The sequence below is a fragment of the Streptomyces glaucosporus genome (assembly GCF_039533345.1).
GTDB classification, from domain to species: Bacteria; Actinomycetota; Actinomycetes; order Streptomycetales; family Streptomycetaceae; genus Streptomyces; species Streptomyces glaucosporus.
Genome location: NZ_BAAATJ010000022.1, coordinates 57,672 through 101,409 on the forward strand (window position 1 = coordinate 57,672; position 43,738 = coordinate 101,409).

37 protein-coding genes and 1 pseudogene (1 of these 38 running past the window's edge) are annotated in these 43,738 nt (G+C 72.3%); 12 read left to right on the forward strand and 26 right to left on the reverse strand.

Annotation, left to right across the window (positions count from 1 at the left end; genetic code table 11):
• Nucleotides 1-499, forward strand: the end of a protein-coding gene (locus tag ABD358_RS21250; RefSeq protein WP_344632692.1) for a condensation domain-containing protein. 839 nt of this gene lie to the left of the window's left edge; 499 of the gene's 1,338 nt are visible here — the last part of the coding sequence; its start codon lies beyond the left edge, outside the window; the stop codon is at nucleotides 497-499.
• An 87-nt stretch (nucleotides 500-586) separates the two neighbouring features.
• On the opposite strand, the gene ABD358_RS21255 is transcribed toward ABD358_RS21250, so the two are convergent.
• Entirely contained in the window at nucleotides 587-2,182 is a 1,596-nt protein-coding gene (locus ABD358_RS21255; protein ID WP_344632693.1) for a 4-hydroxyphenylacetate 3-hydroxylase family protein, read from the reverse strand.
• A gap of 249 nt (nucleotides 2,183-2,431) precedes the next feature.
• Here ABD358_RS21255 and ABD358_RS21260 point away from each other — a divergent pair, with 249 nt between their 5' ends.
• Entirely contained in the window at nucleotides 2,432-3,616 is a 1,185-nt protein-coding gene (locus ABD358_RS21260) for an acyl-CoA dehydrogenase family protein (protein ID WP_425576382.1), read from the forward strand.
• Between the two features lie 53 nt (nucleotides 3,617-3,669).
• Nucleotides 3,670-4,104 (forward strand): SgcJ/EcaC family oxidoreductase, encoded by a 435-nt coding sequence (locus tag ABD358_RS21265; RefSeq protein WP_344632695.1) that lies wholly within the window; start codon nucleotides 3,670-3,672, stop codon nucleotides 4,102-4,104.
• A 73-nt stretch (nucleotides 4,105-4,177) separates the two neighbouring features.
• Here the strand turns inward: ABD358_RS21265 and ABD358_RS21270 are convergent, their stop codons facing one another.
• The 7 genes from ABD358_RS21270 to ABD358_RS21300 form a co-directional block, all read right to left on the reverse strand.
• The gene (locus ABD358_RS21270) at nucleotides 4,178-5,428 is read right to left on the reverse strand and encodes a cytochrome P450 family protein (protein WP_344632696.1); all 1,251 of its coding nucleotides are present in this window, start codon (nucleotides 5,426-5,428) and stop codon (nucleotides 4,178-4,180) included.
• Nucleotides 5,429-5,545: 117 nt separating this feature from the next.
• Nucleotides 5,546-6,418, reverse strand: a complete 873-nt coding sequence (locus ABD358_RS21275) for a phytanoyl-CoA dioxygenase family protein (RefSeq protein ID WP_344632697.1) — start codon at nucleotides 6,416-6,418, stop codon at nucleotides 5,546-5,548.
• A gap of 54 nt (nucleotides 6,419-6,472) precedes the next feature.
• Nucleotides 6,473-6,733 carry an acyl carrier protein gene (locus ABD358_RS21280; protein WP_344632698.1) on the reverse strand — a complete coding sequence of 87 codons (261 nt, stop codon included), beginning with the start codon at nucleotides 6,731-6,733 and terminating at the stop codon, nucleotides 6,473-6,475.
• A gap of 50 nt (nucleotides 6,734-6,783) precedes the next feature.
• Nucleotides 6,784-7,383 carry a prephenate dehydrogenase/arogenate dehydrogenase family protein gene (locus ABD358_RS21285; protein WP_344632699.1) on the reverse strand — a complete coding sequence of 200 codons (600 nt, stop codon included), beginning with the start codon at nucleotides 7,381-7,383 and terminating at the stop codon, nucleotides 6,784-6,786.
• A gap of 133 nt (nucleotides 7,384-7,516) precedes the next feature.
• Nucleotides 7,517-8,323 carry a TIGR03084 family metal-binding protein gene (locus ABD358_RS21290; protein ID WP_344632700.1) on the reverse strand — a complete coding sequence of 269 codons (807 nt, stop codon included), beginning with the start codon at nucleotides 8,321-8,323 and terminating at the stop codon, nucleotides 7,517-7,519.
• A 105-nt stretch (nucleotides 8,324-8,428) separates the two neighbouring features.
• A complete protein-coding gene (locus ABD358_RS21295; protein ID WP_344632701.1) occupies nucleotides 8,429-10,090 on the reverse strand; it encodes an FAD-dependent oxidoreductase in 1,662 nt (553 codons plus the stop codon).
• On the reverse strand, nucleotides 10,087-10,650 hold the full coding sequence (locus tag ABD358_RS21300) for a DUF5987 family protein (RefSeq protein ID WP_344632702.1): 564 nt from the start codon (nucleotides 10,648-10,650) through the stop codon (nucleotides 10,087-10,089). The genes ABD358_RS21295 and ABD358_RS21300 overlap by 4 nt, the downstream gene beginning before the upstream one ends.
• Before the next feature lie 299 nt (nucleotides 10,651-10,949).
• Here ABD358_RS21300 and ABD358_RS21305 point away from each other — a divergent pair, with 299 nt between their 5' ends.
• Both ABD358_RS21305 and ABD358_RS21310 read left to right on the forward strand, forming a co-directional pair.
• Complete coding sequence (locus ABD358_RS21305) at nucleotides 10,950-12,014, forward strand: ParB/RepB/Spo0J family partition protein (protein WP_344632703.1); 1,065 nt, start codon at nucleotides 10,950-10,952, stop codon at nucleotides 12,012-12,014.
• A 55-nt stretch (nucleotides 12,015-12,069) separates the two neighbouring features.
• Nucleotides 12,070-12,846, forward strand: a complete 777-nt coding sequence (locus ABD358_RS21310; protein WP_344632704.1) for a helix-turn-helix domain-containing protein — start codon at nucleotides 12,070-12,072, stop codon at nucleotides 12,844-12,846.
• A gap of 72 nt (nucleotides 12,847-12,918) precedes the next feature.
• Here ABD358_RS21310 and ABD358_RS21315 read toward each other — a convergent pair whose 3' ends face one another.
• From ABD358_RS21315 to ABD358_RS21360, 10 genes are all read right to left on the reverse strand, one after another.
• On the reverse strand, nucleotides 12,919-14,265 hold the full coding sequence (locus ABD358_RS21315) for a cytochrome P450 (protein ID WP_344632705.1): 1,347 nt from the start codon (nucleotides 14,263-14,265) through the stop codon (nucleotides 12,919-12,921).
• Nucleotides 14,262-14,807 carry a flavin reductase family protein gene (locus ABD358_RS21320; RefSeq protein ID WP_344632706.1) on the reverse strand — a complete coding sequence of 182 codons (546 nt, stop codon included), beginning with the start codon at nucleotides 14,805-14,807 and terminating at the stop codon, nucleotides 14,262-14,264. The genes ABD358_RS21315 and ABD358_RS21320 overlap by 4 nt, the downstream gene beginning before the upstream one ends.
• Nucleotides 14,804-15,265 carry an acyl-CoA thioesterase gene (locus ABD358_RS21325; protein WP_344632707.1) on the reverse strand — a complete coding sequence of 154 codons (462 nt, stop codon included), beginning with the start codon at nucleotides 15,263-15,265 and terminating at the stop codon, nucleotides 14,804-14,806. The genes ABD358_RS21320 and ABD358_RS21325 overlap by 4 nt, the downstream gene beginning before the upstream one ends.
• Before the next feature lie 3 nt (nucleotides 15,266-15,268).
• Nucleotides 15,269-21,130, reverse strand: a complete 5,862-nt coding sequence (locus ABD358_RS21330) for a type I polyketide synthase (RefSeq protein WP_344632708.1) — start codon at nucleotides 21,128-21,130, stop codon at nucleotides 15,269-15,271.
• A complete protein-coding gene (locus tag ABD358_RS21335; protein WP_344632709.1) occupies nucleotides 21,127-22,242 on the reverse strand; it encodes an enediyne biosynthesis protein in 1,116 nt (371 codons plus the stop codon). The genes ABD358_RS21330 and ABD358_RS21335 overlap by 4 nt, the downstream gene beginning before the upstream one ends.
• A 2-nt stretch (nucleotides 22,243-22,244) precedes the next feature.
• On the reverse strand, nucleotides 22,245-24,095 hold the full coding sequence (locus ABD358_RS21340) for a CRTAC1 family protein (RefSeq protein ID WP_344632731.1): 1,851 nt from the start codon (nucleotides 24,093-24,095) through the stop codon (nucleotides 22,245-22,247).
• A 56-nt stretch (nucleotides 24,096-24,151) separates the two neighbouring features.
• The gene (locus tag ABD358_RS21345; protein ID WP_344632710.1) at nucleotides 24,152-25,186 is read right to left on the reverse strand and encodes a DUF1702 family protein; all 1,035 of its coding nucleotides are present in this window, start codon (nucleotides 25,184-25,186) and stop codon (nucleotides 24,152-24,154) included.
• Nucleotides 25,187-25,279: 93 nt separating this feature from the next.
• Complete coding sequence (locus tag ABD358_RS21350; protein ID WP_344632711.1) at nucleotides 25,280-26,260, reverse strand: DUF1702 family protein; 981 nt, start codon at nucleotides 26,258-26,260, stop codon at nucleotides 25,280-25,282.
• A 146-nt stretch (nucleotides 26,261-26,406) separates the two neighbouring features.
• Nucleotides 26,407-26,850: a winged helix-turn-helix transcriptional regulator gene (locus ABD358_RS21355; RefSeq protein WP_344632712.1), complete on the reverse strand. Its 444-nt coding sequence runs from the start codon at nucleotides 26,848-26,850 to the stop codon at nucleotides 26,407-26,409.
• A gap of 134 nt (nucleotides 26,851-26,984) precedes the next feature.
• Nucleotides 26,985-28,169: an IS701 family transposase gene (locus tag ABD358_RS21360; protein WP_344632713.1), complete on the reverse strand. Its 1,185-nt coding sequence runs from the start codon at nucleotides 28,167-28,169 to the stop codon at nucleotides 26,985-26,987.
• 345 nt (nucleotides 28,170-28,514) lie between these two features.
• On the opposite strand from ABD358_RS21360, the gene ABD358_RS21365 reads away from it, so the two are divergent.
• The gene (locus tag ABD358_RS21365) at nucleotides 28,515-29,168 is read left to right on the forward strand and encodes a TetR family transcriptional regulator (RefSeq protein ID WP_344632714.1); all 654 of its coding nucleotides are present in this window, start codon (nucleotides 28,515-28,517) and stop codon (nucleotides 29,166-29,168) included.
• A 30-nt stretch (nucleotides 29,169-29,198) separates the two neighbouring features.
• Here the strand turns inward: ABD358_RS21365 and ABD358_RS21370 are convergent, their stop codons facing one another.
• Nucleotides 29,199-30,164, reverse strand: coding sequence for an NAD-dependent epimerase/dehydratase family protein (locus ABD358_RS21370; protein WP_344632715.1), 966 nt, complete (start codon nucleotides 30,162-30,164; stop codon nucleotides 29,199-29,201).
• Nucleotides 30,161-30,787, reverse strand: coding sequence for a ScbR family autoregulator-binding transcription factor (locus ABD358_RS21375; protein WP_344632716.1), 627 nt, complete (start codon nucleotides 30,785-30,787; stop codon nucleotides 30,161-30,163). Before ABD358_RS21375 ends, ABD358_RS21370 begins: the two co-directional genes overlap by 4 nt.
• Nucleotides 30,788-30,897: 110 nt before the next feature.
• Between ABD358_RS21375 and ABD358_RS21380 the strand changes: the two genes are divergently transcribed.
• The 3 genes from ABD358_RS21380 (at nucleotide 30,898) to ABD358_RS21390 (ending at nucleotide 34,548) form a co-directional block, all read left to right on the forward strand.
• Nucleotides 30,898-31,845 (forward strand): ScbA/BarX family gamma-butyrolactone biosynthesis protein, encoded by a 948-nt coding sequence (locus ABD358_RS21380; RefSeq protein WP_344632717.1) that lies wholly within the window; start codon nucleotides 30,898-30,900, stop codon nucleotides 31,843-31,845.
• 466 nt (nucleotides 31,846-32,311) lie between these two features.
• Nucleotides 32,312-33,919 (forward strand): hypothetical protein, encoded by a 1,608-nt coding sequence (locus tag ABD358_RS21385; RefSeq protein WP_344632718.1) that lies wholly within the window; start codon nucleotides 32,312-32,314, stop codon nucleotides 33,917-33,919.
• Nucleotides 33,901-34,548 carry a MerR family transcriptional regulator gene (locus ABD358_RS21390; RefSeq protein ID WP_344632719.1) on the forward strand — a complete coding sequence of 216 codons (648 nt, stop codon included), beginning with the start codon at nucleotides 33,901-33,903 and terminating at the stop codon, nucleotides 34,546-34,548. Before ABD358_RS21385 ends, ABD358_RS21390 begins: the two co-directional genes overlap by 19 nt.
• 67 nt (nucleotides 34,549-34,615) lie before the next feature.
• On the opposite strand, the gene ABD358_RS21395 is transcribed toward ABD358_RS21390, so the two are convergent.
• The 3 genes from ABD358_RS21395 to ABD358_RS21405 all read right to left on the reverse strand — a co-directional run bounded on the left by ABD358_RS21395 (nucleotide 34,616) and on the right by ABD358_RS21405 (nucleotide 38,086).
• Nucleotides 34,616-35,422 (reverse strand): DUF6008 family protein, encoded by an 807-nt coding sequence (locus ABD358_RS21395; RefSeq protein ID WP_344632720.1) that lies wholly within the window; start codon nucleotides 35,420-35,422, stop codon nucleotides 34,616-34,618.
• Between the two features lie 391 nt (nucleotides 35,423-35,813).
• On the reverse strand, nucleotides 35,814-36,941 hold the full coding sequence (locus tag ABD358_RS21400) for a ParB/RepB/Spo0J family partition protein (protein ID WP_344632721.1): 1,128 nt from the start codon (nucleotides 36,939-36,941) through the stop codon (nucleotides 35,814-35,816).
• Nucleotides 36,938-38,086 (reverse strand): ParA family protein, encoded by a 1,149-nt coding sequence (locus ABD358_RS21405; RefSeq protein ID WP_344632722.1) that lies wholly within the window; start codon nucleotides 38,084-38,086, stop codon nucleotides 36,938-36,940. Before ABD358_RS21405 ends, ABD358_RS21400 begins: the two co-directional genes overlap by 4 nt.
• A gap of 141 nt (nucleotides 38,087-38,227) precedes the next feature.
• On the opposite strand from ABD358_RS21405, the gene ABD358_RS21410 reads away from it, so the two are divergent.
• Complete coding sequence (locus tag ABD358_RS21410; RefSeq protein WP_344632723.1) at nucleotides 38,228-38,911, forward strand: Tn3 family transposase; 684 nt, start codon at nucleotides 38,228-38,230, stop codon at nucleotides 38,909-38,911.
• 80 nt (nucleotides 38,912-38,991) lie between these two features.
• Here ABD358_RS21410 and ABD358_RS21415 read toward each other — a convergent pair whose 3' ends face one another.
• The 3 genes and pseudogenes from ABD358_RS21415 to ABD358_RS21425 all read right to left on the reverse strand — a co-directional run bounded on the left by ABD358_RS21415 (nucleotide 38,992) and on the right by ABD358_RS21425 (nucleotide 40,823).
• Complete coding sequence (locus tag ABD358_RS21415) at nucleotides 38,992-39,222, reverse strand: tautomerase family protein (protein WP_344632724.1); 231 nt, start codon at nucleotides 39,220-39,222, stop codon at nucleotides 38,992-38,994.
• Between the two features lie 29 nt (nucleotides 39,223-39,251).
• A pseudogene (locus ABD358_RS21420) lies at nucleotides 39,252-39,997 on the reverse strand (SDR family NAD(P)-dependent oxidoreductase).
• Nucleotides 39,998-40,040: 43 nt separating this feature from the next.
• Entirely contained in the window at nucleotides 40,041-40,823 is a 783-nt protein-coding gene (locus ABD358_RS21425; RefSeq protein ID WP_344632725.1) for an SDR family oxidoreductase, read from the reverse strand.
• 158 nt (nucleotides 40,824-40,981) lie between these two features.
• Between ABD358_RS21425 and ABD358_RS21430 the strand changes: the two genes are divergently transcribed.
• Both ABD358_RS21430 and ABD358_RS21435 read left to right on the forward strand, forming a co-directional pair.
• A complete protein-coding gene (locus ABD358_RS21430; RefSeq protein ID WP_344632726.1) occupies nucleotides 40,982-41,887 on the forward strand; it encodes a helix-turn-helix transcriptional regulator in 906 nt (301 codons plus the stop codon).
• 188 nt (nucleotides 41,888-42,075) lie between these two features.
• On the forward strand, nucleotides 42,076-42,750 hold the full coding sequence (locus ABD358_RS21435; protein WP_344632727.1) for a recombinase family protein: 675 nt from the start codon (nucleotides 42,076-42,078) through the stop codon (nucleotides 42,748-42,750).
• Nucleotides 42,751-43,738 lie beyond the last annotated feature (988 nt).

Here is a 43,738-nt window from a genome sequence, read left to right on the forward strand (position 1 = left end):
CGGCCCCGCCAGGTTCCAGAACACCGTCGGCGCGTTCTTCAACTTCGTCCCGCTGCGCACGGACATCGCCGGCGCGGCCACCTTCCGCGAGGTGGTGGAGCGCACCCGCGCGACCTGCCTGAAGGCGTACGGCAACCCCCTGCCGTTCAGCCAGATCGCCGCCGAGGCGCCGGAGCTGGCGGCCTCCTTCGGCGCGGACGACCTGGGCGTCGTCGCGTTCCAGGTGTTCCAGTTCCCCGCCCTGGACGGCATGGAGGCGGGCGACGTGAGGATCTCCGAGATCCGCCGCCGCCTGCTGTCCCAGCCCGTGAGCACGGACGTCCCGGACGGCGTGCTGTTCCAGCTGGACATCGACCCCGCCTCCGGCGAGATGCTCGGCCACGTGGGGTACAACACCAACCTGTTCCGCGAGGCGACCATGCGGGAGTTCGCCGCCGGGTTCGCCGGCGTGCTGGACCGGACCGTGATGACCCCCGACGCACCCCTGTCCCTGTCCTGACCCGCCCCTCCCCGGGACAGGACGCGCGGGTCCGCCCCCCTTCCCTCCCGGAAGGGGGGCGGACCCGCGCGTCCTGCGCGCCGGCGGTCAGCCGTCCGACAGCGCGGCCCGGGCCGCGGAGCGCAGGCCGTCGAACGAGGAGAGGTCGGGCACGGTCCAGCCGTCCAGGTCGTACTCGGACAGGCACCGTTCGGCGAACTCCTTGTAGGCGTCGACCTGCCCCGAGAGGGTCTGGGAGAGCAGCAGCTCCGCCCGCGTGTTCTCGTGGTTGCCGGCGTAGTTGCGCTCGTACAGCTCGTGCCGGCCGCCGAACTCGGTGCCGACCGCGTCCCAGAGCAGCTTCATCACCTTGACGCGGTCGACCGCCTCCGTCCCGCCCGATCCGCGCAGGAACTTGTCGAGGTACGGGCGCACGTCCGGATTCCTGAAGTCCTCCGCGCTGGAGTTGACGTACACCAGGCCGCTGGCGACGTCCTGCTGCACGATCTCCTTGACGCGGGGGTAGCCGATCTGCATGAACCACCGGTAGGCCATGCTGTACTGCGGATTGGGCAGCAGCGCCCCGTTCTTCCATTCGACGGGATTGCGCGCGGCGGCGTCCGAGAGCCCCCAGAAGAGATTCCGCCAGGCCAGCACCTCGCCGATCCTGGTCTGCACGCCCCGGAAGTCCTTGGTGCCGGTGATCTCCAGCGCCTTGATCAGGAGCCCGGCGATGAATTCGAGCTTCACCGCCAGGCGGGTGCAGCCGTGGAAGGTGAAACGCTCCACGAATCCGGAGCGGCCGGGGAACATCTGCACCTTGCCCAGGTGGCCGTAGACGAAGACGTTCTCCCAGGGAATGAGGACTTTGTCCAGGACGAGAATGGTGTCGTTCTCGTCCAGCCGGGACGACAGCGGATAGTCGAAGGGGCTGCCCATGGTGGCCGCCGTGGCGGTGTAGGAAGGGCGGCAGATCAGCTTCATTCCCGGCGCGTCCATGGGAATGGTGGCGATCAGGGCGAATTCGCGCTTCTTGACCGGCAGGCCGAAGTGGGCGATGAAGTTGTAGTGGGACAGGGCGGAGCCGGTGGCCACCACCTTGGCGCCGCTGACCACCAGCCCCGCGTCGGTCTCCTTCTCCGCGTGGACGAAGACGTCCTCCACCTCGTCCGGGGACCGGTCCCGGTCGACGGGCGGGTGGACGATGGCGTGGTTCCAGAAGAGCACCTTCTCCTGCGACTCCCGGTACCAGCGGAGGGCGTTCTCGCCGTAGGGGGCGTAGTAGTCGGCGTTGGCGCCCAGGGTCCCCAGGAACGACGCCTTGTAGTCGGGGCTGCGCCCCATCCACCCGTAGCTCATGCGCGCCCATTCCGCGATGGCCCGCTGGTCGGCCACCAGGTCCTCGACGCTGCGCGGGGTGGTGAAGAAGCTGTGCGTGTACCCGTCGCCGCCCGTGTCCGTCGGCCTGGTGAGGACACCGCGCCGCTCTGGGTCGTGCAGTGCGTCGTACAGCCGTGCCGTCATGCGGACGGGGTTGCGGAAGGCGGGGTGCGAGGTGACGTCCTTGACCCGTTCGCCGTACAGGTACACCTCCCGGCCGTCCCGCAGGCTCTCCACGTACTCGTCGCCCGTCAGGGGGCGGGTCCTGCGCCGCTCACCGGCGGGGCCGGCGGTTCCGGCAGGGGCGTCCTGACGCTCCGTCATCGGTTTTCTTCCCTCTTCCTCTTCCACCGGGCGCGTTCAGCGGCATACCGCGCTCTCATGGTCGCAGGAGCGTCCGGAAAAGGGCTTCTCCCAGGATGCGGCGTCGAAATCGGAAAGCCGGCCCCGCGGCGCGTTCCGCAATCCAGGAGATGCGCCCCCCGTCACGGAATGTCAGCGTTCTGCGTGAACATCACGGACGGCCATTTTCCGGCCTCCGGGACGGGACGTCTTATCCAGGAGGACATGGTGCTGACGACGGCCGGCGTTCCCACTCGGGAACAGATTGTCCGTCGGGCCTCCGAGCTGGTGCCGATTCTGCGGAAGCACGCGGCATGGTCGGAGGAGAACCGGCGTATTCACAGCGACGCGATCGAGGCCCTGGCCGACGCCGGGGTCTTCCGTATGCGGGCGCCGGCCCGCTTCGGCGGGTACGAGAGCGACACCCGCACACTGGTCGACGTCGCCGCCGAGCTGGGCCGCGCCGACGGCTCCACGGGCTGGACCGCCTCGGTGTACTGGATCCCCACCTGGATGGCCGGCCTGTTCCCCGACCACGTCCAGGACGAGGTCTTCTCCACCCCCGACGTCCGCGTCTGCGGCACCCTGAGCCCGAGCGCGACGGCCACCCCCGTCGACGGCGGCGTCGTGGTCAACGGCAAGTGGGGCTTCATCAGCGGCGCCCTGCACGCCCACTGGCAGGTCGTCGTCGCCGTCCGGACCTCGCCGGACGGCGAGCCCGTGCCGGTCATGGCCCTGGTCCCGCTCTCGGACCTCAGGATCGTGGACGACTGGCACACCTCGGGGCTCAAGGGCACCGGCAGCGTCAGCACCGTCGCCGAGAACGTCTTCGTCCCCGCCGACCGGGTCCTGCCGCTCGGCGTCGTCGTGCAGGGGCAGGGCGGTGTGTCGGGCGCGAACGCCGGGTCGGCGATGTACCGCGCCCCGCTGCTGCCGGTCGCCGCCGCGTCCTCGGTCGGCGCGGTGCTCGGCATGGCGCGCGCCGCCTTCGAGGCGTTCATGGAGCGGCTGCCCCAGCGCAGGATCACGTACACGGACTACGGGAGCCAGGCCGAGGCCCCGCTGACCCACCACCAGGTGGCCGAGGCCGCCCTGAAGATCGATCAGGCCGAGTTCCACGCCCACCGCCTGGCCGGTCTCGTCGACGCCAGGAACGAGCAGGCCTCGGAGTGGAGCATCGAGGAGCGGGTGCGCGCGCGTGCCGACATGGGCGCGGTCTGCCGCCTGGCGAAGGAGGCCGTGGAGGTCCTCGCCTCGGCCAGCGGCGGCTCCTCGATCTACAGCGGCGTGGCGATCCAGCGCATCGCCCGGGACGTCCAGGCCGTCAACCTGCATGCGCTGATGCACCCGAACACGAACGCCGAGCTGTACGGGCGCGTCCTGTGCGGCCTGCCGCCCAACACGCTCTACGTCTGACCCGCCCGGAAGGACCCCGGGAACCAGTTGACGGGAAGAAGAGAGGGAACGTCATGACCGTATCACCGCCGGCCGCGGCCGACGCCGCCGTCTCCGAGGCCGACAGGGAGGCCGTCGCCGCGCTTCCCGCCCGCATCGTCGCCGCCTGGGCGGAGCACGACGCGGCGGCCTTCGCGCGGGTCTTCACCGAGGAGGGCACGATGGTCCTGCCCGGTGTCTACCGTGACGGCCGCGAGCAGATCGAGTCCTTCATGGCCGCGGCGTTCCAGGGGCCGTACAAGGGCACCCGGGTCGTCGGCACGCCGCTGACGCTCAAGTTCTTCCGCCCCGACGCGGCCATCATCGTCACCCAGGGCGGTGTCCTGGGGCCGGGCGAGTCCACCGTCTCCGACGCGCGGGCCGTGCGCGCCACCTGGGTGGCCGCCAAGCAGGAGGACGGCCGGTGGTACCTGGCCGCCTACCAGAACAGCCCGCGCGACAGCGCCTGATCCACCGCGCGGCACGGCGAAGCGGCGCCCCCGGATCCCGACGGGATCCGGGGGCGCCGCTTCGCCGTGCCGGTCAGCCGACCGCGGCCGGCACGGGGGCGGTCAGCCGCACCGGCAGGGCGCGGTGGCCGTTCATGATGAAGGTCGGCAGCGGCTGGAGCTCGTCCGCCGGAACGGCCAGGGAGAGGTCGGGGAAGCGCTCGAACAGGGAGGACAGGCCCACCGTCGCCACCAGGCGGGCGATGCCGGCGCCCATGCAGTAGTGGGGGCCGTGGCCGAAGGACAGGTGCTCCTTGTCCTGCCGGGTGACGTCGAAGCGGTCGGCGGTCTCCCCGTGCAGCTTCGGGTCGCGGCCGACGGCGCTGTAGTTGACGAGGATCGGGTCGCCCTTGGGGATCGTCACGCCGTCCAGTTCGATGTCCTCGACCGCATAGCGCAGCGGCAGGTGGGCGAGCGGGGACTCCACGCGGAGCGTCTCGTCGATCACGTCGTCCCACGAGGCGCGCCCGGAGAGGACCAGCTCCAGCTGCTCGGGGTGGGTGAGCAGAGCGGTGATGGCGTTGTCGAAGAAGTTGATGGTGGTCTCGGATCCGGCGCCGAGGATCGCGAAGATGGTGTCGCACAGCTCCGCCTCGGACAGCCGCGAGCCGTCCTCGTCCCGGGCGGCGATCAGGTCGCTGGTGATGTCCTCGCCGGGGTTCGCCCGCTTCTCGGCCACCAGCTGCTCCATGGCTCCGCGCCAGTTGCGGAGCACGGCCTGGGCCTGCTCGGGGGTGACGGTGGTGTCCACCATCATGTCGATGACCTCGGCCGTCGCGACGCGCGCCTCCTCGGACATGCCGATCAGCTCGGCGACGAGCATGGCGGGCAGCGGGTAGGCGAAGTGTTTCCGCAGGTCCACCACCTCGCCCGGCTCCACGGTCTCGAGGGAGGCCAGCAGCCCGTTGGTGAGCCGTTCGACGAGCGGCCGGTAGGTCTCGGTGCGGCGTGGGGTGAAGGCCTTGCCGACGAGCCGGCGGAGCCGGACGTGGTCCTTGCCGTACGCGGTGACCATGTTGTCCATCGCGACCCAGCTGATCATCTCCCAGTCCGGGCGTATCCGTCCCTCGATGAAGTCCGGCCAGTGGTTGCGGGCGCTCTTGGTGACCTTGGGGTCGCTCAGCACCTTGCGCACGGTGGCGTAGTCGTTGATCGACCACGCGAGGACCCCGCCGGGGAGTTCCACCCGGACGGCGACACCGCGGGATCGCAGGGCGGCGGCTTCGGCGTGGATGTCCCGGCCCGTGGTGTCGAGTGTGTGGGCGACGGGGCAGCGCTGCGGCATGGGTTTCTCCCGTGATGACGTGTGTCTGCGAATCGTTCGGCGGGCGCGGGTTCCTCCGGCGCACGCGTGCCCGGGCGCCGGCGGCGGGGGTGGCGGCGCCCGGGCACGCGCGGCGGACTACCGAGCGGTGGCGGCGGCGGTCCGGACGGGCTCCGGGCCGCCGTCCTCCAGGACGGTGTAGGGGTCCTCCATCTCGTACCAGCCCAGCCCCGGGGGGCAGCGGTCGTAGCCGAGCAGCCGCCGCACCTCCTCGGGGTAGGCGAGCACGGCCTCCCTCGGCACCGCGAGGTACTGGTTCTCCTCCTGGCGGAGGTTGCCCAGGTCGAGGGCGATGGTCAGTCCGGTGCGCGGGGTGTCGGTGGTGTTGCTGCCGCCGCCGTGGTAGACCCCGCCGAGCCAGATCAGGGCCGAGCCGGCCCGCATCTCGGTGGGAACGGCCTCCTCGACGTGCGGGGCCCGCTCGTCGTCCCAGTGGTGGCTGCCCGGGATGACCATGGTGCCGCCGTTGTCCGCGGTGAAGTCGCTCATGGCCAGCATCAGCTGCACCCGGCTGGTCGGGCCGGGGTGGCGGCGCAGGTGCAGCGCGTCGTCCCGGTGCAGGGGCTGTCTGCCCTGGCCCTTGTGGATCTGGATGGCCTGCGTGCCGCTGATCTGGATGGTCGGCACCAGTTCGGTGCGGGACCGGCCGATCCAGACGTGGACCGGCTTCTGCATGATCCGGCGCGCGGCGCCGAGATACAGGGGGTGGGTCACCACCGGGGTGAGTCTGGCGGTGCGGGCGAAGATCGAGGAGACCCGCCGGGTGCGTGTGCCGTTGTACCAGTCACCGCTGTAGTCGCGGGCGTCGAGGTGCGGACCCAGGTCCTCCCACAGCCCTTCGAGGGTTCCGGCGTCGGCGAGGTCCTCGACGATCACCGCCCCGTCCCGCTCGAGGATCTCCACCACCTCGTCGAGATCCGCGTCGGGCCCGAACCGCTGCAGCCCCGTCATCGCGCTTCACCTTCCTCCGCTCCGTCATGGGACTCGTGCCGGTGGTCGTCGTCCTCAGCCGTCGCGGGAGACGCCGGACCGGGCGGTGACGAGGCGGTGGAGGGAGTCCAGGTCGGGGTCCTCCTCGAAGATGTCGCCGACCTCGATCTGCACGCCGAGCTCCTCCTCGATGCGCGACACCATGCGGGTGGCGGATATCGACTCGCCCCCCGCCTCGAAGAACGTGGCGTTCCTCAGGTCGGCGGGGAGTTCCCCGAGGGTCTCCGTCCAGATCCTCTCCAGCATCTTCGTGACCGTCGTCACGTCCGCGCTCATGTGCGGTCCTCCCTCTGCGGTCGAGCCCCACCGGGCATGTGGTGGCAGCTTCACACCGGGGTCCCGGCAGGGCATCTCCTGGATTGCGGGACCGCCGGGGCGGCGGCGCCCGTCCCGTCCGGGTCCGGTTCCAGGAGGATCGCGCCGCACAGGACGACGAGTTCGCGGACGGCGGCCACGGCCTCGGGCGGGACGGTGGGCCAGGGGTTGAGGATCCACGGCCGGCCGGCGAGCGGGCCGCCGCCCGCGGCGGCGCGCCCCTGCCCGTGCGCCAGGAGGCGGCCGGGGACGTATCCGTTCAGGTCGCAGCCGCGCAGGAGGGCCTCCTCCCGGACCAGGACCGCGTCCTTCCCGCCGTCCTCCCCGCCGTCGGTCACGGTGGTGTAGGCACGGCCCAGTCCCAGGAGCTGGGCCGTGTACAGCACCTCCGCGGCCGTGGACGGCGGGGCGGCGACGACGACGGCGTCGGCGGGCGGGGCGCCCCGGGTGAGCGGGACGCCGGCGCCGGCCCCGGCGGCCCTCTCCACCGCCCGGGGGTCGGGGTCCGCGAGGAGGACGCGGACCCCGGCTCCGGTCAGGGCGAGGGCGACGGAGGTGCCGGCCGGCCCGCAGCCGATCACTGCGGCGCTGCGGATGCGCGTGCTGGTCATGGCCTCTCCCGGTGGGCTTGCGGTGGGCTCGTGGTGGCTCGTGGTGGGCTTCTGGCGGGGCCCCGGCGGGCTCCGGGCGGGTTTCCGGCGGGTGCGGGCGGACGGCGGGGGGCCCCGCGCCCCGGGGGGCCGGTCACTCGTGGCACCGGTTTGCGAACTGGCCGGGGGTGCGGCCCTCCCCGGCGGGGCCCCGGTAGGCCTGGGCGATGTCCAGCCAGCGGTCGGCCTCCTCGCCGACGGCGGTCAGGGCGAGGTCGTCGCGGTGGCGGCGGCGGGTCACCAGGAGGCAGAAGTCGTGGACGGGGCCGGTGATCCGCTGGGCGGCGTCCTCCGGGCCGAAGGCGAGCAGTTCGCCGGCGGGCGAGGTGAGTTCGAAGCGGAAGGGCTCGTCCGGCGGTGTCAGGCCGCGGGCCAGGTAGCCGAAGTCGCGGGTCAGGACGGCGAACCGGGCCAGGTGGCGCAGCCGTTCGGTGGGCTCCCGGCGCACGCCGAGGGTGTCGGCGATGTCCTGTCCGTGGCCGAAGAGCTCCATGATCCCGGCGGAGGCGAGGACGGCCGGCGGCAGCGGGTTGACCAGCCAGGGCACCACCGCGTCCTCCGGTACGGCGGCCAGGGCCTCGATCGAGGCGTCGCCCTCGGCGCGGAAGCGGGCGAGGAGTTCCGCGGGCGGGAGGCCGTTGAACTGCCGCAGGGCGGCGTTGACGGCCCCGTCGAAGTTCTGCGCGGCCTGGGCCGCGATGCCCCTGAAGGTGTCCGGGTCGGCCGCGGCCGTCTTGGCCAGCCGGAAGATGAAGGTCAGATGGGCGACCTGGTCGGCGATGTTCCAGCCGGGGGCGGGGGTGGGCTTCCTCCAGTCCTCGCCGTCGAGGCCCCGCAGGATGTCCTCGACCTCGTCGATGTCGGCGGCCAGGGCCTTCAGCACGTCGTTCAGGGTGTCCATGGTCGGTCGGCTCCTTGTCCTTGGTTGGTCTCTTCATGCAACTCACTTGAGCTGCCAAGTTTTTTGATGCAACTCACTGGGCGTGCGCGGACGCCCGTCGGACCGTCAGGCGTTGGCGAGCGCCGGCAGCAGGGGCAGGACGCCCTTGCGGCCGCTCGTCTGGCCGTTGGGGGCCGGGGCGCCGTAGGTGACCTCGACGCCCCTGCGCCGGGCGGCCGCCACGATGCCGGGGACCGCGCGCTCGGCGACCGCCGCGATGGTCATCGCGGGGTTGACGGTGAGCGCGCCGGGGACGGCGGAGCCGTCGGTGACGAAGATGCCGGGGTGGCCGCGGAGTTCGTTGGTGTCGTCGAGCGCGGAGGTGTGCGGGTCGTCGCCCATCCGGCAGGAGGCCAGCGGGTGCACGGTGTAGGCGCCGACCAGGTCGTTGGTCCACGGCATCACCTTGGCCAGGCCGTCCTTCTCCAGGATCTCCTTCACGTCGGCGTCGGACTGCCGCCAGCCGCGCCAGGTGTTCTCCGTCGGCCGGTACGTCAGGTTCCCGCGGCCGAGCATCTGCTGGGAGATGCGGTGCGCGTTGCCGGTCGCGGGCGGCGGGCCGAAGACGCCCTCGTTGTCGTCCTCGGTCATGGAGAAGATGGTGAGCCAGGACTTCCAGTTCTTCAGGATCTCCTTCTTCTCCCGGCCGAACCAGGTGGGACCGGTGGCGTCGGGCGCCTGGGCGAGGATGGTCCCCAGGCCCGGCGGGAAGTACAGCTGCTCCAGGGAGTAGCGGGAGTACTCGGGCAGCGAGCCGTCGAGCCGGTCCCAGCTGGCCACGGTCGGACCCTTGCCGATCGCGTTGGCGCCGTAGGGCAGCTCCCCCTCGCCGCGGGAGAGCCCCAGCAGCTCGGCGACCTTGTCCTCGTTGAGGATCGCGGTGTTGAGGCGCTCGCCGTTGCCGGAGAAGTAGCGTCCGACCGCGTGCGGCATCCGGCCCAGGTGCGCCTCGCTGCGCTGCAGGATGACGGGGGTCGCGGCGGCGCCGGCCGCCATCACGACGATCTTCGCCTCGATCACGCCGGACCCGTTCTGCAGCCGGTAGTCCTCGTCGTGGACGATGTTGTAGTGGACCCGGTAGCCGCCCTCGGGCGTCCGCGTCAGGTACTGCACCTCGTGCAGGGGGCGGATCTCGGCGCCGTGGGCGAGGGCGGCCGGGAGGTAGTTGGCCGTGAGGGACTGCTTCGCCTCGAAGCGGCAGCCGGCCATCATGAAGTTGCAGCTGACGCACTTGGAGTTGTCGATCGCCGCGGCGAGCGGGTTGGCGGTGCGCCCGGCGCGGTCGCAGGCCGCCGCCCACAGCCCTCCGGCGTACGAGGCGTCCTCCCACCCCTGCTTGCTGACCGACAGGGACTCCTCGATCCGGTCGTACCACGGGTCGAGGGTGTCGCGGCTGATGGCCTTGGGCCACATGCGGCGGCCGATGCTGCCCTTGCGGTCGAAGACGAAGCGTGGCGCGCGGGGCATGGCCGCGAAGTACACGACGCTGCCGCCTCCGACGCAGTTGCCCCCCAGCACGCTCATGCCGTCGCCGACGACGAAGTCGAAGATCCGCGTGTAGGAGGAGCCGAGCTTGTAGTCGTGCTCGAACTCGTTGCTCTTCAGCCAGGGGCCGCGCTCCAGCACGGTCACCTTGGCTCCGCCGGCGGCCAGGTGGTAGGCGGCGATCGCGCCGCCGAATCCGCTGCCGATCACCAGGACGTCGGTGCGCTCGATGGTCTCGCTCATGCCGGGCTCCCTGAGGGTGTGGTGGTGGGGTGCAGTCGGGCGAGGCGGCGGCCGTATCCGGACCTGCCGAAGCGCCACAGGCCGTCCGCGTCGGGCTGGGTGATGCCCATGGCCCGGAGACCCGGGTGGCCGTCCCGCAGCGCGTCCGCGGTGTGCAGGTGCGCGGCCGAGTCGAAGGCCATGTTGCAGAAGAGGGACAGGAGCACCCAGAACTCCTTCTCGGGGTGGCCGGGACGGGTCAGCCGCGCGACCAGCTCCGTCCGGTGCTCGAACTCCAGGGCCACGAAGGGGGGCACGTCCGGGTCGAGCTCCAGGCCCGCCTCCCGGGCGTAGGACCTGGCGTGCTCGTTGACGCGCCGCGCCAGGTCGTCGAGGCCGTCGCTGATGCCGGTGGCGTCCCAGCGCAGCAGCTCGAGCGCCCCGGCGGCGACCGCCCCGCCGCCCGTGGCGGCGCCGGCGACGGCCCGGTCCCCGGGCCAGCGCTTCTCTCCCGGGACGATCGTGTCCGCGTAGGCCTCGAGGGTGAGCGACACGTCGTCCGCCGCGTCCGTCGTCCGCACGGCTGATCCTTCTCGCTGCAACTCGACCTCCGGTGGGTGAGTGGGGACTGCCTGCTGGCGTGAGAAGGAAGCTAGAGCTGCTGAGTCCTTTCAAACAACCATCGGTCTCCGTTCAGGAGAACACCGAGTTCCTTGAAGCAACTAGCCGGAGTCGAAGCGTCTCCCCGGCCGTGTGGACAAAAAAAAACGGTCGACCTCTATGCTTCTTCCGATGCGTTTCCCGTTCACGGCCGCAGCTCCCTTCGGAGAAACGGTCCGACAAGCCGAAAGGGCAGTTCGTTCACACTCTGGGGGGAAAGTTGGAAAGCACCGACAGAACCCTGGCACTGCCGTCCAACTTCACGCACAGGGTGCGGATCGAGGAGCTGCTGCCGGCTGACTCACCGCGCTTGAGCGGCGTCGACGAGACTCATGTGCACCGACTTGCCGAGATATACGCGACCCTGCCTCCCGTCCTGGTCCACCGCGCGACGATGCGGGTAATAGACGGAATGCACCGGATAGCGGCGGCGACCTTGAAGGGGCTTGAGCACGTCGAAGTGCAGTACTTCGACGGGGCCGAGAAGGACGCCTTTCTGCGGGCGGTCGCGGCCAACGTCTCCCACGGGCTGCCGCTGTCGATCGCGGACCGCAAGGCGGCGGCCCGGCGCATCTTCAGCACGCACCCGGACCTGTCGGACCGCGCCATCGCCGCCTGCGTCGGCCTGGACGCCAAGACCGTGGCCGCCGCGCGGCGTTCAACCGGGGATTCTCCCCGGTCGAACACACGTATCGGTTCCGACGGCAAGTCCCATCCCCTGGACCGCACGGCCGAGCGGATGCACGCCGCGCGGCTGATGACCAGCCGCCCGGACCTGCCGCTGCGGGCCATCGTCAGGGAGACCGGACTCTCCCTCGGCACCGCGCACGACGTGCGGCAACGACTGCTGCGGGGCGAGTCGCCGGTCCCCGCCGGCCGCAGACGGCAGCGCGGGGACGCCTCGCCGCCGCCGGGCCGCGGGACGGCCCCCGCCGGCGTGGACACCGCGGCGGCCCCCACGGGGAACACGCTCCGCGGCCCGCGCGAGCAGGCCGCGCCCGCGGGCGACTTCCCGGTCCTGGCCGGCCGGGCCCGCCTCTCCATGGAGACGCTGCGCAAACTCGCCCGCGACCCGTCGCTGCGCCACACGGAGTCGGGCCGCCACCTGCTGCGCTGGCTCCACACCCACTTCGTCGTGGACGACTCATGGCGCCAGCACACGGACGCCGTCCCGGCCCACTGCTCCGCCACCGTGGCGGAACTGGCCCTCCAGTGCTCCGGGAGCTGGAAGAGGTTCGCCGAGGAATTGTCCCGGCGGCTCCCCGACAAAGCGTCCGCCTCATAACCGCATGCACCTTCGAAGAGCCTAAACCGACCTTACTCAACGACAGGGGGAAACGGTGCCCACCGCTGCCATTGAGCACGCTGTCCGCCGGGTGATCGATGACATGCATGCCAATCTCGGGCAGGAACTGACCATCGACGACATGGCCCGCACCGCCATGTTCAGCAAGTTCCATTTCACCCGGGTGTTCAGAGACGTGACGGGCACGTCCCCGGGACGTTTCCTCTCAGCGCTGCGCCTGCAGGAGGCGAAGCGGCTGCTGCTGGACACCGATTTCAGCGTGGCCGACATCAGCAGCCAGGTCGGATACAGCAGCGTCGGCACCTTCAGTTCGCGTTTCAAATCCTGTGTGGGCGTCTCCCCGAGCATGTTCCGGGCGCTGGGCGGGTTCGTCCCCGAAATCGACGAGGAGGCGCCGCCGCCCTCCCAGGGCTCCTCCCGGCGCACCACCCTGCGCGGCCGGGTGCAGTTCCCCGAGGACCGCTCCCCCGGCTACTGCTTCGTCGGCCTCTTCCCCTCCCCGGTCCCCCAGGGCCGCCCGGTGCGCTGCACCGTCCTGGACGGCCCCGGACCCTTCGAACTGGCGGACATCCCCGACGGCACCTGGTACGTCCTGGTGCACTCCGTCCCGTACGGCCGGGAGCACCTGCCGGCGGGCACCGACGACGGGGACCTCGTCTCCGTCGGCCGGTACGGGCCGGTCACCGCGCACGCCGACACCCTGCTGATGCCGGCCGACATCTCCCTGCGCGCGCCGGACCCCCAGGACCCGCCGGTGCTGACCGCCCTCCTCGACATGCGCACGGCCGCGCTGGAGGCCGTGGCGGGCTGACCCTCCCGCCGGAACGCCGAAGGCCGGCCGCGGATCCCGTCCGCGGCCGGCCTTCGGCGTTCCGCCGCCCCGTCACCGCACCGTCCTGACCGTCATGGGCAGTCCGCCGCGCATCCGCAGGGAGAGCATGGGCTCCGCCACCGCCTCGTGCCCCGCCGCGGCGGACAGGTCCAAATCGCGGGTGACCAGCGCCGTGACGAAGACCGCCTCCATCATCCCCAGGCTGCTGCCGACGCAGAACCGGGGCCCGCCGCCGAAGGGGATGTAGGCGTACCGCGGCCGGCTGGAGCTTCGCGACGCGTCGAACCGCCCGGGGTCGAACCGCTCCGGGTCGTCCCAGAACTCCGGATGGCGGTGCAGCGTGTACGGGCAGACGAGCACGTCGGCCCCCGCCGACACCGCGTACCCGCCCACCTCGTCGGCCCGCCGGGCGACCCGGGGCAGGACCCACACCGGCGGATACAGCCGCATGGCCTCCTGCACCACCTGCGTGGTGTACGTCAGCTTGTGCAGGTCGTCGGCCTCGGGCACCCGGTCGCCCAGGACACCCCTGGCCTCCTCCCGCACCAGGTCGCGGACGCGCGGGTGCGCGGCCAGCAGGTGGAGGGCCCAGCCCAGGGTGCTCGCCGTGGTCTCGTGGCCGGCCAGCAGCAGCGTGACCAGCTCGTCCCGGAGCAGCCGGCGGCCGGTGCGGGGATCGGCGTGGCCGCGCGCGGCGAGGATCATCCGCGCCAGCGCGTCGTCGGCGCCGTCCCCGTCCCGCAGGCGCGAGGAGCGGTCGGCCACCAGGGCGTCGACGACCCGGGTCAGCTCCCGGCGCGCCGCGCGGAAGCGCCGCTGCGTGCGCAGCGGCAGCCACGAGGGCACCAGGCCCTGGGTGACCATGTCGAACATCGCCTGGTCCTGCACGGCCTCGAAGGCGTGCGCGATGGAGTCGTAGGGGTCCAGGTCGGTGTCGAGCAGGGTGCGCCCGAGCACCCCGAGGGTGAGGCCGGTGACCTCCCGCAGGACGTCGACCGGCCCCTCCCCCTCGCGGGCCCCCAGCGACGCGACGAGCCGGGCGGCCTCCTCCGCCACGGCCCCGGCCTGGGCGGTGATCCGGGCCGGCCTGAAGGCGGGCTGCACGTTCCTGCGCTGGGCGCGCCACAGGTCGCCCTCGCTGGTGAGCAGCCCGTCGCCCAGGACCCGCCGGGCCTGCACCAGGCCGATGCCCTTGTGGTAGTTGCCGGCGTTGTCGGCCAGGACGTGCTTGGCGTACTCCGGCCGGTTGAAGACGTACAGCTTCCTGGGCCCCATCGCCACCCGCACGGCGTCGCCCAGGGCGGCCGCGTCCCGCACCATCCCGAGCCGGTCCACGGCGAGTTTCCTGAGCAGCCCGGGCAGAGCCGTCAGGGGCGGCCCGGGCGGACGCGCGCTCATGCCGCCACCCCCTCCGGCTCGGGCGCCAGGTTCCGGAAACGGCCCCGGTGGAACAGCAGCACGTCCCGGCCCGGCAGGTCGTCCAGGCGGAGCACCTTCCCCAGGTAGATGGTGTGGTCGCCGCCGTCGTACGCCCGCCACTTCTCGCACTCGAAGTGCGCCGCGGCCCCGGCGATCAGAGGGGCGTCGCAGGTGCGGCCGGCCAGCCAGCCGACCGCGTCGAACTGGCCGGCGCCCATCGGCCGCGACCGGTCGGCGAAGTGCCGGGCCACCCCCTCCTGGCCGGCGCCCAGCACCGAGACCGAGAAGGTCCCGGAGCGGGCGAGGCTGCGGTGCATCACCGCGTCCTTGCCGACGCAGAGCAGGACCAGCGGGGGGTCCAGCGAGACGGAGGTGAAGGAGTTGGCCGTCATCCCCCGCGGGGCGTCGCCACCGACCGTCACCACGGTCACGCCGGTGGCGAACGCCCCGAAGGCCCGTCTCAGCCGCACCGGGTCGTCCGCCCGGACGCGTTCCGGCGGCGGCGCGGCCAGGGCGCTCACGCCGCCCTCCCGGCCAGCACCCGGGCCTGGGCGGCGTACGGCTCCAGCGCCCGGGCCAGGGCGTCGGGGATGAGCGACGGGACGGTGGCGGTGTTCGGGCCGCGCATGCACGCGATCCGCTGCCTGCCCCGGGCGACCAGCGTCTCCGCGCCGTCCCCGGCCACCTTGACGTAGTCGAAGGTGAACTCCAGCTGCGTCTGGCCCAGTTCGGACAGCCGCATCCGGATGGACAGCTCGTCGAAGGCGGTGATCTCGGCGAAGAACTCGCACTCCACCTTCAGCGTGAACAGCTTGAGGTCGTCCTGGACGTCGGCGAGGACGTCGGGGGCCTTCTCCTTGAGGAACAGCTCCCTGCACCGGCCCTGCCAGCGCAGGTAGTTCACGTAGTAGACGTTCCCGACCAGGTTGGTCTCCTCGAAACCGACGGTGTGCCGGTACTCGAAATAGTCCTGCGCCATCTCCTAGGACCGCCCTTCCAGACGAGGCTCTTCAGGTGTGAGGAACGCGAAGACGGCGGGCTCCAGCGCGTTGAGGAGCCCGGTGACGAAGGTGGCGATCCGCAGGTCGCCGGCGGCGAACACCACCCAGGCGTCCTTGCGCCGGGGCAGGACCGTCAGCGGCGCGCCCGCCGCGATCCCCGCCTTCCTCAGGCACTCGACGGCGCTCCACACCCGGGTGGCTGCGGTGTCCGGGGCCTCCCCCGTCTCCTTGGCGACCAGCTCCGCCACGGCCGCGTGCTCACCGAGCAGGCCCTCCCACTCGGCCTCGGGGCGCATGCAGACCGCCTCGATGTCGCAGGCCACCTCCGTGTCCGCCACGGCGCCGAGGGTGACCCCCAGGCCGTGCGCCGCCGACACGCACCGGCCGCCGTCGATCTCCGGGCGCCCGTCGGGGCGGTGGCGGACCGTCACCGGGGCCCCCAGGGTCCGGGAGGCCGCGGTCGCGGTGAACGCGCGGCGCTCGTCCACGGACCCGGCCGGTGCGTCGCCGTGCGGCTCGACCGTGACCGCGATGCGGGCGCCCAGCACGTCCTCCAGCGTCCGCTCCAGGTACGGGCCGAGCAGCGGGGCGACCCAGGGGCCGGACCCGTCGGTCTTGCGCACCGCGTGGAGGGTCAGGCCCTCCCAGCGCTCGACGACGGTTCCGTCGGCGTCGCGGACCGCGACGTCGTAGACGTAGGTGTCGCCGTCGCGGCTCCGCTCGACCGCGCAGTAGCGCAGCTCGTCCGGCACGTGCGGGCCCGCGCCGAGCGGGTGGATGCGCTCGACCCCCGAGGGCAGCAGGGTGGCGTCGGGGACGCACACCTGGTTGCCGTGCATCAGCGCGTCGCGCATGCCGGGGTCGGCCAGCAGCAGCTCGCCCGGGAGGAAGCCGGCGAACCAGCCCTCCGGCGGCCGTACCGCGACGTCGGCGTCGACGTGGCGCGCCGCGGCCCGGTGGAAGCGGCGCAGCCGCTGGAAGCGCGCGCCCTGGAAGAGGATGTTGCCGTACAGGTCGGCCGCCGGGTCCAGCGGGACCTCCGGGGTGCCGGCCGCGGTCTGCAGCGGCGGCCCGTCCGGTGCGGCGGCGCCGGAGTAGACCAGCCGGGCGCGGAAGTGCTCCGCGGCGAAGCCGGTGTCCTCGGCGTGGACCGCGACGTCGACGGTGTCGGCGCCGGTGACGGTCGCGGCGACGCGGATCGTGGTGCTGCCGTCCGGCGGGACCACGATGGGCCGCAGGAACCGGGCCCCCTCGATCACCGGCGTGCCGGTCCACCCGGTGGCCGCGGCCGCGACCTGGACCATGGCCTCCATCCCCATGACGGCGGGCATCAGGAGGTTGCCGTCCAGCAGGTGGTCGGCGAGGTAGGGGTCGGTCCCGGCGTTCAGCTCGGTCTCGGTGACCAGTTCGACGCCGTGGTAGCGCACCAGCGGGTTGCCGGCGAACCGCAGCAGCGGCAGGGGCGGCAGGTCGCGCCGGACCGTCTCGATGCCCTCCGTCCGGCCGCTGACGACCGTCACCACGGGCGCGTCCGGATCGGTGACCAGCCGCAGCAGGATCTCCACGCCCTGGTCGGGGGAGATCGGGGTGATGCCCTCGCGGGAGAGCGACTCGACGACCGAGAGCTTCTCGCCCATGCCGACCCCGGACCACACCGACCACTCCACGCAGCGGGCGCGGATCTGCGGGTGGGCGCGGGCGACCTCCTCGGTGAGGCCGGCCAGCCACTCGTTGGCGGTGGCGTAGTGGGCCTCGCCCCGCAGGCCGGCGCGGCCGATGATGCTGCCGAAGGTGACCAGCAGCTTCAGGTTGCCGGGGCCGACCGCGTCGAGCACGGCCCGCAGGCCGTCGACCTTGGGTGCGAAGGTGCGGCGGAAGTCCTCCGGCCGCAGGGCGTGGAGCGGGGCGGGCTCGTTGCGTCCCGCGCCGTGCAGCAGGCCGGTGACCGGCCCCAGTTCCCTCTCCAGCGCGGCGACGGCGTCGCGGACCTGCTGCGGCTCGGTGACGTCGGCGCGCGCGTAGCGCACGGTGACGCCGCTGTCGGCCATCCGCTTGAGGTTGTCGGCCAGTTCCCGGTCCGAGGCGGGGTCCGAGCGGCCGAGCACCGCGAGCCGGGCACCGCTGTCCCGGGCCACGGCGAGGGCGCACTCGGCGGAGATGCCCTTGCCGCCGCCGGTCACCAGCAGGACGTCGGAGGAGCCGAGCGGGGAGTCGGTGCGCTCCGCCCGGACGGGCAGGGCCCGCAGCGTCGGCACGCGGCGCACTCCGTCGGCGCCGTAGTGGACCTCGGAGAACCGGGTGGTCGCGGCCACCTCGGCCACGACGCGTCCGACCACGTCGCCCTCCGGGCCGGTGTGGACGATCGTCGTGCGCAGGTGCGGCGCCTCCTGGTGGAGCGTCTTGGCGAGCCCGGCCGCGCCCCGGCCGTCCTGCACCAGGACGAAGCGCCGGTCGCGCTCCCCGGCCAGGGCGTTCCTCGCGCCGGCGAGCGCCCGCTCGACCTGCTCGGGGGAGCAGTCCGGGGGCAGGCACACCAGCACGCCGGAGCCGACCCCGGCCTTCTGGAGAGCTTCCCGCAGTTCCCCGGCCACCGGGTGGCCGTCCGGGGCGAACAGCTCCCAGGTCCCGTCGGTTCCGCGCTCGGCGCCCCGGGGCAGGGGCACCTCGTCCAGGTCCACGGAGAACGGGCGGGCCCAGGGGGCGGCGCCCAGGACCTGGGGAGCCTGCTCCCCGCCCGCCTCGCCGCCGGTGGCGGCCAGCGCGTCCAGCGCCTCGGCCAGCTCGGCCAGGGTCGCGGTGGCGAAGTTGGTCGGCACCCGGGACGCGGCGATGCCGAGGCGGGACGCGGCCTGGTTGACGATCTGGCCGACCGTGATGGAGCTCATGTGCAGGTCGTCCAGGAGTCTGCTGCCGGCGTCCACGAGTTCGGCGGGCAGCTCGGCGCGCTCGGCGACGAGGGCGCGCAGCACCTCCAGTGCCGGGGCGCTCCCGCCGTCGCCGCCCGGCTCCGGGGCGGACGTGCCCGGTTCCGGAGCGGCCGTACCGGGCTCCGCGGCGGCCGTACCGGGTTCCGCGGCGGCCGTGCCCGGTTCCGCGGCGCGGACCGTCGCGGCGGGCAGCGGGACGCGCGGGGCGCGCTCGCACGGGCTGGCCAGGAAGCTGAACTCCTGTCCGATCTCCAGCGGCCGGACCAGCCGGTCCTGGAAGAGCCGCTCACAGGCGACGGGCGCGCCGACGGCGTAGGCGGCGCCGACCACCTGCAGCAGCCCCCGCAGCGACTCGCTGTCGGTGTCCAGCGCGACGGACGGGACGCCGGTCGCCGCCGTGGCGAGCGTGCTCAGCACCCGGCCCGGGCCGACCTCGACGAACAGGTCGACGTCCCGGGCGGCGGCCGTGACCGCCTGGGTGAAGAGCACCGGGGCGGTGATCTGCCGCCGCAGCAGCTCCGCCAGGTCCGTGTCGCGGGCCAGCTCCTCCCCGGTGACGGTGGAGACGACGCGGGCGCGGACCGGTCCGAGGCGGGCGCCCGCGAGCCAGGCGCCGAAGGTGTCGGCGGCCGGGGCCACCAGCGGGGAGTGGAAGGCGTGGGACACCGCGAGCCCGGTGCAGCCGACCCCCGCCTCGGCGGCACGGCGCCGGACCTCCTCGACCGCGTCGACAGGCCCGGCCACGACGGTCTGCCCGGGACCGTTGTACCCGGCGATGACCGCGGGCAGCCCGTCGACGAGTCTCCCGGCCTCCTCCGGCCCGGTGCCGAGCGAGGCCATGGTGCCCGAGGCGCTGTGCTCGGCCATGGCGCGGCCGCGGACCCGGGCCGCCTCCAGGAGGGTCTCCTCGTCGAGGGCGCCCGCCCAGTGGAGGGCGGAGAGTTCGCCGAGGCTGTGGCCCAGGGCGAGCACCGCCTCCACCCGCAGGGCGTCCAGGGCGCGCAGACCGGCCGCCGAGCCGGTCGCGATGCGCGGCTGGGCCACGTCGGTGGCGACCATGTCGCCGGTGGCCGGCAGACCGGCGGCCTCGTAGACCTCCGCCGCCTCGGGGAGGCGGCGGCGCAGCGCACCGCCGCCGGTGCCCTTGCCGGAGCCCTGCCCGGGGAAGAGGAAGCCGATCCGGCCGCGGCCGTGGGCGTGGCCGAGGAAGGCGCGTCCGTCGGCGGCGAAGTGCGTGGTCGTCCCTTCGGCCAGGACGCCGGCCAGGCTCCTCAGCCGGCGCTCGGCGTCCTCCGGGGAGGTGACGACGACGGCGGCGCGGTGGGGCAGGCCCCGCAGCTCCCGCTGGAGCGCGGCGGCGAGGTCGGCGACCTGGGCGTAGGAGACCCGCGCCGCGAAGTCGGCGACCCGGACGAGCCGGTCGCGCAGGGCCTCGGGGGAGTCGCCCTCGAACAGCAGCAGTTCGCAGTCCTGCGCGGTGCCGGCCAGCTCGATCGAACGGCGGCTGGGCGCCGTGCGCCGGCGGGTGGCGGGCTCGTCCAGGACGACGTGGGTGTTGATGCCGCCGAAGCCCATGGCGGTGATGCCGGCACGGCGCGGCGCGCCCTGCGGCCAGGGCTCGGCCTTGCGCAGGGCGCGCAGGTTGGCCTGCTCGCCGGTGAGCAGCTCGTGCGGTTCGACGCAGCCGATGGTCGGGGGCAGGACCTGGCTGTCGACGGCCATCGCGGCCTTGATCAGGCCCGCGATGCCGGCCGCGGCCTTGGTGTGGCCGATCATGCCCTTGATGGAGGTGATGACGGCGGCCGGGGCGTCCGGGTTCGCCGCGGCCCTGGCGCCCGTCAGCGCGGTCAGCTCGGTGCGGTCGCCGACGGCGGTGCCGGTGCCGTGCCCCTCGAAGAGGGGAACGGTGTCGATGCCGAACCCGGCCCGCTCGTACGCGCGCCGCAGCGCCAGCCGGTAGCCGGCGGCCTCGGGGCGGGTGATGCCGCCCTGGCCGTCGGAGGAGACGCCCCAGCCCGCGATCGTCGCGTAGATGCGGTGGTTGCCCGCGAGGGCGTCCTCCTCGCGCATCAGGACGACCATGCCGCAGCCCTCACCGGGCCAGAAGCCGTTGGAACCGCGGTCGTACAGGCGCATCTCGCCCTTGGCCAGGGCCCCGGTCTTGGCGAACCCGATGATCTCGAACGGGTCGATCGACAGGTCGACGCCGCCCGCCACGGCGACGTCGAGGTCGCCGTTGAGGAGCGAGGTGCTCGCCGTGGTGACCGACAGCAGCGAGGAGGAGCAGGCCCCGTCGACGGTGTAGCCGCCGCCGTGGAGGTCGAAGTGGTTGCAGATGCGTCCGGCGATGGTGTTGGCCAGGCCGCCGGCCAGGGTGTCCTCGTCGACGGCCGGGAACGGCTCCTTGTAGGCGGTCTCGACGTCGGCGAGGAAGTCCGCGATCCGCTTCTCGTCCCACTCCTGGCCCTTGAGCGCCTCGGCCATGACACGGCGCACGTACGGCCAGCGCAGCCGCATCACGTTGGCGCGGGAGAACTCGCCGGTGAGGGTGTTGCCGACCACGACGCCGGTGCGCTCGCGGGGCAGACCCCCGCCGTCGGCGAACCCGGCGTCGGCCAGGGCCCGTCCGGCCGTGTCCAGCGCCAGCCAGTGGGTGAGGTCGGTCGAGCGGTAGGTGCTGCCCGCGATCCGGTGGGCGACCCGGTCGAACTCGTACCCCTCCAGGACCGCGGCGTTGCGCGCGTAGAAGCGGTCGGGGACGGAGGGATCGGCGTCCCAGTAGTCGTCCAGGTTCATGCGCACGTCGGGCAGCCGGCGGAAGGCGCGGCGTCCGGCGACGGCGTTGTCCCACAGTTCGCCGGGGGTGGCGGCGTCGGGATAGCGGCACGCCATGCCGACGATGGCGATCCTGCTCATGCCGCCACCGCCACCTTCTGCCGCTCGGTCTCCTCCCCGGCCGGGACGGGCTGGACGGGGCAGGAGCACTCCCCGACGCAGCCGCCGCCGCACTGCCCGGCCGCGGGACGGCCGGTGCCGCAGGAGCACTCGCCGGCGCAGCCGCCGGCGCACTGCCCGGCGGGCGCCCGGGGCGCGGTGAGGTCCGACCCGGCCCGCTCCCGCTCCCCGGCGTACTTCCTGCCGACGATGTCGACCGTCCACAGGTGGAGGCCGCGGATCAGGCAGACCAGGGCGGTGGCGAAGAACAGGCCGTAGGCGACGCCGAGGGCGGTCAGCACGCCGTACATGGCCGCCACACCGCCGCCGAAGGCGATCTGCCCGATGCGGGAGGACGGCGTGGTCCCGGGGTCGGTGATCATGTAGTTCGTGAAGAGCACGAACGCCACGCCGGTCATCATCGCCAGGGCCGCGGGGATGGAGGTGCCGAACAGCAGGCCCCGGACGACGGCCTGCAGCGCGAAGCCGCCCACCCAGGCGAGGATCAGCCACATGCGCTCGGTGAGCTTGGCGTTGAGCATCGTGCCGAGGGTGATGATGATCGCCGGGACCAGCCAGTCGAAGCCGCCGTCGATGTACTCGGTGAACTGGTACGGCGGGGCGATGCTGGCCCAGGGGAAGAGCAGCAGGATGACCGCGATGCCGAAGTTCGACGGGTTCATGTAGTGGCGCATGCGCCCGCGGACCGGCGCGCGCAGCACCCACTTGGTGCCGACGGCGACGATGACGCCGAACACCATGACCCACACCAGGTCGTTGACGTAGGACAGCATGTTCACCGCGAGGCCGGTGATGTGCGCCGGGTAGAGGAACTCCACCAGGCCGCGGAAGCCGTTGCCGCGGAACCGCGGCGCCCGGCCCTCGGCGCGGGCGCCGAGCACCTCCAGGACGATCTCCACCGTGTAGGCGGTGGCGAGGGCTATGAACGGCCAGGTCCATGGCTGCTCGAAGCCGAGCACCGTGTAGCCGAATATGTTGAGCACGGAGATCGAGATCGCGAACCGGCGCAGGGCCGTGACGACCTTCACGCTGTGCCGCTGGGGGCCGGCGGGCGTTTTCTGCTGGACGGACATGCTCACTTCTCCTTGGCCTGGTTGCCGAGCCGGATGTGGTGCCGGCCGGGGGCCAGCTCCATCTGCTGCTCGTGTACGTCGCCGTCGCGGTCCCGCCAGGTCAGCAGGACCTCCACCGGTCCCTCCACACCGTGGCCGAGGCCGATGTGCACCTCGGTGCTGCGCTTGCCGGAGTGGCCTCCCCCGCCGTCGACCCGGCCCATCCGCCTGGTGCCGTCGGGCAGGGTGACGCAGACCTCCGCGCCGACCACGGGCGAGCCGGACTCGCCGGTGAGCTTCAGGCCGAGGTGGGCGCCCGCGTCCGGGCTGACGTTGCGGTAGAAGCGGGGCTCGCCCCACTGGTGGGCGACCGCCAGGTCCAGGCGTCCGTCGCCGTCGGCGTCCCCGGTGGCGATGCCGCGGCTGGGAACGGGGACGGCCAGGCCGAGCGCCTCGGACAGGTTGAGGTAGGTGCCGTTGTCGTTCTTGGCGAAGAACCGCATGGTCTGGCTGCCGGCGAGGTCGTCGCCGCGCCGGAGGTTCGGCCACCACAGGGGGTTGGAGATCAGTGCGTCGTTGGTGGTGGCCAGCTCCTGCAGCTGCGGCCAGCGGTTCTCCTTGCCCTTGACGAAACCGAGGGCCTGGGTGATCTCCAGTTCGCCGTCGTTGTCGAAGTCGCCCGTCTTCACGTCCCAGCCCCAGCCGGACCAGGCCACGCCGAGGTCGGTGCTCCTGTCCTCGTAGGGGGCCTCGCCGTCCCTGAAGCGGCCCTGCACCTCGGCCCGGCTGTTGGCCGTGCCGACGAAGGCGAAGTTGGACTCCTGGATGCCGAACGACGTGGTGATGTTGCTGACGAACATGTCGTACAGCCCGTCGTTGTCCAGGTCGCCGAAGTCGATGCCCATGCCCTTGAAGGAGCTGCGGCCGATCTCCTTGGACTTCGGAACGGTGCCCGAGTGGACGGCCTTGACCTCGGCGAACTCGATCCGGCCCGGGCGGGACTTGTTGTACAGCAGCGCGGAGGTGCCGAAGTCGTGGCCGACGTACATCTCCGGCAGGTGGTCGCCGTCGAGGTCGGCGGCGGACGCGGCCAGCGTCCAGCCGTTGTTCAGGCTCTGCGGCAGGGATCCGTCGGTCTTCTCGTAGCCGTTCTCGGTCCACCGGAAGAAGTGGCCGCCACCGCCGTTCTGGGCGTGGGACATCGACTCCTGCATGACGACGTCGCCGTCCTTGGAGGGGTCGAGGACGGGGCTGTCGGGGAAGTAGTTGCCGATGAAGATGTCGTCGTGGCCGTCCCCGTCGAAGTCGGCGACGGCGGCGGCGTTGGAGTTCCACAGCGGCCCGGTGTACCGGGGGCCGGGCTTGCCCGGCAGGAGCTCGGTGGCCTCGAAGGAGCCGGCCGTCAGGGCCTTGCCCTTCCGGTCGTCCTTGGCGGTGAACACGATGGGCGTGCGGCCCCAGTAGTAGACGAGGAGGTCGGTGGCGCCGTCCTCGTTGAAGTCCCCGGGCACGCAGCCCATCGGCGCCATCGTGTCGCTGACCGGCAGCGGGTCGGCGTCGAGCGCGAACGGCCGGTACGCCCCCTCGCGGTCCGGGGTGGGGGTGACGACGGCCTGGTCGGTGCGCGGGTCGGTGACGCACAGGTCGTTGGCCAGCCCGTCGCCGTCCACGTCGTTCATGGCGATGCCCGCGCCGACCGAGGAGATCCAGGCGTCGATGTGCTCGTAGGCCTTGTTGACCTTTCGGATGTCCTTTTTCTCGAAACCTGCCGGCATCGCGATCGACATCGAGTCGAAGGCGAAGTCCTCGGCCACGTCGTGGATTTCCGCCGCGGAGGGCTCCGGGAGTCGCACCGCATAGAAAGTGCCCACCATGAGGGCGAGCGCGACGACTCCTGGCGTGTTCTTCCGCAGCCAGATGCTTGCCTTCTTCACAGATCGGCACCTTTCCGGGAAAGCGAGAGGGAGGCGGTTTCGGAAGCGGTTCCGGAGGCGACGCGGGAGGCGATCCCGGACGCGATCTCGGACGCGATCTCCTGCCGCCAGACTTCGTAGGCCGGGACGTCGCCCCGGTCGCCCGCGGCGGGCATGCGGTCGATGCACACCTGTGCGGCGCGCTCCGGCGTCGTGCCGCACAGGATCCTGGTGGCGAGGTGGGTGTGCGCGACCGTGGTGCCCGCCTTCCTGCGGGCCTCCGCGGCGAAGGCGGACCCCTGGGCGAGCTGGAGGCGGTGCTCGCCGGCCCGCTCGGCGAGCCGCCGCAGCTCCTCCTCGTCGGCGGCTCCGGCGTATGTGGCGGCCAGCCCCGCACCCGCGTACAGGTCGCCGCGGCGGTGCGCGGGATAGGCGGCGATCAGGTCGGCGACCACGTCGGCGTCGGTGCCGCCGACGAACCACAGGGCGCGGCCGATGCCCTGGTCGATGGCCCTGGCGGAGTACTCGTCGGGCCCTCCGGCCCAGCTGAAGGGGTGCCGCGCCTGCGGGTCGCGGACGTACTCGTCGGTGCGGAAGTAGGCCTGGTGGAAGCCGTATCCGTCCAGGATCAGCCACCTCAGCAGCGGATCGGTCCGCCGCACGTCGGGCCACAGGAACTTCGGCAGGCGGGCCATCGCCCAGCCGATGCCGACGTACACCATGTAGACGTGGTGGCGGCCCTCCCCGGCGAGCAGGCCCTCGAGCCGCCCGCGGTGGCCGGGCAGCGCGTCGTGCACGACGGCCCCCATGCCGGCGCCCTCGTAGGCGAACCCCCGGTAGGCGCGGGGGACGGTCTCCAGCATCTCCTCGGCCTCGGCGGCCGAACCGGCCCCCACCGCGTAGCCGTATCCCTGGAGGAAGACACGGCCGATCGTCTCGAGCTGTGCCTGGGCCTCGGCATTCTTCCGGTGGAAGCCCCGCGTTTCCAGTTTCGTTTCCGATACAGAAGGCGTGAGAAGCCGGCGCCGAAGCGCTCCGAATATCGATGACAACGCAGTGAACCGCCCCTCGTGGAATCTCCCTTAATTGCCGGATGATTTCGAATCTAGCCAGGGGGGTCGGCGGGGCGTCTACTTCCTGTGTGCTCAAACCGCGGCGGGAGCGAGCCGTTCGCGCACCCTCCGGCGCCACGACTCGTAGGCCGGCCGGCCGGCCGCCCCGTCCGGGGCCACGGCGCAGTCGTCGGCCAGCTCCGCGGCGGCTTCGACGTCGAGGCCGGCGAGCACCCGGGCGGCCGCGCGGGTGTGCTCGGGCACGTGGCCCGCGTGGTGGCGGGCCTTGGCCGCGAACACCGAGCCCTGCGCCACGTGGTCGCGGTGCTCCCCGGCGTCCTCGCGCAGCGCGGCCAGCTCCGCGGGGGTGCCGCCCCCGGCGAAGGTGGCCGCCAGCCCGACACCGCTCCACAGGTCGGCCCGGCGGCGGTGGGCGAACCGCCCCACGGCGGCGGCCACATGACCGGCGTGCCCGCCGTGGATGAACCACAGGGCCCTGCCGATGCCCTGGTCCACGGCGCGCAGGAAGTAGTCGGGGTCGCCCTCCCAGGCGTACGCCCTGGGCACCCGCTGCTCGTCGACCCAGCGGGCGGTGTCGAAGTAGGCGCGGTCGAAGCCGTAGCCGTCCACGGCGAGCCAGCTCATCGCCGGGTAGTACTCGGCGCCGGACAGTTTCGGCATCGCCTTCCCCCACAGCGGTCTGGGCAGCCGGGCCATCGCGAAGCCGATGCCGATGTAGTTGAGGAAGACGTGCGGCCGGCCGCTGCCCTCCAGCAGGTTCCGGGTGCGGCGGCCGCGCGGGCCCATCACGTCGCGGATGACGAAGGCCATCGTGGCGCCCTCGTAGGCGAACCCCCTGACCTCGGGGTCCACCATGGACAGACGGCGCTCGGTGTCGGCCGGGTCCCGGTCCCCGATGCCCCATTCGAAACCGCAGACGACGGCCTGCGGGACGGCCTCCAGTCGCCTGGTCCTCTCGTTCGGTTCCACGGGGAAGCCGCGTCCCGCGAAGCCCACCTCGGCCAGCGACGGGGCCATGGCCAGCCTGCGCAACGCTCCCAGTGCGGATGCCACGATCGCCCTCCTCCTGCGGACCGCCCTTTCGGCGGCAGAGGGCTCATCGTGGGGCGGTGCGTCCGCGCCGGGCATCTTCGGTCGTGCGCAGGACTCGCGTGTTCGAGTGGAGGAACCGGGTGTTCAAGTGGGCGCGTCGCGCGTGTTCAGCGGATGCGCCGCACTTCCACTTCCTCGTCGTGCACCTCCCGGCCGCAGCCGGTGCACCTCATCTCGACCTGGACGGCGCCGTCGCATCCGATGTGGTCGGCCCTGCGGGGAGGCCCGATCTCCAGGGGAAGGTTCCGGTCGCCCCACTGCATCAGCGCGACGACCGCCCGGGTCAGGTCGCGCCCCGAGGGCGTGAGCCGGTACTCGTACCGGACGGGACGGTCCTGGTAGGGGACCCGCTCCATGACGCCGTGCTCGACGAGCCGGGTGAGGCGTTTGGTCAGGACGTTCCGGGCGATCTCGAGGCTCTCCAGGAACTCGTCGAAGCGCTTGTTCCCCAGCAGTGCCGAGCGAATGATCAGAAGGGTCCAGCGTTCCCCGATGACCTCCAGCGTCCGGGCCAGGTTGCAGTCCTGCCCCTCGTAGGTGTGTCTCAGCATCCGCTCACCCTAGCGTCGGATCGGTCTCGTGAAAGGACCGAGGTGGCGAAGCCGCGGGGAACGTGCGCACCGGGTTTCCCCGCCGTGCCCCGCGCCCCCCGGCACCCGTCCGCGGGACGCCGCCTCCCGGCCGGTCAGGCGGCCACGGCCAGCCGTCCCGCCGGGAGGCCGAGCCGGCTGTAGGCGTACGCCGCGGACACCAGCGTCATGTGGTGGTGCCAGCCGGGGTAGGAGCGGCCCTCGAAGTCCAGGAGCCCGAAGTCCTCCTCCATCCGCCGCACCGCCTCGGCCGTCCGGGACAGCGTCCGGACCAGCGCCAGTTTCTCCTCCGTCCTGGCCCGCGTCAGGGTGGTGAGCCACAGGGGGGACGGCCGGCGGTCGCCCTTCGACCGCACCGTGAAGATCTGGTAGGTGCGCAGGGGCTGCTGGCCGGAGGCGGCGGCCGCGGGCAGGTGCACGAAGCTCGTCATGACGGTGGCGCGGCACGCCCCTCCGTTCTCCGCGGGCACCGTCTCGGTCCGGATCAGCCCCGTGTCGAACTGGAAGAGGCTGCGCGCCGCGAAGGCCATGCCGTGGTCGCTCCGTCCGTGCCGGCCCTGGAACCTGAGGTGGCGTCCGAGCACGATCCTGAAGCTGTCCGGCACGGCCACCAGGAAGTCGCAGTTCCGCTGGGAGAGGCCGCGCACCAGCTCGCCCGCCCCGGGGGACGTGCCCAGGTCGGCCACGAGCGGCACGGGGGCCGTGCGGCTGGCCCCGGCGAGGCCGTCGGCCATGTCCAGGACGAGCTCCTCGACCGAACGGGCGCCGACGCCGTCCGGGATGCGGGTGCGCTTGCGGCGCTCGGGGTCCTTGGCCCACGTGCCGGGCAGCAGCAGGCGCCAGTCGACCGGAACGGCCTCCTCCGGCGTGGCGAGGAAGGCCCCCACCCCCACCTGGCAGGTGACGGAGCGCCCGGTGGAGGGGACGAAGCGCCGGTGCACGCCGCAGGAGTGCTCCCCCCGCTTGCGCAGCACGGCCAGGTCCACGGTCCAGGCGCGGGGGTGTATCCGCTGCTCGGCCCAGCGGGTCAGCTCCTCGCGGGCGGGAGTCCAGTCCCACGGGCTGGCGTTGACGAACTGGTGCAGCGACTGGGACGCCGTGGGCGAGTCCGAGACCGCCGCGGCCAGGCGCCGCACCGACTTCTTGCCGGGTGTGGTGAGCAGCCCCTGCAGATAGGCGCGCGCCCACCGGCGCTGGTCGGCGCGGGGCAGGTGCTCGAAGACCCTGTCGGCGAACGCGGGCACCGAGGCCGGAGTGCCCGCCAAGGCGTGTGTGCCCATGGCGTGTTCCCTTCCCTGTGACGGCCGGACGTCGGCCCACACCAAAAGAATAGCGAACACCCTCTTTTTTTTGCGACTCCGGGAAGTGCCTTCCCGACTTCGCCATCTCGGCCCGCCCCCGCGGAGCCGCCCGGGACGGGACGGAGGCGGCGACTTGCCTGTGTCGCGCCCACCGCAACCGCTCGCTGCGTCCTGGGCACATCGGTGTTGTATGCGAGCGCCCCGGAGGAGAAAGGTGGACGCCACAAGCAAGTACGGGGCCAGTACGGGAATCGGAGCGGTGCGCCGACAGCACGGGGACGCACTTCCCATGCACCCATCGCCGAGTGCCCATTCGGAGTCAGCATGGTGAAGCAGGAGAGAGCCGCGAGGACACGCGCCACCGTTCTCCACGCCGCCGCGGTCGCCTTCGCCGGCCGCGGCTACGACGGCACCTCCCTGTCCCAGGTCAGCAGGGCGGCGGGGATGTCCGTGGGAGCACTGACCTTCCACTTCGCGACCAAGGCCGAACTGGCCGACGCGGTCCTGGAGGAGGGCTGGGCCATGACCCGGGCCGTCCTGGACCGCATCACCGCCGAACCGGCGCCCGCCCTGTCCACCGTCGTCGAACTCACGCTCGGGCTCGCGCGTCTGATGGAGGAGGAGGCGACGGTCCGTTCCGCCATCCGCCTCGCCCGGGAACGGCCCTCGGCCCCGGCCTGGTCGAACAGCTGGCTCCCGGCGGTGAGGAAGCTGCTGGAGGAGGCGCACCGGAGCGGCCAGCTCAGCGACGGAACGCTGCCGGCGGACGTCGCGACGCTGGTGGAGTACCTGACGAGCGGCGCCGAAGCGCACCTGCGCGACCGGCTCGACGGGGACCCGGCGCACGAGAGCGCGGCGGCCCGGCTGGAACGCGTCTGGCGCCTCGTCCTGGCGGGCGTCTCGGCCCACGGCGGCCCCACCCCGCCGGACACGGCCAGCCCGCCGGACACGGCCAGCCGGTTGGGCGCGAGCGCCTGACAGGCGGCCGGGAGGAACCGGGCGCCCGGATCACCCCGTCCCGGCGGCCATGTACGAGCGGTACCAGCCCGCGGCCTCTCCCAGCCGCGCCAGCGGCCCCGGCCCCGGGTCGCATCCCGCCGTCCGCCAGCAGGCGCCGCTGTCGTACCAGTGGTCGAGCGCGACGAGGGACAGCTGGCGCTCGCTCACCGCACTGCCGGACGCCCTGAGCGCGCGCACGCACTCGGCCCAGGGCAGCTCTTCGCCGACCTCGGGCAGCACCCCGTGCCGGGCCAGACACGCCAGGAGGTCCGCACAGCGCACCGGATCGGGGTGTCCCGCGTGGAGCACCGCGCCGGCGGCCGGCCCCGCCGCGAGACCGCAGGCGACGATCAGGCGGGCGAGGTCGTCGACGTACACCAGGGAGAGCAGGGCCCGTCCGCCGTCCCACAACGCGGGCACCGCGGCGATCCCCTCCGCCAGGGCGGGGACGACCCACCGGTCGCCGGGGCCCACCACCAGTCCCGGGCGCAGCACGGTCGCACCCGCCGCGAGGGCGTACCGCTCCCCGGCGAGCCGCGACCGGCTGACGGCGGAGACGGGCGCGGGCTCGACCTCGTTCACCGCGATGCCGCGATGGGGGCCGCGGCCGTAGACCGCCGCCGTGGAGAGGTGCACGACACGGCGGACCCCGGCGCGCGCGGCCTCCTCCATCAGGGCGGCGGTCCCCCGCACGTTGACCGCGTCGCACCGCTCCCTGTCGGGACCGAGCGCGACGGCGAGGTGCAGCAGCACGTCCGCCCCCTCGCACACCCCCCGCAGCGTGTCCGGGTCCGCCAGGTCGGCGGGCGCCCACTCGTCGACCCGTGCGGCCGCGCCGCCGGGCGGCCGGCGTCCCACCGCCCGGACGACCGGGGGGTTCCCGTCGCCCCCCTCCCGGAGGCGGGCGATCTCGCGCAGTGTCGCCGATCCGATGAACCCCGTCCCTCCGGTGACGACGACACGCGGAGGCGTCATGCCGCTCTTCCCTCTTCCCACGGGACGATCCTCAGCCTCGACCTGACGTGCGGCGGGGTGATGCCGGGAAGGAGGTAGTGCCACAGCGCGGCGACACGCTCGGGGAGGTCCACCCGGCCGGTGGAGATCTGCGAGTACAGCTGGGTACCGCTGTAGGCGCCCACGAGCACCTGGGCGAACTCCCCCTCGTCGACCTCGGGCAGGAGCTCGCCCCGCTCCCGCGCCCCCCGCAGGTAGCTGTGGATCTGGTCCGCCCACTCCTGGTAGACGGTGTCGTCCTGCATCCCGAACTCCCCCTGCTCGACGGCGAGCCGGATGCTCGCGCGGACCAGGACGTTGTTCTGGAGCTCGTGGGCCAGGTGGAAGGTCAGGTCTATCAGCCGCTGGAGGCAGTCCTCACCCTTCGGGAAGCGCACGAACTGCTGCTGGCTGGACATCACGGCCTGCGCGAGCGCCCTCTTCGACTTGAAGTGGAAGTACATGCCGCCCTGGGTCACCCCGGCGCGGTTCATGATCTTGCTGATGCTGGCACCGCTGTACCCGCACTCGTCGAAGACCTCTGCGGCAGCGTGGAGAATCGCCTCCCTCGTCTTCACCGCCCGTTCCTGCTTCGGCTCGGCCATCGTGCGCCTCGGTCTCTCTCGACAAAAAAAACGAACACCCTTATTTTACAGGTCAGCCCCCGCCGCGGGTAGCTCGGGGGGGACCTACACACGCACGCCAGGGGAGAGGCATGCTTGCCACCAAAGACCGCTCTGCTGTCTCCAGACCGGCCCTCACCACCACCGTCGCCAAGGAGTACGTGCACCGGGCCGCTCTGTCCGAGGTGTTCCTGACCAGCTGGGACAGAGTGGGCCAGGACGCCTTCACCGTCACCGCCCAGTGGCCCCGCAGCCACAGCTTCTACAGCTCCGAGTACGGCGTGCACGACCCGCTGCTGCTGTGCGAGACACTGCGTCAGAGCGGGCTGCTGCTCACCCACACCGCGTACGACACCCCCTTCGGGTACCAGCTCAGCTGGTCCCGCCTGCAGTACGCGGTCAACCCGCAGGCGCTGCGCATGGAAAGCACCCCCGCCGAGATCGAGATGCACGTGACGTGCAGCGACATCCGCTACCACCGCTCCCTCCCCGTCTCGATGTCCATGCACATCGAAGCCGTGCGGAACGGGTTACTCCTGTCGGTGGCCAGTCTCAGGTTCGGCCAGCACTCCCCCAACGTGTACCAGCGGATCCGGGCGGGACGGGGGGACACCGCCCGCGTCTTCGCGAACGCACCCGCCCCCACACCCCCGGTCCCCCAGGACGTGGTGGGACGCACCCACGACCGGGACATAGTCCTCTCCCCCACCCAGGAACGCTGGCGCTGGCGACTGCGCGTCGACACCACGCACCCCGTCCTCTTCGACCACCCGGTCGACCACGTCCCCGGCATGCTCCTCCTGGAGTCCGTACGCCAGGCCGGCCACGCCCTGGAGCCCTCGGGCGGTGCGATGATGCCGACCTCGATGGACGTGTCGTTCAACCGCTACGTCGAGTTCGACGAACCCTGCTGGATCGAGGCCGAGGCGGAACCCCGCCCGGAGTCCGGCGCCCGCCGGTCCATACGGGTCAACGCCCTCCAGCGTGGAAGCTTCGCCTTCACCGCGACCGCCGAGATGACCGACATGACCGGCCTCTGACCCAGGCTCGCGCACGGACGAAGGATCGAACCCACCAGCCCCGGCGAGACGGCGCCGCCACCACGACGACGCGGGAAGGTCACGTGGACGCCGTGCCAGGCGTCCGCCCGATCCCGGGGCTGGTGCAGTCGGCCGGGCCCGGTGTGCCACCACCGGGCTCACAGCCGTACATCTGCCGCCCGCCGAACTGCCGACCCGGCGGACGAAGGAAAACGATCCGGGTGCCACCCCGGACCGTGCGACGCAGGTCCCGCCCCAACCACGAAGCCGGACCGCGGCTTCACCGCGCCTCCCCTACGGAGACCCCCACATCATGAAGCAAAACCCTCCGCGTTTCCAGCCTTCCCGGATCCCCGGACCGAGGAATACGGATAGCACCGCTCTCCTGGAAGGACCCCGGTCCGCGGGCACACGGATCCCGTCCCCTCCTCCCGCCCACCGCTCCCAGGAGCGCGTCAAGGTACCCATGCGGATCGTCGAGTCCCCCTTCTACGGAGACGCGGCCCTGAGCGTCTACATGAAGATCAAGGCCCTCGGACAGCGCCCCGAGGCGTGCACGGCCGGAGTCGCCACACTCGCCTCCTACCTGAACCTCTCGGAGTCGACGGTGGAACGCGGAATCGCCCAACTGCGCGCCGAGGCGCCGGACGGCATCGTGGAGCTCCCGCAGAACCGCCGCCGCTCCCTCCCCGGCGGATGCGGCACGACGGCGCAGCGGCGGGTCCGCCCGATGGAGGAGCACGAGCGCTTCGTGTGGCTCCCCGTACGGGCGAGCGAGTGCCTGCGCCCCCGGCTGCTGCGCGCCTACGCCGTCATCGCCTTCTGCGTCGTGCGGAAGATCCCCCTGACGGAGCGCGAACTCGCCGGGTTCCTGCGCCACCGCTCCGGCAGGCTGGCGGGCAGGCCGATCTCAACCGACGCGGCGGGCAGGGTCATCGACCGGCTGGCGGCGTCCGGATGGATCACGGTGAACCGCCGAGCGGGCCTCCGCGGACGCCACTGCTTCCTCGTGTACGACGGCCGGGGGAAGGCCCCCGCCCCCGCGCCGCCCGGAACCGCGACACCCCGTCCTGACGACGGATCGGGTTCCCGTACCGGTGCGGCATCGCTCGTGTACAAGGAAGACCCCAGAACTGACCGACCCGATGACGACGGCGCGCTCCTTCCACCCGCCGTAGGCGAGACACAGGTGGGGAGGAGCGCGGACGGCGCCGCCGGGCCCCGTCCGCCCGCCGACGGCCGGGACGGTCTCGCGCTGCGCGCGGGCGGCACGACCGCCCCCGCCCCCACCCCACCCGGAAGGACCCGCCCGCCGTACACCGGGCCCCGCCTGACCTACAGCCCGCGGGTCCACGCCGTGCTGGAGCCCGTCCGCCCGCTGCTCGGCAGGGTCAACACCTACGTGCAGCGGCTCCTCGGGCGGGAGATCGGCCGTCAGCTCGACGACGGTGCCGGCATCGAGCGGCTGAGAGCCCGCCTGACCGAGCGGTTCGCCCGTACCTCCGTCGAGGACATCCGCGACCCGGGGCGCTGGCTGCTCGGTGTCGCCCTCCCCCGCTGGGGCTGCGCCAACCCCGACTGCGAGTCCGGAACGCTCTGGTCCTCCGGCGAGCGCTGCCCCGCCTGCGCGGAGGCGCTCGCCGACCGCGCCCGCGACCGGCCCGGCCGCCAGAACCCCGGCCGCCAGGGCCCCCCGCCCGGGATCCCCGCACCCGGGATCCCCGCACCACGGCCCGCCGCCACCGGACCGGGAACCGTCCGGCCCTCCCGCCCGGCAGCGTGCTGCCCCGTGTGCGAACGCCCTCACCGCCCCGGCAACTCGGGGGTGTGCCGGGACTGCCGTTCCGTCCCCGGGGGAGGGACGGGGCCCGTCCCTCCCCCCGCCTCCCCCGGCGGGTTGTGCCGGGGCCGCACGGGGAACGGATGCGGCCGCCCGGCGCCCAGCGGCCTGTGCTGGCGCTGCCGGACGGCGGCCCCGGACCGGCCCCCCGCCCGCACCACCGGCTTCCCCGCCCCCACCACGTACCGGACCACGTCCTTCCGTCAGGAGGTCCCATGCGCCTCGCAGAGCTGAGCCGCGCCAGCGGAGTCCCCACGGCCACCATCAAGTACTACCTCCGTGAGGGCCTGCTGAGCCCGGGCAAGCGGACGGGCACCCAGCGGGCCCGGTACGGCCGTGAACACCTGCACCGGCTCCGGCTGATCCGCGCCCTGCTCGACCTCGCGGGCCTGTCGCTGAACACCATCCGGGGCGTTCTCGCGACGCTGGACAGCGACGAGACCGGCCTCCCCCGGCTGCTGAAGGCCGCCCACGAACCGGAGCCCGCGCCCTCCCCCCGCGACACCGACAGCCAGGCCGTGCGCGAGGTCCTCGCCCTGGTGCGACGGCAGGGCTGGCTGGTGTCCCCCCGCAACCCCGCCCTCGCGGCCGCCGCCGACGTCCTGGCCGAACTGCACCGGCTCGGCCGCCACGACTTCGCCGACCGCCTCGACGACTACGCCGCCGCGGCCGACGCCGCGGCGGCCAGCGACGTGGAGGCCCTCGACCGGTGCGCCGGCACCTCCGAGATGGCCGAAGCCCTGATCCTCGGGAACCTCCTCGGCGACACCCTCCTGGCCTCCCTGCGCCGGCTCGCCCAGACCCACCGCCTGCGCAGCCGCGACCTGGACGCGCGGAAGGCCGCGCGGGCGCTCGCCGGCTGAGGACGGACCACGGCCCGTTCCGTGCCGGACGGTGGACGAACCGCCCGGCACGGAACGCCGAGATCCGCTACCCGGACCGCCCGGTGAGGGCGGGCTCCCGGGAGGACTCCGCCACCGCCCCGGTCACCGGCCGGGCTCCGGACCCGGCGTGATCCCGCGGGGCCGCACCCGGACCGGAGGAACCGGATCCCTCCCCCGCGTCCTCCACCTCCAGCCCGTAGTCGGCCTTCACGCTCCGCCTCTCCCGCCACAGGTGGTAGAGCGACATCACGAGGATGGCCGTCCCGACCAGGTTCGCGACGAAGTGCCACCACACCCGGTAGGTCGTCAGCGCCGGGCCGGGCTCGATCGCCCCGAACCAGGTCGACAGTCCGACGGCGCGGCTGGCGCCGAGGGCGATGGACACCGTCAGCACGACGTGCTCGAGACCGTGGATGCCCTGCATCCACACACCCATCCTGGCCCACTTGCGGGACTTCAGATGACGGGTGGAACGCCGGGTGATCTGCACGATCCCGACCAGCCCGGCCAGGAAGACGAAGTTGCCCATGAGGTGCAGGATCTCCATGCCGAGCGACGGCTTGGACGGGTCCACCTGCCCCATACCGCGAGCCAGGCTGTCACCCCAGGGGGTCATCCACGCAGGCGACATCGGGTGAAGGATCCAGTAGCCGGCCTGGGCCACGTGCTCTTGGAAGTGCCCGAGCTGGCCGACCGCCCCCACTCCGATCACGCCGGCCGCCACCCGGTAGACCCAGGGGCGCACCGGTCCCCGGTTGGCATAGGCCAGCACGGCGACGGCCGCCCACATCGCGACGGTCCACAGGACGAGCAGCACGGCTCCCAGCGTGTCCAGGGAGGACACGGGCGGCATGGACCCCCCGATATCCGGTGCAACAGACGTTCCATGCGAATGGTCCATGAGGACTCCTTCTCGGGTGACCGACGGCGCTTCATCCGCGCCTGGACAGGGCGTGACGTACCAGGACATGCATCCGCACCGTCACGCTAGGAGCACCCCGGTGGGACCGACCACTTTGTCCGTGCTCTCTTCGGCGCTTGAACAGCCGTTGGTTCAGCCGTCGGTCACCGCCCGCCGGCCGCCGTCCGCCCGTCAGCCGGCCGCCGTCGGCCGTCCGGCGACAGTGCGACCGCGTCGAGGACGACGGAGCCGCCGAGTGCGCCGACCCCGCTCCTCCGGCCCCCGGTACAGCGAGTGGCCCCGCGCCGTTCTCGGCGCGGGGCCACTCGCTGTACCGTCCGGCTCAGTCCTTGCCGGTGCCGACGTTGCGCTGCAGCATCTCGACCAGTTTCCTCAGCTTCTCCGGCGCCATGTTCTCCCGGAGGATCACGCACACCGCTCCGGGATCGTCCCACGGCATTCGCACCGCGGCGGGCCGGGTCGGCGCCGCAGCCTCCGCTGAAGGCGCGGACTGTGAGGGAACGCTCGGAGCGCTCCCTCCGGCAGGAGTCGCAGCCCGGCTGCCGGGCTGCGACTCCTGCCCGGTCCTCACCGCGACCGAGGAGGACTCCTCCATTACGCCGTAATGATCCGCAGCCGCCGGGCTCTCGGCCTCAGCGGCGGAAGCAGGAGCCGGGCCGGAGGCAGGGGCGCCGTTCATTACGCCGTAATGACGTCCGGACGAGACCGCGGCCCCGTCCCTGGCAGACTGTCCGGCAGCCTGCTTGCGGGCCCGCGCCTCCTTCAGCCGCGCCAGCTCCTCCTCCTGCCGCTCCGGAGGTTTCTTCCCCACCGCGCGCAGCAGGTCCACCGGCTCCTCCCCCGCCTCGAGGCGCTTCTGCAGTTCGGGGGTCAGGGACAGCAGAGCCAGCCGCTGGGACACCCAGCCCTGGGAGCGGTGGAGCCGCTTGGCGAGCCTGTCCTGGGTGCCGTGCACCTCCAGCAGCTTCTTCAGCGCACGGGCCTCGTCCAGCGGGTCCAGGTCCTGGCGGTGGATGTTGGCCACCAGAGCGGACTCCAGCAGCTCGTCCGGGTCACCGCCCAGCGACTCGTCCATCATGACCCGCAGCGAGGTCAAACCGGCCTGCCGGGCGGCGGCGAGGCGGCAGTTGCCGTCGATGACGACATACTCCGCCCTCGGCTCGAGCTCGTCCTCGCGACCGGGGTTGGCCGCCAGGTACGCCTCGCGGGACATGATGGTCACCGCGCTCTTCTGCCCGTGGTCCCGAAGGGACGCGGCGAGCTCGGTGACATCCGGCAGGGAGTCGCGCGGGTTGTCGGGATTGTGGCTGAGCAGGTGGAGGGCGAGGCGGGTGGGACCGTCGTCGTTGCCGCCCAGGACCTTCTCGGCGAGCCGGCCGCGGGTGCTGCGGGCGGAACCGGCACGGCCGAACGCAGAGGACGCGCCGAGCTGCTTGGCCTTGCTGGTCACGAGGCGGCCCTCGCGATCTGCCGCATGGCCTCGGCCTGGTCGCAACGGGGGGCGTAGGCCAGCAGGGGCTTGCCCATGCGGACCGCCTCGCGCTGCTCCTTCAGGTCACCGATGACCGCCAGAACGGGCGGATCACCCAGGGACTTCCACTGCTGGAGACTGGAGGTCGCGACGAAGCCGCGGCGGGAGTCGTACAGGTTGACCACCAGGCCCAGGTAGTCCAGCTCCAGCTCCAGGTCTTCCTTCAGGGACTCGATCTGCTCGGTGAGCATGGCGTAGGCGGTGGCGGAGGAGTCCTCGGCGAGGACCGGGATGATCACGCCGGAGACACCCTCGGGTTCCCCGTCGCGGCGCCGGCCGTAGTAGATCGCGGCGTCCATGGCGATGCCCAGCGACGGCGGGCAGTCGATGACGACAACGTCGAAGTCCGCCTCCAGCGGCTCCAGGGCCCGCTCGAGGGTGGTCTCACGGCGGCGGATGCGGGTGTTGGTGGCGATCTTCGCGTCCAGGAGGAACCCGTCGAAGCACGCGGGCAGTATCTGCAGCCGCTTGCCGAACCTCTCGTCCTCGAAGGTGACCAGCAGCTCGCGGAGATCGGACTTGCCCTCGGCGCACATGTGCGCCACCAGGCTGTCCTCGCCGGGCGGGATCTGGGCGATGCCGAGCTGCTCGGTGAGGTGGCCTTGAGGGTCGTAGTCGACGAGGAGGACCCGCTTGCCGTCCTCGGCGTACGCCTGGGCGATCCCCGCGGCGACGGCGGTCTTGCCGACACCTCCCTTCTGGTTGCAGACGATCTTCCGCTGGGGTCCTGTGTGGGGCTGCTGCCCGGGGGAGGGGTGGGTGTCGAGCCAGCGGCGAACGGACTGGGCCAGGCCCTGGGTGTAGGAGACACCGCGAGCCGAGCAGTCCGCTTTGAACTGCTCGTAGAGGCCGGCGGGCAGCCAGGTGGAGAAGGACTCGGCACCGGAGGTGTCCACGGTCGGGTGGGGCCCGTCGTCGGCGCGCCAGGCATGGATGCCTTCGGTGACGGCGTCCTGAATGTCGATGCCGTGCTCGGCGGTGCGAATCTTGAGCTCTTGGCGGAGCGCGGCAGGCAGCTTCGACGCTACCTTTTCCCGGTCGCCATCAGGGTAAGGAGATGCCATAACGTCACCATACTGACGTCAGAGGCGAGCAGGGAGCAGGAGGGACCGTCTTTCGCCCCCTGACACCCCTTTCATTACGCCGTAATGACAGCCGCCTCCGAAGCACCACAGAGCGAAGGCTCCCTCCTTCATTACGCCGTAATGAAGGAGGGAGCCTTCGCTCTGTGCGGCGCGGCCCTCGGCGCCTCGCTGACCCGGCCGATCCGCTGGGAGTTGATCGAGCAGCAGCACGACCAGATGGTCAAGTACGCCACCGCGCTCCGGCTCGGGACAGCGGAGACCGGGCAGGTCCTGAGGCGCTTCACCCGCGGCGGCCCCAAGCACCCCACCCACCAGGCCCTCGAAGAACTCGGCCGCGCCGTGCGTACCATCTTCGCCTGCGACTGTCTCGCCAGCCCCGGCCCGCGCCGGGAGATCCATGGCGGCCCCCAGGTCGTCGAGAACTGGAACAGCGCGAACACCGTGCTCCACTACGGCCAGGGCGGCGCCCTGGCCGACCCGGACAAGGAGCACGCCGAGGCGTCGATGCTCGCGCTTCATCTGCTCCAGTCCGCGCTCGTGCATGTCAACACGCTGCTGGTGCAGCAGGGCCTGGCCGAGCCGGCCTGGGCGAAGAATCCGGGGGACGAGGACCGGCGCGGCCTGACCGCACTGTTCTGGTCCAACGCCAACCCGTACGGCACCTTCCGCCTGGACAAGGACAAGCGGCTCGACCTGGGGCCGACCGCTGCCGTGCCCCGCCCCCGCACCCCGGCGGACATCGCCGACCGATCGAGTGCGGGGACACATCGAAGGGCTTCGCTGATCTCACCGGCCCCCGGATGAACGAGGCCGTGCGGCCGGACACTCGACCCGGTGGCCTTCGGTTTCAAAGTGGTGTCCTGACCGCATGACGGCCGGTGCGGTCAGGCGTCGTTGGTGCCGGTCGGTGTCGCCTCGCCGAGCATAGCGAGGGTGAGCACGTTACCGGCGATGCCCCAGCCGCCGTCGGCGACCTCTTCGACCAGAACCATGGTGTTGTTGCGGGCGCGCTCGCCGTAGATCTCGACGTACAGCTCGGTGGTGCGGGTGACGATCTCCTCCTTCTGCTCCGGGGTGAGGGTCTTCTCGGGGACCTTGAAGTTCGCAAAAGGCATGGCTGGTTGTTCCTTCTCTCAGTGGGGTGTTACAGGGAGCTGCCCGCGGTGAGCAGGCTGTCCAGTCCGATGCGGCGGAAGAAGTCGGCGCGGAGGCGGTCGGCGACCGCGGAGACGACTTCGCTGCCATCCCGGCTGGGGTCTGTGTGGGTGCGCGGAGGCCGGGTGCCGTGCTTCATCGCGACCGGTCGCGCGACGGCTTCAGCGACCTCGGTCACATCGGCGTCCGAAGGGATGAGCGCGGCCAGGCGCTTGCCCAGGTCGTCCATCGCGGCCCTGGCGGCGAAGTACGGGGCCGGGAAAGGGAGCGGAAACCGCCGCGGGTGCTGGAGCTGCCGATCCACACCAGCAGCCCCGAGCCCTGCCCACGCACCTTCGGCAGGGCGGCGCGGTTGACGCGCTGGGTGCCCAGGACGTTCACGTCGTACAGGTCCGCGAACTGCTCGGCGGCGAACGCCTCGGCGGCACCCAGGACCATGTGCCCGGCGTTGTGCACGACCATGTCGAGTCGGCTGTGCTCAGTGACGACCCGGTCGATTGCGCCGTCGGCGGAGTCCTGGGAGGTGACGCCCAGCTCGACGGCGTGCACGTCGACCCGGTGGTCGGTGCCGTGGCGCACCAGGTCGGCCACCGCGGTCGCGTTACGGGTCGCCATCTGGCGGATGCCCGCGTACACGGTGTGACCGGCGAGGGCCGGAGCACGCACGGACAGCGCCCCGATGCCGCCGGAGGCCCCGGTGACCAGGATGGCCTTCCCGGTGTCGTCGTTCCTCATGACAGGGTCTTTCGCTGACCGATGGGGTGGCTGGGCGGGCGGTTCAGACGATTCCGCCGTTGGCGCGGACGACCTGTCCGTTGATCCAGTGGCCGGCCGGGGAGGCCAGGAACGCGACGACCTCGGCGATGTCCGACGGGGTACCGAGCCGCTCCAGCGGGGGCTGGGCGGCCAGGCGGGCGATGGTCTCCTCGTCCTTGCCGTCCAGGAAGAGGTCCGTGGCCGTGGGGCCGGGCGCGACGGCGTTGGCGGTGACGTCCCGGCCCCGCAGCTCCCGCGCCAGGATCAGCGTCAGCGCCTCGACCGCCCCCTTGCTGGCGGAGTATGCGCCGTAGCCCGGGAAGGCCAGCCCCACCACGGACGTGGAGAACGTCACGATCGCACCGCCGGGGCGCACCCGACGGGCGGCCTGCTGGACGACGACGAACGTGCCGCGGATGTTGGTGCGGTGCAGGTCGTCCAGGACGGCCAGGTCCAGCTCGGCGATCGGCGCCATGCGTGCCCGCCCGGCCGCGTGCACGACGACGTCGACACCGCCGAACTCTGCTTCGGCCGCGTCGAACAGGGCCGCGACGGCGTGTTCGTCGGCGACGTCGGCACGCACCGCGATCGCCCTGGCGCCGCCGGTGACGGCCTCCTTCACGGCTGCTTCGGCCTCGTCCTGGTTGCCGGCGTAGCCGACCACGACGGCGTATCCGTCGGCGGCCAGCCGCCCGACGGTCCGGCGGCCGATGCCGCGCGAACCGCCGGTGACGATCGCGACACGGGGTGAGGCGGAGGGCTGAGCCGGGGCAGTGGTCCCGTCGGGGGAAGTGGGGATGGACATTGCTGACTCCTGTGGTGAATGCGGGTCGGGCCGCGGTCTCGCCGTCGCCCTGCTGCGTCATCCACGATCGGCCGGTCCCCCACCCCTAGCCAGGGCTGCGTTTACCCAGGGGATGCCACCCCCTGGCTACGGCTCGGCGCGCGCGCGACCATGAAGGGGTGAACCTTCCAGAACTCGGCGCCTTCCTCAGGACACGCCGCGACCGCATCCGCCCCGCCGAGGTCGGTCTCCCCCAAGGCCCGCGCCGGCGCGTCCCCGGGCTGCGCCGCGAGGAAGTCGCCCAGCTGGCAGGGCTGTCAGCCGACTACTACACCGAGCTGGAACGCGGCAGCGCAAAGAACGGCGTGCAGCCTTCGGCCCAGACCCTGGCCGCCCTCGCCCGAGCCCTGCGTCTGAACGGCGACGAGCGCGACCACCTGTTTCACCTCGCCGAACGGCCGGTCCCTCCGTCAGCGCACGGACCGTCGGCACACGTGCAGCCCGCGCTTCTCGGACTGCTGGACCGGCTGTCCAACACCCCCGCGCGCGTCATCACCGACCTGCACGAAACCCTGGTGGAGAACGACCTGGCCAGGAACCTGCTCGGCAAGTCCCCGGCACACCGCGGCCCGGCGGCGAGCTTCGTGTACCGCTGGTTCACCGACCCGCAGGCGCGCGAGAGGTACCCGCCCGAGGACCACCCGCACCACTCCCGGGTGTTCGTGGCCGACCTCCAAGCAGCGGCCGCCAGGCGCGGCCGGGACGCGGAGGTCACGAAGATGATCGCCGTGCTACGCCGCCGCAGCCAGGAGTTCGCAGCCCTCTGGGACACCCACGACGTCGCGGTGCGCCGCATGGACCACAAGAGAATCGTCCACCCCACGCTCGGCGTCATCGAACTCGACTGCTACAACCTCCTCAGCGAAGACGGACGCCAGCGCCTGCTGTGGTTCACCGCCCCGCCCGGAAGCCCGGGAGCCGAGCAACTGGAACTGCTGTCCGTCATAGGGACCCAGGACCTGGGCATCACGGAGGGCACGGCACCGGAGGGGTTGTCCGCGGCGGAATCCGGATCGCAGCCCTGACCCGCGCCGCCGAGGGGGACCGCCTTCCCGGCAAGGCGTGGCGGTTCCTACCCCCACAGAGATGTGTTCTCCGGCCCGCGGCTCACGATGACCCCCTCGATTCCCGTTTTCCTCACACTCACGGGATGGTCTCCGCAGCGGCAGGTCGACCGGGCGCGGCAGCGCCGGTGTTTCATAGGCGGTCGCTCGTGAAACACCTCTTCGTCCGGCGGCCCGCCTGCGCCGAGCCGGTCGGTCACGTCCGCGTCGGGTACGCCCGTGCCTCGACCGCACCGCAGTCCCTCGACACACAGCTCGACTCGCTCGCCGAGGCCGGGGTGGCACGGGTCTTCCCGGAGAAGATCACCACCCGCGCCACGAAGCGGCCCGAGCTGGAGGCCGCCGTGAAGCCCGCCGGGGAGATCCGCCCCTCCGGCGTCGCCGTGACCCTGGTCGTTCACGAGCACAAGCGGCTCGGCCGCGGCATCGAACTCGCCATACCCGCCGAGGAGCTGAAGGCGAGCGATGTCGGGCTGAAGTTCCTCGCCGGGGAACTGAAGGGAGCGCACGACCCCTCCGGGATCGTGTTCACCGTGCTCGCGGCCATCTCCGGGATGGAGCGCGAGTACATCCGCGACCGCACCCTCGAAGGCCACGAGTCCGCCCGCAAGCGCGGCAAGACCATCGGCGGCGCAGGCGTCACCGACGACTCCATGCTGTCCATGGCCCTGCATCTGCGCGAGCAGGAGATGAGCCTGCGGGACATCGCCAAGCGGCTCGTCATCACCACGGGTACGAAGAAGGGACAGCACCCCTCGCCCGCCACCGTCATGCGAATGCTCCGCGAACACGAGAAGCAGGGCACCACGGCGGTGAGCACGTGACCACCCGGCCACTCTGCGGCTGTGTCTGAGCTAGGAGGCCGGGGCCGCCTAGAACCGTTTGTGCACCTACGTGCACGCATCTTGTCCCGCCCGCGGGGATGTATGCAGCCAACGCGCATACATCCCCCGCACTTACGCAGGTCAGGAAGGTGACGCTATCTGTTGAAAGACCGCACCGCCGTACAACGCGATGCATGCACCTCAGCCATCCAGCCACGGACAGGCGCCTGGGCCTCTCCGGTTGAGGTCCATTGACCGGTCGAACCTGCCGATTGGCTCCCGATGCAGTGGGGCACTCTGCTCTCAGTCCGTCCAAGCTGTAGCAGCTCGCATCCGCACACGGGCCGTTCCTTGCTCACTGGGAGTGGCGTGGCTTTCCAGCATCTACACAGAGGTGCATCCTGATGCGAGGGGAACTTGCCAAGTTTCCGGCCCCGGTGGACCTGTGGCGGTCACTCAACTTCGTTGCTACCCGAACACGCTCGTTCCGTAGTAGGCCTGGCCCGCGCAGCGGGCCAACCCCCGCCTCCACTCACGTGCTGACGGCCATTCACCCGCACCGCCTCCGGGCCCGGTTCCGGGGGTGGAGCGCAGCGGAACCCCCCCGCGGCCCGCACCGCGGGCCGCCCCTCAGGCCGAGCAAGCGCAGCGAGCCCGCCCGAGCGCAGCGAGGCGTTCAGGTCTTCCAGCTTGCGGAGGGCCTTCGGTTCCCGGTGGCTCCCGGAGCGAAGCGGAGGGAGCCGCCCGTGCTTCGCGCGGGCGCGGCGAGCGAAGCGAGCCGGGCACTTTCATGCGCAGCACGGGCGCCCCTTCAGGTGTCGAGCGCAGCGAAGACGCCCTCGCTGCGCGAGGCGTGCAGCGCCGAGCCCGGGCGTGCAGCGCCCGCACTTCCAGCCCGCGCAGCGGGCTGGAAGTGCGGGCGAGCGAAGCGAGGCCGGCCAACTGGCCCCCGGAGCGAAGCGAAGGGGGCCAGTTGGCTCCCCCGGAG

Bases quoted from the DNA above. Each gene is read 5' to 3' on its own strand.
- ABD358_RS21255 (WP_344632693.1), bottom strand. From the start codon at position 2,182: ATGACGGAGCGTCAGGACGCCCCTGCCGGAACCGCCGGCCCCGCCGGT.
- ABD358_RS21265 (WP_344632695.1), top strand. From the start codon at position 3,670: ATGACCGTATCACCGCCGGCCGCGGCCGACGCCGCCGTCTCCGAGGCC.
- ABD358_RS21270 (WP_344632696.1), bottom strand. From the start codon at position 5,428: ATGCCGCAGCGCTGCCCCGTCGCCCACACACTCGACACCACGGGCCGG.
- ABD358_RS21275 (WP_344632697.1), bottom strand. From the start codon at position 6,418: ATGACGGGGCTGCAGCGGTTCGGGCCCGACGCGGATCTCGACGAGGTG.
- ABD358_RS21280 (WP_344632698.1), bottom strand. From the start codon at position 6,733: ATGAGCGCGGACGTGACGACGGTCACGAAGATGCTGGAGAGGATCTGG.
- ABD358_RS21285 (WP_344632699.1), bottom strand. From the start codon at position 7,383: ATGACCAGCACGCGCATCCGCAGCGCCGCAGTGATCGGCTGCGGGCCG.
- ABD358_RS21290 (WP_344632700.1), bottom strand. From the start codon at position 8,323: ATGGACACCCTGAACGACGTGCTGAAGGCCCTGGCCGCCGACATCGAC.
- ABD358_RS21295 (WP_344632701.1), bottom strand. From the start codon at position 10,090: ATGAGCGAGACCATCGAGCGCACCGACGTCCTGGTGATCGGCAGCGGA.
- ABD358_RS21315 (WP_344632705.1), bottom strand. From the start codon at position 14,265: ATGAGCGCGCGTCCGCCCGGGCCGCCCCTGACGGCTCTGCCCGGGCTG.
- ABD358_RS21325 (WP_344632707.1), bottom strand. From the start codon at position 15,265: ATGGCGCAGGACTATTTCGAGTACCGGCACACCGTCGGTTTCGAGGAG.
- ABD358_RS21330 (WP_344632708.1), bottom strand. From the start codon at position 21,130: ATGAGCAGGATCGCCATCGTCGGCATGGCGTGCCGCTATCCCGACGCC.
- ABD358_RS21335 (WP_344632709.1), bottom strand. From the start codon at position 22,242: ATGTCCGTCCAGCAGAAAACGCCCGCCGGCCCCCAGCGGCACAGCGTG.
- ABD358_RS21340 (WP_344632731.1), bottom strand. From the start codon at position 24,095: ATGGTGGGCACTTTCTATGCGGTGCGACTCCCGGAGCCCTCCGCGGCG.
- ABD358_RS21355 (WP_344632712.1), bottom strand. From the start codon at position 26,850: ATGCTGAGACACACCTACGAGGGGCAGGACTGCAACCTGGCCCGGACG.
- ABD358_RS21360 (WP_344632713.1), bottom strand. From the start codon at position 28,169: ATGGGCACACACGCCTTGGCGGGCACTCCGGCCTCGGTGCCCGCGTTC.
- ABD358_RS21365 (WP_344632714.1), top strand. From the start codon at position 28,515: ATGGTGAAGCAGGAGAGAGCCGCGAGGACACGCGCCACCGTTCTCCAC.
- ABD358_RS21370 (WP_344632715.1), bottom strand. From the start codon at position 30,164: ATGACGCCTCCGCGTGTCGTCGTCACCGGAGGGACGGGGTTCATCGGA.
- ABD358_RS21375 (WP_344632716.1), bottom strand. From the start codon at position 30,787: ATGGCCGAGCCGAAGCAGGAACGGGCGGTGAAGACGAGGGAGGCGATT.
- ABD358_RS21380 (WP_344632717.1), top strand. From the start codon at position 30,898: ATGCTTGCCACCAAAGACCGCTCTGCTGTCTCCAGACCGGCCCTCACC.
- ABD358_RS21385 (WP_344632718.1), top strand. From the start codon at position 32,312: ATGCGGATCGTCGAGTCCCCCTTCTACGGAGACGCGGCCCTGAGCGTC.
- ABD358_RS21390 (WP_344632719.1), top strand. From the start codon at position 33,901: ATGCGCCTCGCAGAGCTGAGCCGCGCCAGCGGAGTCCCCACGGCCACC.
- ABD358_RS21395 (WP_344632720.1), bottom strand. From the start codon at position 35,422: ATGCCGCCCGTGTCCTCCCTGGACACGCTGGGAGCCGTGCTGCTCGTC.
- ABD358_RS21405 (WP_344632722.1), bottom strand. From the start codon at position 38,086: ATGGCATCTCCTTACCCTGATGGCGACCGGGAAAAGGTAGCGTCGAAG.
- ABD358_RS21410 (WP_344632723.1), top strand. From the start codon at position 38,228: ATGAAGGAGGGAGCCTTCGCTCTGTGCGGCGCGGCCCTCGGCGCCTCG.
- ABD358_RS21415 (WP_344632724.1), bottom strand. From the start codon at position 39,222: ATGCCTTTTGCGAACTTCAAGGTCCCCGAGAAGACCCTCACCCCGGAG.
- ABD358_RS21425 (WP_344632725.1), bottom strand. From the start codon at position 40,823: ATGTCCATCCCCACTTCCCCCGACGGGACCACTGCCCCGGCTCAGCCC.